The sequence below is a fragment of the Pedobacter sp. GW821-FHT01D05 genome (genome assembly GCF_059422505.1).
This window is the reverse complement of the sequence record NZ_JBWKXA010000005.1, coordinates 288,358-346,028: the sequence shown is the minus strand read 5'-3', so window position 1 is coordinate 346,028 and position 57,671 is coordinate 288,358. Positions and strand designations below refer to the sequence as shown.

General features: G+C 41.4%; 38 protein-coding genes (2 of these 38 only partly in view). 24 read left to right on the top strand and 14 right to left on the bottom strand.

Features of this window, described 5'->3' with window-relative positions; all coding sequences use genetic code 11:
* From AC07VK_RS18820 to AC07VK_RS18800, 5 genes are all read left to right on the top strand, one after another.
* Window positions 1–659: the 3' portion of a DUF4450 domain-containing protein gene (locus AC07VK_RS18820; RefSeq protein ID WP_492962446.1), read on the top strand. The gene continues 2,737 nt to the left of window position 1, outside the view; only the last 659 of its 3,396 coding nucleotides appear in the window; its start codon lies off the left edge, out of view; its stop codon occupies window positions 657–659.
* A gap of 12 nt (window positions 660–671) precedes the next feature.
* Window positions 672–902: a two-component regulator propeller domain-containing protein gene (locus AC07VK_RS18815; protein WP_492954692.1), complete on the top strand. Its 231-nt coding sequence runs from the start codon at window positions 672–674 to the stop codon at window positions 900–902.
* A gap of 22 nt (window positions 903–924) precedes the next feature.
* A complete protein-coding gene (locus AC07VK_RS18810) occupies window positions 925–3,069 on the top strand; it encodes a hypothetical protein (RefSeq protein ID WP_492962444.1) in 2,145 nt (714 codons plus the stop codon).
* A 448-nt stretch (window positions 3,070–3,517) separates the two neighbouring features.
* Window positions 3,518–5,986 (top strand): TonB-dependent receptor domain-containing protein, encoded by a 2,469-nt coding sequence (locus AC07VK_RS18805; RefSeq protein ID WP_492962442.1) that lies wholly within the window; start codon window positions 3,518–3,520, stop codon window positions 5,984–5,986.
* Window positions 5,986–7,167 (top strand): PepSY-associated TM helix domain-containing protein, encoded by a 1,182-nt coding sequence (locus AC07VK_RS18800; protein ID WP_492962440.1) that lies wholly within the window; start codon window positions 5,986–5,988, stop codon window positions 7,165–7,167. Before AC07VK_RS18805 ends, AC07VK_RS18800 begins: the two co-directional genes overlap by 1 nt.
* 16 nt (window positions 7,168–7,183) lie before the next feature.
* Here AC07VK_RS18800 and AC07VK_RS18795 read toward each other — a convergent pair whose 3' ends face one another.
* The 6 genes from AC07VK_RS18795 to AC07VK_RS18770 form a co-directional block, all read right to left on the bottom strand.
* On the bottom strand, window positions 7,184–7,792 hold the full coding sequence (locus AC07VK_RS18795; RefSeq protein ID WP_492954696.1) for a TetR/AcrR family transcriptional regulator: 609 nt from the start codon (window positions 7,790–7,792) through the stop codon (window positions 7,184–7,186).
* 42 nt (window positions 7,793–7,834) lie between these two features.
* Window positions 7,835–8,614: an SDR family NAD(P)-dependent oxidoreductase gene (locus AC07VK_RS18790; protein WP_492962438.1), complete on the bottom strand. Its 780-nt coding sequence runs from the start codon at window positions 8,612–8,614 to the stop codon at window positions 7,835–7,837.
* A 103-nt stretch (window positions 8,615–8,717) separates the two neighbouring features.
* Window positions 8,718–11,771: an efflux RND transporter permease subunit gene (locus tag AC07VK_RS18785; RefSeq protein WP_492962436.1), complete on the bottom strand. Its 3,054-nt coding sequence runs from the start codon at window positions 11,769–11,771 to the stop codon at window positions 8,718–8,720.
* Between the two features lie 10 nt (window positions 11,772–11,781).
* Window positions 11,782–12,828, bottom strand: coding sequence for an efflux RND transporter periplasmic adaptor subunit (locus tag AC07VK_RS18780; RefSeq protein WP_492962434.1), 1,047 nt, complete (start codon window positions 12,826–12,828; stop codon window positions 11,782–11,784).
* Between the two features lie 5 nt (window positions 12,829–12,833).
* Entirely contained in the window at window positions 12,834–14,207 is a 1,374-nt protein-coding gene (locus AC07VK_RS18775; RefSeq protein WP_492962432.1) for a TolC family protein, read from the bottom strand.
* Between the two features lie 44 nt (window positions 14,208–14,251).
* Window positions 14,252–14,860 (bottom strand): TetR/AcrR family transcriptional regulator, encoded by a 609-nt coding sequence (locus tag AC07VK_RS18770; RefSeq protein WP_492954701.1) that lies wholly within the window; start codon window positions 14,858–14,860, stop codon window positions 14,252–14,254.
* A gap of 413 nt (window positions 14,861–15,273) precedes the next feature.
* Here AC07VK_RS18770 and AC07VK_RS18765 point away from each other — a divergent pair, with 413 nt between their 5' ends.
* The 3 genes from AC07VK_RS18765 (at window position 15,274) to AC07VK_RS18755 (ending at window position 17,384) form a co-directional block, all read left to right on the top strand.
* On the top strand, window positions 15,274–16,068 hold the full coding sequence (locus AC07VK_RS18765) for an SDR family NAD(P)-dependent oxidoreductase (protein ID WP_492962430.1): 795 nt from the start codon (window positions 15,274–15,276) through the stop codon (window positions 16,066–16,068).
* Window positions 16,069–16,107: 39 nt separating this feature from the next.
* The gene (locus AC07VK_RS18760; protein ID WP_492954706.1) at window positions 16,108–16,404 is read left to right on the top strand and encodes a putative quinol monooxygenase; all 297 of its coding nucleotides are present in this window, start codon (window positions 16,108–16,110) and stop codon (window positions 16,402–16,404) included.
* A gap of 83 nt (window positions 16,405–16,487) precedes the next feature.
* Window positions 16,488–17,384 carry a helix-turn-helix domain-containing protein gene (locus AC07VK_RS18755; protein ID WP_492962428.1) on the top strand — a complete coding sequence of 299 codons (897 nt, stop codon included), beginning with the start codon at window positions 16,488–16,490 and terminating at the stop codon, window positions 17,382–17,384.
* Window positions 17,385–17,560: 176 nt separating this feature from the next.
* Here the strand turns inward: AC07VK_RS18755 and AC07VK_RS18750 are convergent, their stop codons facing one another.
* The 5 genes from AC07VK_RS18750 to AC07VK_RS18730 form a co-directional block, all read right to left on the bottom strand.
* A complete protein-coding gene (locus AC07VK_RS18750; protein WP_492962426.1) occupies window positions 17,561–19,552 on the bottom strand; it encodes an FAD-dependent oxidoreductase in 1,992 nt (663 codons plus the stop codon).
* Window positions 19,552–21,231, bottom strand: a complete 1,680-nt coding sequence (locus AC07VK_RS18745) for a RagB/SusD family nutrient uptake outer membrane protein (protein WP_492962424.1) — start codon at window positions 21,229–21,231, stop codon at window positions 19,552–19,554. The genes AC07VK_RS18750 and AC07VK_RS18745 overlap by 1 nt, the downstream gene beginning before the upstream one ends.
* 11 nt (window positions 21,232–21,242) lie before the next feature.
* Window positions 21,243–24,551 carry a TonB-dependent receptor gene (locus AC07VK_RS18740; protein WP_492962422.1) on the bottom strand — a complete coding sequence of 1,103 codons (3,309 nt, stop codon included), beginning with the start codon at window positions 24,549–24,551 and terminating at the stop codon, window positions 21,243–21,245.
* Window positions 24,552–24,624: 73 nt separating this feature from the next.
* The gene (locus AC07VK_RS18735; RefSeq protein WP_492962420.1) at window positions 24,625–25,749 is read right to left on the bottom strand and encodes a FecR family protein; all 1,125 of its coding nucleotides are present in this window, start codon (window positions 25,747–25,749) and stop codon (window positions 24,625–24,627) included.
* Window positions 25,750–25,791: 42 nt separating this feature from the next.
* The gene (locus AC07VK_RS18730) at window positions 25,792–26,328 is read right to left on the bottom strand and encodes an RNA polymerase sigma factor (protein WP_492954712.1); all 537 of its coding nucleotides are present in this window, start codon (window positions 26,326–26,328) and stop codon (window positions 25,792–25,794) included.
* A 1,005-nt stretch (window positions 26,329–27,333) separates the two neighbouring features.
* On the opposite strand from AC07VK_RS18730, the gene AC07VK_RS18725 reads away from it, so the two are divergent.
* The 3 genes from AC07VK_RS18725 to AC07VK_RS18715 are packed head-to-tail and all read left to right on the top strand — an operon-like array spanning window position 27,334 to window position 33,651.
* Window positions 27,334–30,729: a SusC/RagA family TonB-linked outer membrane protein gene (locus AC07VK_RS18725; protein WP_492962418.1), complete on the top strand. Its 3,396-nt coding sequence runs from the start codon at window positions 27,334–27,336 to the stop codon at window positions 30,727–30,729.
* Between the two features lie 9 nt (window positions 30,730–30,738).
* Window positions 30,739–32,229, top strand: coding sequence for a RagB/SusD family nutrient uptake outer membrane protein (locus tag AC07VK_RS18720; protein ID WP_492962416.1), 1,491 nt, complete (start codon window positions 30,739–30,741; stop codon window positions 32,227–32,229).
* A 36-nt stretch (window positions 32,230–32,265) separates the two neighbouring features.
* Window positions 32,266–33,651, top strand: a complete 1,386-nt coding sequence (locus AC07VK_RS18715; protein WP_492962414.1) for an arylsulfatase — start codon at window positions 32,266–32,268, stop codon at window positions 33,649–33,651.
* 463 nt (window positions 33,652–34,114) lie between these two features.
* Here AC07VK_RS18715 and AC07VK_RS18710 read toward each other — a convergent pair whose 3' ends face one another.
* Window positions 34,115–36,889 carry a substrate-binding domain-containing protein gene (locus tag AC07VK_RS18710; RefSeq protein WP_492962412.1) on the bottom strand — a complete coding sequence of 925 codons (2,775 nt, stop codon included), beginning with the start codon at window positions 36,887–36,889 and terminating at the stop codon, window positions 34,115–34,117.
* 336 nt (window positions 36,890–37,225) lie between these two features.
* On the opposite strand from AC07VK_RS18710, the gene AC07VK_RS18705 reads away from it, so the two are divergent.
* From AC07VK_RS18705 to AC07VK_RS18675, 7 genes are all read left to right on the top strand, one after another.
* Window positions 37,226–38,557 carry a sugar porter family MFS transporter gene (locus AC07VK_RS18705; protein WP_492954717.1) on the top strand — a complete coding sequence of 444 codons (1,332 nt, stop codon included), beginning with the start codon at window positions 37,226–37,228 and terminating at the stop codon, window positions 38,555–38,557.
* Between the two features lie 21 nt (window positions 38,558–38,578).
* Entirely contained in the window at window positions 38,579–39,469 is an 891-nt protein-coding gene (locus AC07VK_RS18700; RefSeq protein WP_492962410.1) for a carbohydrate kinase family protein, read from the top strand.
* A gap of 32 nt (window positions 39,470–39,501) precedes the next feature.
* Window positions 39,502–42,582 (top strand): SusC/RagA family TonB-linked outer membrane protein, encoded by a 3,081-nt coding sequence (locus tag AC07VK_RS18695; protein WP_492962408.1) that lies wholly within the window; start codon window positions 39,502–39,504, stop codon window positions 42,580–42,582.
* 18 nt (window positions 42,583–42,600) lie between these two features.
* Window positions 42,601–44,319, top strand: a complete 1,719-nt coding sequence (locus AC07VK_RS18690) for a RagB/SusD family nutrient uptake outer membrane protein (protein ID WP_492962405.1) — start codon at window positions 42,601–42,603, stop codon at window positions 44,317–44,319.
* Between the two features lie 59 nt (window positions 44,320–44,378).
* Window positions 44,379–45,893 carry a glycoside hydrolase family 32 protein gene (locus AC07VK_RS18685; RefSeq protein WP_492962403.1) on the top strand — a complete coding sequence of 505 codons (1,515 nt, stop codon included), beginning with the start codon at window positions 44,379–44,381 and terminating at the stop codon, window positions 45,891–45,893.
* Between the two features lie 825 nt (window positions 45,894–46,718).
* On the top strand, window positions 46,719–49,349 hold the full coding sequence (locus tag AC07VK_RS18680; RefSeq protein ID WP_492962401.1) for a ligand-binding sensor domain-containing protein: 2,631 nt from the start codon (window positions 46,719–46,721) through the stop codon (window positions 49,347–49,349).
* 83 nt (window positions 49,350–49,432) lie between these two features.
* Window positions 49,433–51,784 (top strand): glycoside hydrolase family 31 protein, encoded by a 2,352-nt coding sequence (locus AC07VK_RS18675; protein WP_492962399.1) that lies wholly within the window; start codon window positions 49,433–49,435, stop codon window positions 51,782–51,784.
* 183 nt (window positions 51,785–51,967) lie between these two features.
* Here the strand turns inward: AC07VK_RS18675 and AC07VK_RS18670 are convergent, their stop codons facing one another.
* A complete protein-coding gene (locus AC07VK_RS18670; RefSeq protein WP_492962397.1) occupies window positions 51,968–52,861 on the bottom strand; it encodes a winged helix-turn-helix domain-containing protein in 894 nt (297 codons plus the stop codon).
* A 181-nt stretch (window positions 52,862–53,042) separates the two neighbouring features.
* The gene (locus AC07VK_RS18665) at window positions 53,043–53,666 is read right to left on the bottom strand and encodes a TetR/AcrR family transcriptional regulator (RefSeq protein WP_492962395.1); all 624 of its coding nucleotides are present in this window, start codon (window positions 53,664–53,666) and stop codon (window positions 53,043–53,045) included.
* A gap of 158 nt (window positions 53,667–53,824) precedes the next feature.
* Here AC07VK_RS18665 and AC07VK_RS18660 point away from each other — a divergent pair, with 158 nt between their 5' ends.
* The 6 genes from AC07VK_RS18660 to AC07VK_RS18635 form a co-directional block, all read left to right on the top strand.
* On the top strand, window positions 53,825–54,079 hold the full coding sequence (locus AC07VK_RS18660; protein ID WP_492954726.1) for a hypothetical protein: 255 nt from the start codon (window positions 53,825–53,827) through the stop codon (window positions 54,077–54,079).
* Between the two features lie 308 nt (window positions 54,080–54,387).
* Window positions 54,388–54,831 (top strand): hypothetical protein, encoded by a 444-nt coding sequence (locus tag AC07VK_RS18655; protein ID WP_494939811.1) that lies wholly within the window; start codon window positions 54,388–54,390, stop codon window positions 54,829–54,831.
* A 234-nt stretch (window positions 54,832–55,065) separates the two neighbouring features.
* Window positions 55,066–55,698, top strand: a complete 633-nt coding sequence (locus AC07VK_RS18650; RefSeq protein WP_492962391.1) for an AraC family ligand binding domain-containing protein — start codon at window positions 55,066–55,068, stop codon at window positions 55,696–55,698.
* Between the two features lie 10 nt (window positions 55,699–55,708).
* A complete protein-coding gene (locus tag AC07VK_RS18645; protein WP_492962389.1) occupies window positions 55,709–55,912 on the top strand; it encodes a helix-turn-helix domain-containing protein in 204 nt (67 codons plus the stop codon).
* A gap of 131 nt (window positions 55,913–56,043) precedes the next feature.
* Window positions 56,044–57,369 (top strand): amidohydrolase, encoded by a 1,326-nt coding sequence (locus AC07VK_RS18640; protein WP_492954729.1) that lies wholly within the window; start codon window positions 56,044–56,046, stop codon window positions 57,367–57,369.
* Between the two features lie 102 nt (window positions 57,370–57,471).
* Window positions 57,472–57,671, top strand: the 5' portion of a protein-coding gene (locus AC07VK_RS18635; protein WP_492954730.1) for a hypothetical protein. 79 nt of this gene lie beyond the right edge of the window; only the first 200 of its 279 coding nucleotides appear in the window; the start codon lies at window positions 57,472–57,474; its stop codon lies off the right edge, out of view.

Here is a 57,671-nt window from a genome sequence, read left to right as displayed (position 1 = left end):
TTTTTAACCATAAATACCTGTCGCCACGGCCACAAACTACAACTTTACAATTGGCCTGGCAAGGTATTGGTGATTGGACGCACCCGAAATTAAAACCTGAAATTAATGATATGGGCTTGCGCAAACTGGCGGGCGCAAAAGGCGAATTTTTATTGCCTTCTGGCGTGGTTTTTAAAACACCATCAGATAGCACTTCAAAAAATATCATTTATACTTCTCAGTGGGATAATTTCCCCCGAAAAGCAGAAATCCCACTTTCTGGTAAAGCAAGCGGGATATTTTTCCTTTTGGCCGGAACAACCAACCCCATGCAAAGCAGAATGGATAATGGCAAAATTACGGTTCAATATACCGATGGGTCTACCCAAAAACTGTTGTTGCGTAACCCCGAAAATTGGTGGCCAATTGAACAGGATCTTTTCACCGATGGTTTCGCTTTCGATACAGGTGCAGAGCGGCCAGTACGTATACACCTGAAAACGGGTAAAATTGTAACCGCACAAGATGGCGATAGCTGGAATGGAAAAGACATAAAAGGAGGTGCAGCAACAGCATTGGGCCTAAAGCTCGACCCTAAAAAAACACTGGCTAAGCTTACCTTATCTGCCATTTGTAATGATGTAATTATTGGTTTAATGGCGCTCACTTTAGTTCGTTAGTTAATTTGAATCATGAAGTATAGCGGTAGGATATCGAAAAACATAGTATTGCCAATTTTCTTGGTCTTATTGTCTTTTGCTACTGCTTTCTCAAAGTTGAAAAACAATATTGCACATTATTCTACCGAACATGGGCTTTCGCACGATGGTGTGCTCTGCATTACCCAAGACCGCGACGGCTTTATGTGGTTTGGTACTTTTGATGGCCTAAACCGTTTCGACGGGACAAATTTCAATATTTAAATGATTTAGTAAAATAAGCGGTATGTGTAGAATTAAAAACCAATTTAAACCCTTGATGCTCTTCGTAATGCTTTTCATCTGCAATATTGTTTTTGCACAGATTGACCGGCAAGCATTGGTAACACGACATACTGTTGTGGTTAAAAAAATAGATTCCCTTTCATCCTTATCTGTAGGCAATGGTCGCTTTGCTTTTACCGTTGATGCCACAGGATTGCAAAGTTTTCCGGATTGCTATGCCAAAGGTGTTCCATTAGGCACACAATCGCAATGGGGATGGGGATCGTACAAAAATGAGGGTAAGTTCAATATAACCGAGGCTTATAAATATTACGATCAATATGGTCGCAAAATTCCTTACACCGTGCAGTTAAATACACCACTTAGGGCTAAAGAGGCTAGTAATTATTTCCGCCAGAATGTACACCGTTTACAATTGGGGAATATTGGTTTCGATCTGATTAAAAAGAATGGCCAATTGGCCAGGGCTAACGATATAAAAGATATTAACCAAAACCTAAACCTCTGGACGGGTGAAATTAAGAGTAGTTTTACCTTAGAAGGAATTCCTGTTGAGGTAACTACGGTTGGGCATCAGGATCTTGATCTGATCAGTGCATCGGTGTCGTCGCCCTTAATTTTAGCAGGAAGGTTAAAAATCAGGGTTAGGTACCCGGTAGCTACTGGCGAATGGGCAGATGTAGGAAACAATTGGAGCAATAACAACGAACACCATTCACAGGTAGTGGCGCAGCGTGCCGATGGTGCTTTAATTAAGCGTCAGATCGACTCTGCAGTTTATTATACTTCCTTTTCGTGGAAAGGTAAAGCGCAACTGGCCGAGAAACAAGCGCATTATTTTACCATTACACCTAATAAAACCAATCATGCATTTAGCTTTAGCTGTCTTTTTTCGCAGCAGAAAAGGAATGAGGTGGTTCCGTCCTTTGCACTGAGCCAACAGAATAGTTTAGCACAATGGAAAGCCTTTTGGATGAGCGGTGCTGCGGTCGATTTTAGCGGAAGTACTGATAATCGTGCATTTGAACTCGAACGCAGGATTATCCTTTCCGAATACCTCACCAAAATACAATGTTCGGGCGATTTCCCCCCACAAGAAACTGGCCTAACCTACAACAGCTGGTTTGGTAAACCGCACCTCGAAATGCATTGGTGGCATGGGGTTCATTTTGCGCTATGGGGCAGGCCTGAGTTGTTAAATCGGAGTACTGATTGGTATTTTAAGGTTGCGGATAAGGCAAAGAAAATTGCGCTGGTACAGGGATTTGATGGCTTACGCTGGCAGAAAATGACCGATAATAAAGGGAACGAAAGTCCATCATCAATAGGGGCAATGTTGATCTGGCAGCAGCCGCACCTCATTACCTTTGCCGAATTGGAATATCGCGCAAATCAAGATGGAAAGGTATTGCAAAAATATAAAGACCTGGTATTTAAAACGGCCGATTTTATGGCTTCTTTTGCGCATTACGATGCCACAAAAGGTCGTTATGTACTCGGGCCAGGATTAATTCCGGCACAAGAGCGTTTTAAAGCCGAAAGCACTTTTAATCCTACCTATGAGCTGGCTTATTGGGCGTGGGGTTTGAAAACAGCGCAAGAGTGGCGTTTGCGTTTAGGCATGCCGCGAAATGCAAAATGGGATGAGGTGATGGCTAAATTATCTAACTTGCCTGTACAAAACGGCGTATATCTGGCTGCAGAAAGTGCGCCTGATTCTTACACCAATCCCGAATATAAAACAGATCACCCCTCCGTATTGGGGGCATTTGGTATGCTGCCCGAAACAAGTTTGTTGGATAAAGCTACCATGCGTAAAACCTTTGATCTGGTTTGGAAAGAGTGGATCTGGAACGATACCTGGGGATGGGATTTCCCGATGACAGCTATGACAGCCACACGTTTAGGTATGCCCGAAAAAGCGATAGATGCCTTGCTGATGCCTGTGCAAACCAATACTTATCTTATTAACGGCCATAACTACCAGGATGACCGCCTGCGCATTTATCTGCCTGGAAACGGAGGTTTACTTGCCGCTGTGGCTTTAATGTGTGCTGGCTGGGATGGAAATAAGACCATAAATCCTGGTTTCCCTAAAGATGGAACTTGGAAGGTGCAATGGGAAGGCTTTAAGAAGATGATGTAGGAGGATGGAATAGGTTAGGCTATAGGTTTTTATTTAACACATCCAATGAGATAAAATCTTTAAAGAATTGATTCATAACATTGCGGCCTAGCGTACCATCTGGAGTGAACGCTTTTATAAGTTTTTACTCCGGATTTTTTTTGCCTGTCAATCCAGGTAAAACTAAGATGATTATGAATAAATGGTGTTTTAATGCCCGAACAATTTGAATGGAAAAAAAATCATGTCAACTAATCCTCGGCTTTGCCGGATAGGTTATAAAATAGGGTTTTACAATATTCTTTCACGCTAATGAAAATTGTTTCTTAATGCTATTCAACGGCAGATAATTGAATGGATAGACTTTGCATGAAGCTATATTCTACTCTTTTATTTAAAAAGTAGATAAAAAATACTATGTTTGCGACTTTATTTTTAATAAGTCTAAATAGTATTTGATCCTTATTTCATGAAGATAACCTTAACTCATGCGGCATTATGCCTTTTTTTCTTTTTGTTTCTCTCAAACAGTGCTTCTGCGCAACAGACCGTAAAACTGCAGGGATATGTACGTGATAGTCAGGGAAACCCACTTCCCGGTGTTACCATCAGTGTTGAAAATACTAAATTAACTACCTCAACAAATAACAAAGGTTATTATAGGTTGCAAGTGAGCCAGGGCAAGCTAATTTTACATTTCAATTTTATCGGTTTTAGGCAATCGGTCAAAACGATCGAGATCAGTGGAGATACAGATGAAAATGTTGTTCTGACCGAATCAAATTCAGATCTTCAGCAGGTAGAAATTACCGGGCGTAAAGAAAAAGCCTATAAAACCAAGGCGACCTTTATTGGTAAGATTGAAAATGAACTCAAAGACATTCCTCAATCTGTTTCCTATGCCAGTAAGGAATTGATTGCCGATCAGGGCCTCATGCGCGTTGGTGAGGTAGTGAAAAACTTTAGCGGAGTAAATCAGTTCAGTTTTTATGATGACTTAACCATCCGTGGCTTTCGTGTAAACGGACAGAGCAATACCCAGTTGCTGAACGGACTAAGAACAAGTACAGGTTTCTGGAAACAATCGCTCGCCAATTATCTGGAAAGGGTTGAAGTGCTAAAAGGTCCGTCTTCTGCACTTTTTGGAAATGCAAGTCCAGGTGGTGTGGTAAACCGGGTAACCAAAAAGCCGCTTGATGAAACCAGAAGATCCATTAGTATGACTATGGGAAGTTTCAATACATTCCGTGGGCTTGCCGATTTTACCGGACCGGCATCAAAAGACAGCACTTTGCTTTACCGCTTAAACCTTGGCTATGAAAATGCAGAAACTTTCAGGGATTTAATGTTTGACAGGAACTTTGTTATTGCGCCTTCGCTTACCTTTGTCCCGTCTGAAAAAACGAGGATAAACTTTGATCTGGTATATACCGATTCGAAAAGCAGGCTCGACAGGGGGCAGCCGATTTTTGGCAGCTTCGATTTAAATTCGACTCCTCAGTCGCTATCCCTGAACACTACAAACGATTACCTGAACGAGCTCACCTATAATGCAACGATCTCGATTACCCATAAAGTAAGCGATGTATTGAGCCTGAATGCTTCATATCTTAAAACAGGATATTCAGAAGATCTGAATGAGCACCGTACTTCCAATTCTTATGGTGTTGATGGCAATGGTGCCGTGATCAATAATCTTGCTGGGATGAATGTCCAAATTAGAAAACGCAAGCGTTTTATCGATAACTTCTCCGGCTATGTAAATTACACGCCTACAACCGGACCCATATCACATAAGATCGTAGCAGGTTATGATTTTGGGAGTGAAAAAACGCCAGTAGGCGGTTCGCAGATGACAGCAAGTGGTTATAGAAATGCAGCGAACAATGGTTCTATCCCGACCTATGTGGTCGCCAATAAGAGCAGGTATCTCCTTGATGCTGCAGGAAACCCAGTACCCAATGTTCCGCACTTCAATCTTAACGACCCGTTGTCATCCCAGAGAATGCAGGATGATAGCAAACTTTTCTTTGCTCAATCTGTAGTGGCCCCAGCATATTATTATCTTAACTCAGGGTATATTCAGGATCAGTTAAAAATTGGCGCGTTGCAGGTTTTACTTGGAGTGCGTTATGAATATTATACTGATTTTGCCAATTATAAAACTCAAACCGAAGCGAAAGCCAATTCACATGCCTGGTTGCCACGATTAGGCGCTGTTTATGCCATTAATTCAAATATCAACTTTTATGGAAGTTATGTTGAAGGATACAATCCTCAGACCTCTGCCACCATATCAAACCCAAATGCAGGTGGGCCATTTGATCCCTTGAAAAGCAATATGATCGAATTTGGTGCAAAAACCAGCTGGCTCAGGGATCAACTGAGCATTACCGCCGCCGTGTATCAGATCAAGCAGACCGGAGCGCTGTATGCAACACCAGGCGTAATTGATTTACTAAGGCAGATAGGGGATGAGCAATCTAGAGGCTTCGAAGTTGATGTCGTTGGAAAAATTATGCCGAACTGGAATGTAATTGCATCGTATTCATACAACAGGGCGAAGATACTTGAAAGCGGTACAGCAGGAGAGATTGGGATCCAAAAGCCGAACGCACCAAAAAACACTGCAAATTTATGGACCCGTTATAACTTTATTGATGGTGCAGCCAAAGGTTTTGGTATAGCATTAGGGATAAATTATGTAGATAAGAGAAACCTGAACTATGATGCGAAGTTCTCGCCTGAAGATCAGATTACCTTACCATCATTCACGCTTCTTAATGCCGGGCTGTTCTATAATATCGGTAAACTCCAGCTTCAGCTAAATGCAAATAACATCGGAAATAAAAAACACTGGGTGGGCGGATACGATTATCTACGGTTATTTCCGGGGCAGCCAGAAAACTATATGCTAACGGTTGGATATTCATTTTAATGGCCAAAAGTAAATTCAAAAAGATTACCGGCTGGCTCCATCTTTGGATAGGGCTGGTAACAGGAGTTGTTGTCGTGATCGTATCCATCACGGGATGCATTTATGTATTCAATGAGGAGATATTTGATGCCCTACACCAGGATATTGTTTACGTTCAGAAAATCGGCCGGCCGAAGCCGGTTTCTGAATTGCTTGCCAATGCACAACAAGCGGTTGGCCCTGGTAAAGTCCTCTCAAATGTGAAGATTTCAGCAGACAACAAAAGCTATGTGTTTTCTGGTTTTAAGGTTAATAAAAAGGAAAAGATGAACCTTTGGTATTTTAGCCAATTTGAGTATTTAAATGATATTTATGTAAATCAGTACACAGGAAAGGTTCTGGGGATAATTGATGTCCGTTACGAATTTTTCAATATCGTTGAGCAGCTGCACAGACAGTTGTTATTGGTAAAACCTATCGGAAGTCTCGTTGTGGGTTCCTGCATTCTTCTATTTCTTGTGATGCTCATCAGTGGTTTTATTCTTTGGCTGCCAAAAAACTACAAGCAGTTTAAAAAAAGTATTACAATCAAATGGAATGCAAAATGGAAACGGGTAAATTACGATCTGCATAATTCATTGGGATTTTATGTTCTGCCAGTGGCGATGCTTATTGCCATTACAGGTTTGGTATGGTCTTTTAAATGGTGGGAAACCGGGATATATAAACTTTTGGGAGACAAGGGAAAGACTGGTTTTGCGCGGACACTGCCCATCATCAATGCTAGTGACTCGACATTAAACAAGATTGACCTCATTCATTATGACCTGGTAAAAAAACTAAAAGGTGATTGGGTGGAGATCGGAATCGGCATCCCGACTGAAACCAATAAGGTTTCGACCTCATTTGTCAGTATTGAGAGCAATAAAGATGGCTGGCGGGGTGTTAGTTATTATTTTTACGATGGTAGGACTGGAAAGATAATTGATGTTTTACCGCATTCACAGAAAACGCTGGGCATGAAATGGAGAAATTCAAATCTTCCGATGCATACAGGTAGAATATATGGTCTGGGCACACAGCTATTGGCTTTTTTTGCTGCTTTGATCTGTGCTTCCCTTCCGGTTTCAGGGTTTCTGATCTGGTTGGGGAAAAGGAAGAAAAAGCCTAAGTCTTCCCTTAAGTTGGGTTTGAATGGTTAAAAATGGACATTTAATTTTAATATTGAACCATGATATTTCTATCCATTATTTCAGATAGAAAAGATCGGGCTTTTTGACTTATGAGATCAGAGATGTCATTTCTTTTCATCACGCCTGATCCGCGAAATCTCGCTCTTGTGGCTGCATCGTTCAGAAATATCATATCGAGTTCCCTTAAGAACCGGATGAACACCTCCTTAAACATATGGGGGCTATTGTCATCTCTCGCAAAGGCAGATTTTGAAATCAAATTTACATTTTCAGTCACACATACCCTTCTTAATAAATCCAGGTTTTCTAAAAAACCTATCTTTTTTAAGTAATCCGGGGAATGGTATAACCGACTATATTTCTCAAATGTTAAACGCTTTATTTCAACCAATTCATCAATAAAATTGGATAGCGACTTATATCGTATACACTGCTTTTCGATCAAAATACATTCTTCATTCGTTATTTTTTCTAAAACACAGATCACCAGCTCGTCTTTGTTTTTAAAATACCAATATAGAGATGGAATACTCACCCTTAACGATTTGGCTATATCTTTAAGGGGAGTTTTTTCAATTCCAAAATATGAAAAAAGCTGTATTGCTGCATCTATTATCGTGTTTCGATTTAACATATCATATAAATTTCATAAGGATATCCGATAACACTAACTGAACTATTTTGATTTCTGACTTGCCAGCCCCTTTTTAATTTTCATCATAATACCATCAGGAACAAAGTTGGGGAGTTTAGCGTTAAACCAGTTTTGAAAACCAACTACTTTTTTCCCACTACCTACCAGTAGATGCTTTACACCCTGTATTGCCACTTCTTTGGGAGTCATCGGCTTGGTTTTATGAAGATTTGTAGTTTGCATCTCAGGTGTGGTAAATCCAGTATCCACAGTACCAGGATAAAGAGACGAAACGATAACTCCGGTCCCTTCCAATTCGGCGGCGAGCGTTTCGCTAAATGCCTTTACGAAAGCCTTGGTGGCAGAGTAAACAGAAAAATATGGCATTGGTAAAAATGCGACCACCGAAGCTATGTTCATGATCCTGCCGGATTTGCGTTTGACCATATCTTGTGCAAAAAGCTTGCTTAAAACGACCAGACTGGAAATGTTTAATTGAATCATACTCAATTCTTCTTCCAATGGCGTTTCAGTAAAATTGCCATAGTTGCCAACACCAGCATTATTTACCAGATGGGTCACTAATAGGTTTTCGTCTTTCACCTTTTGGTAAAGGTTTTTAGCTGCATTCACATCAGAAAGATCTGTAGCGAAATATTGAACCAGAATGCCATACCTGTTTATTAGTTCTGATTGCATTTGCTGTAATTTAGCTTCCGTACGGGCAACCAATATCATGTTTAACCCTTTAGCTGCCAATTCATTCGCCATTTCGTAGCCAATTCCTGAGGAAGCACCGGTAATTAATATGTATTCTTTCATCTTTAGTAAAATTTATGTGAGTAATTTTTAAGTATGCTGTTAATCAGGTTAATCAAGAACAGTCTCAATTCCAGAAACAAGTCTTTGCGTGTATTTTGACCTATCATATCTTTTCGTGCAATTGTGGAGGGATGAGTTTATACATTACCGGGGTAACAATCCTTGATAATATGGTAGAGCTGATCAGCCCCCCAATCAATACAATGGCAAGTGGCGCTATCTGCGGATTGGGATTCATGGCAATCGGGATCAGACCACAAATGGCCGTAATAGAAGTAAGTACAACAGGTAGGAACCTGGTTTCGCCGGCAATATGGATCGCCTCATCTATGCTTTTTCCATCTTCCCGCAATTGGTTGGTAAAATCAACCAATAACAGCGAATTCTTTACCTGTATGCCTGATAAGCCAATGAAACCAATGATAGATACCAGCGACATCGGATTTCCTGTCATCAGCAAAAATATCACCCCGCCCAAAACGCCTAATGGAATAATTGACAAAACGATAATGATTCCTTTAAATGTCTTAAACTGTAGCAGTAGCACAGCGATAAACAGGAAGGTACTGAGGATGATCACCGAAAGGAAATTTCCGCCTAGCGCATCACCTTCCGATTCAGCCTCCCCAGATAATTTATAATAATATCCCTTGGGCATTTTTAACTTGTTGAGTTCGGGAACAATATCCTTGAGAATATCGTTTGCCAAAACATTATCCTTGGTGAGCGAGGTAACCTTTGCAAACCGTGATTTATTAAAATGGTTAATTGCAGTTGGAGAGGTTTCCAGCCCAATGGTTGCAATCTGATCGATCTGAATTGGTGCACCCTGGAAATTGTTCACATAAAGGTTCTTCAATGCATTTAGATTTGAAAACTTATCACGTGGAATGGTGATTACCACATTCCTCGAATCACCCCGGTCATCAATGTAATCCCCAACAGTCAGTCCGGCAACAGCCAACCTGATCACCTTGTCAATGTCGCTGGTCAGTACGCCTAATGTCCGTGCCTTTTCCTTATCAATCTTGATTTTTACATCTGACTTATAGGCATTGAGTTCATTGTTGATGAAAAAAGTACCTGGGTGTTTACGTAACAGCTCCTCCACTTTGAACGAGAGCGATCGCAGGGTATCCTGATTCTCTCCAAAAATCCTGACCACGATATTTGCCTCTATCGGAGTGCCCTGTTCAAAATCCTTCACCTCTATTTTTGCATAGGGGAAATCAGTAAATTTGCTTCTGAGCGTTTTGATCAGTTCAGTTTTGTCATTTGGGCTTGTCTCTTCTTCCAATTGCACAAAAATCTGGGCAAAATCCGGTTTTATATCCTGCTGATGCACGTTGTAATAGATCTGTGGATTACCTTTTCCTACATTAGAGGTGTAATAAACGATTTCCTTATGTTTTTTAAGTTCCATTTCCACCAGCTTTGCAGCTTTATCGCTTTCTGGGATATTTGCCTGTAGCGGCATTTTAATATTGATTAGAAACATCGGCTTTTCTGAGGTAGGGAAAAGTTTAAACCCTGCCAGTGGGAAGAGTAAAAAGGCCAATACGCTCAATGCAATCGAAATACTGATCGTTACTTTTGGCCACTTTAACGCCAACGGCATAATGCCACGATACGACCAGGTTAAAAAGCCCTGCAATTTTTTTAAGAAATAATTTCCCTCCCCATGGGTATGGGTTTTCAGTATCTTGCTGCCGATAAAAGGCACGAGCGTAAGCGCCACAATCATAGAGGCCAATACACTGGTAATAATGGCCATAGGCAGACTTCGGATAAACTCTCCGGCCATATCAGGTAGAAAGGCTAATGGTAAAAATGCAATAACAAGCGTTGCAGTACAGCCTACAACAGCTACCCCAATCTGCTTGGTGCCCTTTAAAATGGCATCCTTTCTGGAATGGCCTTCCCTTAACCACCTTTCTATATTCTCTACAACAACGATACTATCATCAACCAATAGCCCCAATGCTACCACAAGCCCAACAATACTGAGCTGGTTGAGCGAGAAGCCTAAAAGATTCATTGCAATAAGACCGAGGGCCAGTGAGAGTGGAATGGAAATCATTACGATCAGCGATGGCCTGAAGCCCAAAGGTAACAAGGTAACCACCACTAATAGTATGGCCAATCCAAAATCAAAGCCCAGGTGTCCAAGCCGCTTTGATACCATATCTGCCTGGTCAAAACTCTTGACCATTTTAATGTTCTGTGGTAAGGTTTGAGAAAATTGTTCCAATACCGGAGTGTACTCTTTCTTAACCTGACTGATATCCACATTATTTTTCATCGAAGAGGTAACCAGTATGCAGCGTTGTCCATTGATCCTGGTAATGTGGTTAATGGTGCCGTCCATATAGCTCACATGGGCCACGTCCTTCAGGTATATTATTTTTCCGTTGGCATTATAAATGATCGTATTGGCCACATCTTCAACATTTTTGAACTTACCACTGGTCTTTACATTAAAGACCTTACTCTCCATATTGATACTTCCTCCTGGAATGTCGGCCGCCTCACTTTGCAGACTGCCTATAACCAGGTTTAATGGTATTTTTAGCTGGGCCAGTTTATCGAGTTGCATGTCGATGCGGATTTCCTGTTCTGGCATTCCGGTATACTTTACCTCTCTCAAATTGGTGATCTTTTCCAGCTGGGTCTTCAATTTGTCTGCATTATCGCGCAATATTTTGGACGAAGCGGTGTTTGAGATCAGCGCTACCTGAATAATCTTTACATCTGATGAGGCAATTTTTTCGGTCTTGATCTGATAAATGTCTTTTGGAAGTTCACCGTTTTTCAGCGCATTTATTTCTGTTGATATTTCCTGGTATTTGTTATCCACATCAACACCATACTTGAACTTGATCTGTATCGCTGCTACGCCATCTTCAACTGTGGTCAGGATTTTATCGATGTTCTCGAGGCCATAGATTTTATTTTCAATGGGCTTTACCACCTGTTCTTCCATATCCTTCGGACTAGTGCCGGGGTAGATAACCGTTACCAGATATTGCGGAGGGTGGGTAGTCGGATCTTCCGAGCGGGGCATGGTAAAGAGTGTAAGCAGTCCCACCACTGCCACAAGCACAAATATGATCAGGGTAAACTGGTAGTTCTTTACAGCAAAATTTGTAATTTTCATCTCGTGGTCTTTATTTGATAATTTTTACGGTGGATTGTTCGTTGAGGTAGGCGCTATTAGAAATAACTATGCGATCTATTCCTTCCAGTTTATCTTTTAGGTAAACATTTTTATTGTCAAACTTCAGGATGGTTACAGGTACTTTTCTAACACTGTTTGTACCTTTAGGGGTAAAGATGTAACCCGTCTCTCCATCTGCCTCTACAAGGGCGCTAAATGGGATTACTGTCTTGTTTTCTGAAGTATTGGTTTCGATTGCCGCTTTCCCAAACATGCCAATTGCAGGTTTCAGATTGCCCATCTGGAGCTTCAGCTCTACCTGAAAAGATCCTATAGAAGCATCAGCCGATTGAAGTTTACGCAATACCGTTGCCTGGAATGGCTGTTCGGGATATCCATCAAGATAAACAACAGCCCGTTGTGCAGCACTGATTCCTGCCCACTCCAGGTCTGTTACCCCAACTTTTAACAGGTAGCTGTCAGTTTTTTGGGTTGAGCCCGTCATTAGCACCGGCATTCCGCCACCAATCACTTCGCCTACACTGGCAACCTTTTTGGTTACAAAACCATCAGAGGCCGCATAGATCCTGGCATAACGCTGATTGAACGCGGTTGCCTCACTTGTTTTTTTTGCAACATCCAATGCCGTTTTGGTATTCTGCAGTTGTTCCAGCGTAAATACGCTGTCTTTGTAAAGGTTTACTGCCCTGGCATAGTCACGAGTGGCCTTATCTACACCAAGGTTCGCCTGGGCCAGACCGGCCGCAATCTCGGTGGTATTCAAGGTGGCCAGCAATTGCCCCTTTTTAAAAAATTGTCCTTCATCTACCAGGATGCTGCTGATTACCCCGCCAATTTTGAAGGAATAATTCGCTTCATTTTCGGTACCTACCAGTCCAGTGACCTGAATAGAATTTGTTACTCCAAAAGAGGAAATGGGCGCAACCTTTACAGAAATGATATCTGGCTGGCCAAGAGGATTTGTATTTTTCGGTTTTTCTTTGCAGGCAAACAATAGTGATGTAAGCGCAATAAGTGTGAGTTGTGTCTTGTTCATGATATTTATTGTATGTTGAAACTAGCGTTGGCACGTTCGATAGCAGTAAGGGATATCCAGGTGTCAAATAGGGCAATGTTGGATTGAAGCTGGGCATCTACCCATTGGTTCTGGGCGTCAAGCAGCTCTATATAAATGGCCATTCCCTCTTTATAGAGCTTGGTCATGTCATTATAATAGGTTTGACTGGTTTTTAGTTGTGATTGGGCCGCCTGGTACTGAGCTAAAGCACTTTGCAGGTTTGCCCTGCGCACGTTCAGTTCGGTAAGCAGCTGCTGGGTCACATGGTTGGTTTGTGCCGATACAGCCTGTTCACTGGCGATAGCCTGTTTTATCTTATAGCTGTTCCGTCCTGAGGAAAACAGGTTCCATTCCAGTGAAACGCCCAGCAGATAATATCTGCTTTTCTGGTTAAACTTCCAGTCAAAGGCCTGCGAACCCAGATCGAGCGAAGTGCCGACTTTGGGTATAAGATAAGATTTGGCAAGGCCGGTAAGGTTTTTATTTATTCCTTTGGCAATCTCAAGCTTGGCCAGTTCCTCACGACCATTCACCTCATTAAGCAATAGATTGTCCTGCGCGGGCAGCAATGGGACGTCGTCGGTCAGAATGGGCTCCGTTAATGGCCTGTTTAATAGAAAATTGAAATAATAACGGGCAGATTCCTCTGTTTTTTGAGCAGCGGTAAGCGATGCGTTTATTTTTGATACCTCGTTCTGGCTACGGATCACAGCCGTACGGTTGATCTTGTTGTTCTCAAAGAGTTTCCGGTTTACCCTTTCACCTTCTTCGAGCAGTTTCAGAAAAGATTGATAAATCCTTATTGCATTTGTAGCCTTAAGATAGCTGTAGTATGCCGTTTTGATTTCTTTTACCAGTTCACGCTTATACATCATTATTTCCGCTTTCTGCAGGTCCACCTGTTGTGCTTTGATCCTTTTGTTATATACCAGTTCGGCATTCAGGATGGGAAGACTGGTGCGAAACTTGGCATCGTAGAAGTTATCGGGGTTGAGCAGTATACTTTGGTTTTCAAGCTGAGGAAAGGAATTGCTTCCTGTGAGCTGATTTAATGTGGCGTAGGCGGCATTAAAAAGATCGCCTGTGGGAAAATCAATTGTTCTGCCTCCGTCGGCTTTCGTATAAGTGGTAGAAAAAGTTACGCTGGGCAGAAACATGCTTTTTGCCTCTTGTAGGGCATAAATGTTCTTTTTCAAAAGGAAGTTTTGCTCCTTGATGCTCTGGTTTGATGCTAGCCCCTGTGAGATATAATCGTTCAAACGGTTTTGGGCGCTTAGCCCCAATGGGAGCAGGATGACTGAGAGCTGTAAGACGGTCAGTCGGTAAGCAATGGGTAGTTTTCTGATGTAGTTAATCATTGTAATAAATTTAAACAGTGTTCAGTAATAAAATAAAAAAAAGGTTAACCCTTTTCCAATAAAGTAACAAAACTTGCATATCCATTCTCCATAAGTTCCTTGTTGGTCTTGTGTTCGAAACTCATAGTTCTGTCCTTACAGAAAAGAGCGCAGATGCCATGGATAGCAGATAGGATCATAAATGTAAGATACTCTGTATCCATGTCTTTGAAGCGTCCAGCCTGTTGGCATGCTAAGACCAGGTCATGTAGGTGCTTTATTGCTTCTTTTGCAATCTGGAAACCGCTTTCTTCGGTATTTTTTAATGGTTCTTCAACCAGGAACATCAGGTTATAATAATCTTTATTCTCCTGGGCAAACTGGATAAATGCACGTCCAGAGGCTTTCAGGCGCTCAAATGGGTCTATAACCGAATCCAGCACCCGAAGTTGTCTAAGAAGTAGGCTAAAGCCCTCTTTATGGAGTTCCTGAAAGATTTCACCCTTATCCTTAAAATGGAAATAAATTACCCCTGCACTATAGCTGATCTCATTGGCAATGTTGCGCATACTGGTCTGTTCATAGCCATTCTGAAGAAATACTTTTCTGGCACCGTTCAATATGCGCTGTCTCATTTCCTGCTTCTCTCTTTGCTTTCTTTCTGTAATGCCCATGGATAAAATAATTTAGAAGATATTAACCTGATTTAGGAAATAACTTTTTCATTTGCAACTCTCATTTTAATTGACGGTACAAATGTATTGAACAGTGTTCAATAAAACAAATATTTTTTTAATTGATTGTATATTTTACTTAACCTTGATGATTTTGCTTCCCCCGTATTACCTTCTCTTCATTTAATGAAATTAAGAAATTCAAATATATCTATCAGGGTTCGCCATTTTGTTTTTTAATATGCCATATAATGTATTAGCGGTAATTCAACTGGCCCAACCCGAAGCCTCAACGACGGTAAAAAACAATCATCCGTAAAAATGTATCATATCTTCCCACTTCTGTATAATTAACCTAAAGAGCCCTTGTCTCATCTTTGCTTCATCGTTTAACAAAATAAAAGATTATAATAATGAGTAAGACAATTCTAATTACAGGAGCATCGTCAGGATTTGGACTAATGCTTGCTAAAAACCTTCATCAGAAAGGTTTTAATGTTATCGGTACCAGCCGTGAACCACAAAAGTACCAAGAGAAACTTCCTTTCAAACTATTAAGACTTGATATCGATGACGACAGGTCAATTCAATCCTTTGCGGAACAAATTGCGAATGAAACCAAACAGTTAGATGTTTTGGTGAACAATGCAGGCTTTATGGTTACTGGTATTGCAGAAGAAACGCCTATGGATGTTGCAAGGCAACAATTTGAAACTAATTTTTGGGGAACAGTAAAAGTGACCAACGCTTTACTGCCTATTTTCAGAAAACAAAAATCCGGACAGATCATTACCGTTAGTTCTATAGTAGGTTTGATTGGCCCACCAAATTTATCTTATTATTCTGCTTCGAAACACGCTGTGGAAGGATACTTTAAATCATTGAGATTTGAATTAAACCCATTCAATATAAAAGTTAGCGTGGTAGAGCCTGTTTGGTTCAAAACTAATCTTGGACACAATGCGATTGCATCAACGGGCAAAATTGCCGACTATGACACGTACCGAAAAAAAGTAAATGCAGCAACGCAAAAAGGTATAGACGAAGCGCAATCCCCCGAAGTTGTGGTTTCAAAAATCACCAAATTAATTGAAGCTAAAGAACCGAAATTCAGTAACCCTGTGGGCAAAATGAGTGGAATGATTGTCTTCCTACAGGCCTTTGCACCGAAAATGTTTGAGGGCTCTATCTTAAAAAGTGTAAAATAATGATGAACAACCAATAAAAATCTCAAATTATTTATAATAATGAAAGCCGAAAAAATAATTACCCACGCAGAAATTACTGTAATGCCTGAGGTGATGCAGGAAGTTTTACCACAAGCAAAGGCCGCAAGGGAAAAAATATTGTTGGAGGAAGGTTGCGAGACATTTATTTTAACAACTAAAAAAGAAAGTGAGAACACATTAGTTATTTTTGCAGTGTACTCCTCGCAACAAACTTATGAATGGCATCTGGAGCAGGATTATGTGAAAAGTTTCTTTAATTTTTTGGATGGAAAATTGAAAACTGCACCAGTGGTGACTTATCTGAAGGTGGTTTAAAACAGGTAAAACGAATAATTACTTTATTATAAGTCTACCTTCATGTATCAAAATTTTAATAAATCTAATTCATCATAAATATAATGAAGCATTATAAAACAATCACTGAACTTTATACTACAAATGGCTTTCTGCCACCGGAAAATCCGATGTTGGGTTTAGTAACGTTTGAAGATATAAAAGGGTGCCAATTTGTAGAAACCGAGTTTACCCTGGGCTTTTATAAAATAGCTTTGAAGAAAGTAAAGTCGGGCAATGTGATGTACGGCAAAACGAAGTATGACCATGAAAATGGTTCTATGTTTTTCCTAAAACCCAATCAAATTGTGCAGATGAATGACATAGAGCTCACCGAGAAAGGTTTTATGATTTATTTTCACGAAGATTTTTTAGTGAATCATCCATTGCATTCAGGCGTTCAGAAATATGGTTATTTTGATTATGAGGCCAATGAGGCATTGCATATTTCACCCAGAGAAGAAGATACACTTTGGGATTTGTTCGATAAAATAAGGGTTGAATATTATAATAACCAGGATGAGTATAGCAGAGACATTATGCTAACCCATATCGATTCTATTTTAAAATATTCCCAACGTTATTATAAGCGTCAGTTTTTAAATCGGACAGTGCTTTCGGGTACTACGGTTTCGAAATTTACCAATCATTTAAAAGCATATTTTGATAGTGGCAAACTGAAAGAAAACGGATTGCCAACAGTAAAGTATATGGCATCTGAATTATCTTTGTCAGCAAGGTACTTGAGCGATTTATTGAAACAAGAAACAGGCAAAACGGCATTAGACCATATACACATTGCATTGGTAATGGAAGCAAAAAACTTGTTGATGAGCACTGACAAAACTGTTGCCGAAACAGCCTATCAATTAGGATTTGAAAATCCACCGTATTTTTCAAGGCTTTTTAAAAAAGAAGTAGGAGTTACACCTACTGAATATCGAGAACAGTTTTTAAATTAATATCTTTAAACCTTTTGCATGGCAAGCCAAACTGGCGTATTTTCTTTTTGCTGAAACCTACGCCAATTTGTATCGCTCATTATTAAAGTAAAACATTTTAAGAAAGCGTTCTTGACTCATTATTGATTGGATAAGGGATGCTTTGCCTTTATTACAGCTTTACAATAATTAAATTTCTAAGGAGAAGGGACCAATAGCACGGCATCGGCAACTGCTTTTGTTCCGTTCGATTTGATTTCGATATATGGCCTGTTGCTGCCGGAAAATGAATATTTACCAAGACTCACCCATTCTCCCGAAGTTTGACCAAGCACTTTAACCTCGGCACTTTTTATCAAAATGGTTTTATGTTCTTTGCCATCAAATATCTTAACAACTGTCTCTATATCTGGCGATCCGGCTTTCGGATAGTAGGCATAAACATCATATGTTCCGTTTGTAGCTAGTCCGGGGTTATAACGTACAGATCTTGTGGTGTCTGCGTCCTCTGGGGCCTCAAGATAATCAGGACCATAACCACCTTTTTTTTGCACCGTCCAGTTGCCTTTTATCTGTACTTTATCCGTGTTGTTGTTGTCAATGAGGATATCGGGGGTACTTCCATCGGCCAATGGATCGCTTTTTAATTGCTGCTGCAAACGGCTTACATCGATTTTTTGAACCGAAAGATTGCGGTCTATTGCCTGAACAGCGGCCATTGCCGAAGATTGTCCAAGTACCATAAAAACCGGTTCCATCCGGATGGAACCGTAAGCAATGTGTGTAGCAGACAGGCAGACCGGAACGATGAGATTTGAAGCTTCATTTTCCTTTGGTATGATTGCCCGGTAGGAAATAGGGTATGGGCCAAACCCACCTTCTTCTACATTGCCCTCATTTTTGACCATGCCATTAACCACCAGCCTATCGCAGTTGTGCGAATCCATGGTGTAGGCTGCCATTCCGATCCCATCGGATACAACTTCCTTGCCCTGACAGTGGTGCTGGGTCATTACAAGAGTTCCAAGCATCCTCCTTGCTTCCCTCACGTAGAGCTGATGTGACCAGTTGCCGTTGCCGGTATATTCATCTTTGGGGTATCCCCATTGACTGATCTCTTTTCGGATATGTTCTGGGATGCGGGCATCGTGACTAACAAAATAAAGCAGGCCTTTCGTGTAAGCTATATGGGCTTTCCAGATCTGTTCGCGTTTTAAATAATCTGCATCAGGATATTCCCAGTTCATCCCAATCATATCGGTTGAAAAACCATTTCTGTTATTGATATCTGTCTTTTGATTGGGCATCCCGCTCCAGATAAAGACATCTTGAAGGGATTTCCAGTTTCTTTTTTCCATCTGTCTGATGAGCAGCTCATAGCGTTCGGGAACATAATCTTCAGGCTCGGTGATCGGGATTATGTTGGCGGGGTTATTGGTGAGGCAGATCCTGAAATTATAGGCCTGTACCTTTTTATCACCGCTGCCTTTGTCGATCAGTTTCTCTGAAGTAATTCCCCAAAGCAACCCGCTTGACGGATCTCCTTTAACTTTATAAGGATCTATGCCGTCCGGAAGCTGATGCCCGTTCATGAGTTGTACACCATTGAAGGTTTCGTTATAAGTACTGTTTGCTTCGCGCCCCACAGCATAGGATACCCCTGCTTTAGCCATCAGATCTCCCTCATAGGAGCAGTCGATAAATACTTTGGCCTTTACAGTGCCCACTTTCTTTTTTGCCGGATTTTCCAGCGTGATGGCTTTGATCAGGGTTCCTTTTTTTTCTACCCCAGTAATCCGATTTTCGTAGAGAACAGGCACCTTCGCTTTTTTGATATATTCGTTAAAGAGGTTTTCAGCAACGTGAGGTTCAAAGATCCATTGCTCAAACTTGCCGTAATGTTTGCCTATTCTTCGGTAAAAATCGAGGGCAAGGCCGCTGATGGCATATTTGTTTCCGATATCTGTCAGGCCCAGCCCCCCAGAGCTCATTCCGCCCAGGTTTTTTCCGGGCTCGATCAAAAGAACGGATTTTCCCGATCTGGCGGCAGTGTAAGCCGCTATAACTCCTGAAGAGGTTCCCCCATAAATACAGATGTCATAGTTTTTATACAATGAGCTTTGTGCTTTAGTACCTGTTACAGGACATATGATTGCGAGTAAAATGTATATAAGGATATTTTTCATCATCAGTATTTGGGGTTTTGAATGAGTTTTGGATTGGTAACGATCTCTATATTCGGAAGTGGCCAAAGGTAATCCCTTCCGGTATCGAAAACACGGACTTCGATCACCCTAAGTTCTGCCCGGTTTGGTACAGCACTGTAATCGGCCAGGCCATTTATATCAATCTGTGGTGCCGATACCAATAAACCTTTTTGTACCCGGCCATAAAAGTTTCCGGTCATCGCCTTATCAGCAATTTTCCACCTGCGCAGATCAGAAAGCCTGAATCCTTCCATGGCAAGTTCATACATCCGTTCTTTACGTACAAGGCTCCTAAATTCTACCATTGTTTTTCCTGTAGTGATCGGCGGCATGTTAACGCTAGGCCGGGTTCTTACCAGGTTTATGGCATCATATACAGACTGGTCGAGCTGTCCGAGTTCATTTTTTGCTTCCGCATAAATCAACAGTATCTCTGCGTATCTGATCTGGATCACATTCAGCTCTGAATTTGTCCGATCGGCCTTATCTTCCAGATCGACATATTTTTTCCAGCAGTAACCGGTAAAAGTGGCGAAAGCATTTAGGGCATCCTGGTTATCTACGCGTGTAGCAGGAGTGGTATTGTAGTTCCAGCATTTTACGCTGTCCCGGTGTGTTTCAAACTGGTAGTTGTAAAATATAGAGCCTGGAACTGCTATGGTAAAGCCAAGTCGGGAATCTCTGTTTTTATATGGAGATGTAGGGTCGTACAGGGGAGACTTGTCAATATTGAGCCCATCTGTGCATGGAAAGGCGTCAACAAGCGACTGGGACGGTACTTTATTGGTGAAGCCCAATCCATTGCGCGACAGCAGGTTATTGGGGGTAGAATGCATTTTTGTTTTTGAGGCCTTCAGGTATTGAAAAGCCCATATGATCTCAGGCGAGTTTTGTCCGGCGTAAGAAAACAGTGTGCCGAAATTATTGTGCAGGCTATAAATTTTCAGGTCCATAACCGCTTTTGCGGCTTCTGCAGCATCTGCCCATCTCTCATTGTTCAGGGCAGCTCTGGCTTTAATGGCAAGCGCAGTACCTCTGGTTGCCCTTCCTACATCTGCAGCGCCATAGCTAACAGGGAGATCAGCGGCTGATTCAGTCAGTTCTTTGAGCACAAAGTTTAGTACCTCAGTTTTTGGGGTTTTGGGCAGCTGTGAATCTTCAAGTGTCAACACTTTAGTAACCAAGGGTACACTCCCGAAATAATCAATGAGGTACTGGTAAGTGTAGGCACGCATAAAACGTGCTTCAGCTTTACTCCTGTTGTAGATGGCAGTGGTGGCCTTATCTTTTACTTTGTCGATATTGTCCAAAATGAAATTACACTTGGCAATTACTTTGTATCCCTCTGTCCATACGCTTAAGGAAAAGCCGTTATTGCTATCCTGGTTGCCCTTGCCCAGACTCTGCAGCGCACTGTTGTTCCTGTCCCAACCGATATCGGTACTGTTGTCGGTAAGCAGGTTAAGTGGCATGTTATCCAAAGGGGCATAACTTGCGTAACGGTACAGGCCGTTTACAGCCAATATCAGCTCATCCTGGTTGCTGAAAAACGATTCATCTGAAGGACCGCTCAGCGGGCTTTTATCCAGGTAATCCTTTTGACAGGATAATAGGGCTGTGCATAAAAGCACGAGCATTAAGTGGTATATTTTAGTTTTCATCTGTTCTGTTTTTAAAAAGTGGCTTCTAAACCGAAAGTATAAACCTTAACCTGAGGGTATATGTTGCCTCCGCCAACCGGCGCTTCTACATCATATCCTTCCCAGAACCTGTCGAATGATGACAGATTGGATCCGTTTGCAAAAATCCGGAGCCTTTTAAGTGTAATTTTCTGGGCAATGCCAACTGGCAAAGTATAACCGATCTGGACGTTTTTTATCCTCAGGTATGATGCGTCTTTTAAAAAGAAGGTAGAAACCTGTTCGTTATTGGTTTCGCCGAAAGCAAGACGTGGATATTTTGCATTGGGATTATCCGGTGTCCATCGGTCTTTATTGTCTTCCCTGATGGTTCCGCCAATTGCGCCGCCAACATTAAATGGTAAGATACCAGGGCCTGCAAGATAACCGTTTGCTTTACCAACCCCTTGTACCAGTATCGAAAAGTCAAAACCTTTATAAGAGCCGCTTAAGGTTGAAGCATAAGTGAACCTTGGCAAGGTGCTGCCGATAACGATTTTATCAGCCTCATTGATCAGGTTATCTCCATTCTGGTCCTTATAGCGGATATCTCCGGCCTTTACCGTACCAAACTGCTTGGCATGAGCGGCAACCTCTGCATCAGAAGCAAAAAGCCCCTCAGCCTGGTAACCGAAAAGAGAACCAATGGAATAACCTTCACGGTTAACGGTCAATCCGGTTTGATTGACACCTTTGGTGTCCACAATGGTGTTTTTTACGTCTGAAATGTTGAAGCTGACGTTATAGTTAAAATCTTTTATCTTTCCTTTGTAGGCAAGACCAAGTTCCCAACCGTTATTATCTACAATACCCGCATTCTGAAAAGGTTTGCCGACGCCTACTATCAATGGAATATCTAACTGAAGCAATATATCGCTTGTTCTCCGCCTGTAATAATCTGCAGTAATGCTCAGGTTGTTGAACAGGGTAAGATCAATACCAATATTTTTTTCTTCTGTGGTTTCCCACGAAATCATCTTGTTGGCCAGCGTGTTTAAGGCAGCAGTATTTACAATTTGCTTTCCAAGCGTATAGGATTCAAGCAGGATCGTGGTAATAGAAGGATAGGTACCGATGTTCTGATTGCCCAATCTTCCCCATGAAAGCCTTAATTTAGCTTCGTTGACCACTTTTTTTAAGCCGGCCATAAAGTTTTCTTCCGAGATGCGCCAGCCCGCCGATGCAGATGGAAAAAAGCCGTATTTATTTCCAGATGAAAAGCGCGAGGAGCCATCATAACGGGCATTGACTTCCAGGAGATACTTGTTTTTATATACATAATTAAACCTGCTGAACAGCGATTGTAATGCCCATTCTTCTTCACTGCCTGTTGCCTGTTGGTTTAGGGCAGAACCGGCGTTCAACACCGGATAATCTGGCAAGATGTATGTATCACGGAAAGCAGTAGTCCATTCATTGAAATAATCCTCGCGTGATGCCCCGGCTAAAAATTTTAAGCTGTGGTTCCCAAATGTTTTTGAAGCAGTAAGCGTTGCACGTATATTGTTAAAAAATGATTCACTTTTATTTTGCGAGAGTGAAGTTAGGGCAGGGGTGAGGAAACTTGTGGCACCATTTGGGAGATAGGACTGGATTGCCTTTCTGAAATTTTTTGATGAGGATAGCGCATATTTTGGTGAATATGCGGCCTCGGCCTCGAGCCATTCTACCGGTTTGTAGTTTAGGGTGGCATTAATGCTCCCAAAAGGCCCCCGGGTACGATTGGTGCCGCCATCTTTACTGGCCGAAATCGGATTGGAACCATTCCATCCAACGCCCCACTGGCCGTTTTGGTTAATGCCGATCTGATTTGCAGGGATTCCGTTCATCCATTGAAAAATTTCACTCGATGATGCTGCGGGATCGGTGGTGATGGCATTCACAAACTGCAGGTCTATTCTTGCCTTAAGTTTGTCAGAGAAAGTAATGTCCGCATTGTTCCGGATAGTATAGCGTTTGAAGCTCGAATTTTCAATAATCCCTTTCTGATCAAAAAGACCGAATGAACCTAAGAGCCTTACTTTTTGAGTGCCACCCTGGATGGTTAGAAAATGGCTTTGCTGTAAGCCTGAGCCAGTTAAGGTCTCTTTTTGCCAATCGGTATTTGGATACAGATCGGAACTAACTCCACCTTGCTCGCGGTATTTTTGTATCAGTGCTTCAGAATATAACGGTGTGCGTCCGGTGTTCACATAGGCCTCATTGGTCAAAAGCATATGGTCCAGTGCATCAACAAGATCGGGCATATTCGTAGCTTCCTGCCAGCCGATATAGTTGTTGTAAGATACATTCACTTGGTCGGCAACCGCCCTTTTTGTGGTGATCAGAATTACGCCATTTGCGGCCCTTGAACCATAAATAGAGGATGATGCGGCATCTTTTAAAATGGAGATAGACTCGATCAGGTTAGGGTCAATGTTGTTCATCGAACCTTCGATCCCATCGATCATTACCAGGGGATTGGGATCGAAGAAAGTTCCGATTCCCCTGATCCTAATGGTCCCGCCGTCACCTCCAGGTCTTCCAGAACTCTGTCTCACAGTAACACCCGGTGCCATTCCCTGCAACGAAGCAGATGTTTGTCCCATGGGGCGGGCGGCAAGATCTTTGCCAGAAACCTGTGAAACCGCTCCGGTCAGGTTTACCTTTTTCTGGATGCCGTAGCCCACAATAACAACATCGTTCAGGTTCTCATCAAGGGGCAAGAGTTTAATGTTTATCCGGCCTTCCGTTCCAACGGGTATTTCCTGTACTGCGAATCCTATGTATGAAAATACCAAAACATCTCCTGTATTGGCATTGATCTTATACTGACCGCTTTCATCGGTTACCGTTCCGCCACTAGTTCCCTTTATCTTTACACTCACCCCTGGGACTGGTTTCCCGGTCTCATCGGTAACAACGCCCGTCCGATCTTCTTTTTTTTGTTCCCCGATGGGCTTGTTTTGAATGCGCTCTTCACTCTTTTCGGGAGATGCAGCCTTTTGCAGTACAATGTAATTCTCCTTTAAAACCCAGTCGAGCTTTTTTCCCTTTAAAGTCAGGTTCATCACATCAGGAAGCTCAGCCTGTTTAAAACTGACAGAAATTTTTTCAGAATCATCAAGGAGCTTGTTGCTGTAGAAAACAGTAAAGCCTGTTTGTTTTTTGATTGTCCTGAATACAGAAGCAATGGTGATGTTTTTGCCTTCAATACTGATTCTGCCTACTGTTTGGGGGCTTGCCCCGGTAATGAGGATGAACAGCAGCATGAAAGCAACCGGCAATGAAATCCGGCCCGTTCGGGTAAGGTTTTTGTTCATAACAGTTAAAGTTTATATTGGTTTCCCTTAAGATGCAGCTTTAACCAAAATGGGTGAACGGAACCTGAAAAAATTATCTGAATGTTAATATTCCGCTTTCCAGTTTAGCCTTTATGCCTGATGACAATTCTAAATTTGATAGTACAACACCCAGGGGAAGTTTCTTATCGATTTCACCGGTAAAGGTCTGTTCCGATATAGAAGGCGATTTCCAGTTGATTTTTACATCATACCAACGGGCCAGTACCTGTGCAATTTCGGCCAGAGATTGGTTATGGAAATAATAAGTGCCGTTTCGCCACGACAGTACCTCCGGGGGATCAAAAGTTTTGATGATAAGTTTACCATCGTCATAGCTTACCTGTTGCTCTGGCTTTAACATGATGGATTCATTTCCTTTAGTGGCCGAAACCGATCCGGTTATAAGGGATGTTGCAAAATTTTTCACATTATAGGCGTTTACATTGAAAGAAGTACCATGAACCTTGATGTCCGCAAATCCGGTATGTACGATAAATTCCAATTGTGGATTGTGGGACACTTCAAAATAAGCTTCCCCTGTTAAATAGACTTCCCTTGTTTTTTTATCAAAGCTGTAGGGAAAGCGCAGACTGGAAGCAGAGTTCATCCAGACTTCTGTTCCATCGGGCAAGGTAATCTTGTAATCTTTAGTTGGTGGTACGTGCAGGGTTGCCCAATCTTTATTGCCAGCTCCTGCTGGGGCATAACTTAATTCTTTTTGTTTGGTGTGTACTGTGGCACCGTCCATGTTAATGGTACGACCTGCTGTGAGTTCGATTATCTTGCCATTATCTGTTTTGAGATATACCTGTTGTTGTACAGTACTTTTTTCTTGAGGTGTTAACTGCTGTTTATTAAAAAAATACCATATCAAAGGCAATCCGATCAGTAGCATTGCAGCGGCACTGATATACCGCCGGTTCCGCTCATAAAAAGAGCTAACTGGTATTTGCGGAAGTTGAGTGTCAACATTTTCCCATGCTTTTGTTTCGTCAAGACCCGAGAGGAAAGATGCTGTACCCGGTTTTTTCATTTTTGATTTCAGCTCTTCCCAGAATTCCCTGGTATCGGGGTCTGCCAGAATCGCTTCTTCAGCAATAAAATCATCGCCCTCACTTATCGTGCCTGCAATCTTTTCAAATAAAAGCCCTTTTATAAAATCCTCGTTATATTCCATCTCTTATTTATAGATGCAGTTATAGTATCATTAGGTGAACGCTCATCTGAATGTGATCAATTTTTCCTGTAACATTTTAACCGCAAGCTTCAAATGCGTTTTTATTGAATTAACAGAAAGCCCCATTTCATTGGCTGCATCCTGATATTTTTTATTTTCCATGTAAACCAGCTTAAATGCTTTTTGGCGCTGGGCAGGAAGCTCGTTAAGGGCAAGGTTAATGGTGTTTTCGCTGCCGGTCTGTTCTGATTGTTCAATATCCTCCTCCAGGTTTATCCTTTCCGTATATTCATCCATTTTTTGCTGGGTAACTTTTCTTGTCCTTAAGGCCATTAGGCATTGATTATGCACAGCCCTGAAAAGGTAAGCTTTAAGGGAGCTGTTTACAGCGTGGTAATGTGATTTTTGCCACATGGAAATAAACAGGTTTTGGACCAGATCTTCCGCCTCCATTTCGTCTTCCAGCATCATATATGCTTTTAGCGCGAGTGGTTTGTAATATTTTTTAAATACCTGTTCGTAGGCAGTCTTTTTGCCGTTCTTGAGGTCATTCAATAATATTTGGTCAGAGATCTCCATTAATATAGATTAAAGCAGGCGATAAATATATACTTTGAAATTCAGAAAAGCAAGAAAGGTCTGGTACTAAGCATGATGCAGCTGTTTCCACTGTTTGGATTGAGGATTTAAGCCTCGCTGATATTTTATACAGCTGTAATGTGAACAAATAGTTAATAGGATAAATGTTCAGATATATTTCAGGCTCAGCCTTTCAACAGGTGTTTATTTTTAGCTAAAATTTATCCAATTATGGCTTTATAGTAAAGAGGTAGTTAGGCTGTGGCCGTTGCAGAACCCTAATTTGGATTGTTGAACAGTTTAGCTGAAAAAACAAATTTTTATACACAATAACACAGATGGTTTTATGAATAGAATAATTTTTCTGCGTATAAATTGTTATGCCATCGTTGCCGGAAGTTGAAAAATTATCAAAGTCGTAAAATTTGTTAAATGTTTGTAGGCTATGTTAAGATAATATAATTTTGTCTACTAATACTATAGATTTAATATATTATGATACCCAAAACAGTTACTTATCTCCTTAATCCGACCTCTAATACATCCTGTAATAACTTTTGTTGCTGTTGTTGATCCTCTGGTGTTAGTCTCTTCTCTAGTTTTATTTTTTTAATGACCCATGTGTAAGGGAAATAATCGAACGGAAGTAGATATGCTAAAGTCACTATGTCTGTATAATCTTAACATGATGTGAATCGAAATAAAGGAATTGCTGACTGGAATTGGAAGCGAAAATGTTGAATGAATAATCTAAAATCAATGATAAAATACAATACCCAGAGGTATAGAAAGGAGCTTGCAAAAAATAGAATAGTTACTGAATATAAATAAGGGAAAATGCGTTTCTGCATTCTCCCCAGATTTCGACCATTACCGGAGATCAATTGGCGTTGCATTCGGTCAGTTCATTCAATGATCATGTCAAAATTATGAATTCTGCACGGGAATTTTTCATATTGCTGAAGCTTGTTGCAGTTTCATGATTGGCATAAAACAATATAAATTATGAAAATAAGCGGAAAGTCCTGGAAGGACTCGCATAACACACCTTTGTCAAAAATACTTTTATTGCCCTGCCTAACAGGAATTCTTCTGGCTTCCTCCGTTCTGCAGGCCAGGGCAAAAAGAAGTGGCGAAGGACAAAATATTAACCTCCTCTCTCATTCAAAGGTAGCCCTTGTAGCAAATTTGACAGCGTATAATTTTTCTGGCAGTTCCTTGGAGATTTCAAATATCTCAGTTCTACGCTCGCGGACTGTTACAATTAAAGGAAAAGTAACAGACGAAAAGAACCTTCCCCTGCCTGGGGTAAGTGTTAGGTTAAAAGGAACGGCCCAGGTGGTATCAACAAATCCCGACGGCGAATTTCAACTGGTTACCGAGCTAAATCAGCCTACTTTAGTTTTTACCTATGTAGGTTATAAAACACAGGAAGTGGTTTATAAAGGCCAACCACTCTCTATAAAACTTGATCCTGATCAAAGTAAGCTTGAAGAAGTACTTGTGGTAGGATATGGTACGCAAAGAAAAAGTGATGTATTAGGCTCAGTGGCCACTTTTAATGCAAAAGCGGTAGAAGAAAAGCCGATATCAAGAGTTGAACAGGCGCTCATCGGCCAGATGGCCGGCGTTCAGGTAAGACAGCAAAGCGGTACACCAGGAGCTGGTTTAAGTATCCAGGTACGCGGGGCTGGCTCAATCACGGCAGGTAATGAACCCCTTTACGTATTGGATGGCTTTCCTTTGGATGTAGCCAGTCAGAATGCCTCCGGAGGTATTTCGAACAGCCCGCTCGACAACCTTAATCCTAACGATATCGAGAGTGTTCAAGTATTAAAAGATGCTGCTGCGGGAGCCATTTACGGTTCGCGTGCCGCAAATGGAGTAGTGATTATCACAACCAAAAAAGGTGTTGCGGGCAAACCAAGAATTAGTGTGAATGCCAATGCAGGTATTAGTTCGGTAGCCAGAAAGATCGATGTGCTTAGTGCTGATGAGTGGGTTGCCCAGGCAACAGAACTGGCCAACGCTGCATGGGTAGCCTCTGGTACTGGAAGAACTGCTGCCCAAACCAATGCTGAAAGAGCCGCTATTTTAGGCCTTGCTCCAGGTACCATTAACACCTCTTTTATGACCGATCCGAGATGGGCACAGCCCGGACACCCTGGCCTTGATTATGTAGACTGGCAGGATGCCATCTTTACCAATGCACCTTATCAAAACTATGAGGTTTCAGCAAGCGGAGGAGCAGAAAATGTGACCTACTTTATTTCAGGTAACGTACTTAACCAAAACGGAACGTTGATTAATTCCAATTTTAAAAATTATGGTTTAAGGGCCAATGTGGAGGCCAATGCGAGTAAGAAACTTAAATTCGGTATCAACCTTGCGCCATCTTATTCTGTTAATAATGCACCTCCGGGCGAAGGTAAGGATAACCAGCTCATGAATGCTTTACAGATGGTGCCGGTAGTTGAAAGTTCGGCAGGCTTAAATTCTGGCGCTTACGGCAACAGCACCTACACCTGGGCGAGCCCAAGGCTAATCAGTCCGTATGCCTATCTCGAAACTGCAATGAACAAGGTAAAAACCTCGAGATTATTGGCTTCAATATATGCAGATTATCAAATAGTTAAAGGCCTTTCAGTAAGATCGAGCTTAAATTATGATAACGTAGACAGAAATACTTCAAAATATACATCCGATCAGGTTACCGTTGGTGCAGCATCAGCTTTATTAACGAATCCAGGTCTTTACTCAACCGGCTCTTACGCGGTAACCAAGAAACAAAACTTTCTTAACGAGAATACCCTTAACTATACCACAACAATTGCCGGTGTCCATAAGATTTCTGCCATTGCGGGGGTGTCGTACAATATAGTGCATACCGAAGGGGTAAGCCTTGCAACGGCCGGAGGTTTTGCCAACGATATCATCAAAACCCTTAGTAATGCCATTGCCAACGCTGCAGGGGTAACCACTACAGGAACTTCAACCGCAGCTAATAATACCCTGTTTTCGTACTATAGCAGGCTTCAATATGCTTTTAAAGACAGATACCTCTTATCTGGTACCATCAGAAGAGATGCCTCTTCTAAATTTGGATCCGAAAACCGCTGGGGAACCTTCCCTTCAGTATCTGTCGGATGGAAAGTTTCAGAAGAATCTTTTCTTAAGGATGTTAAAGCCATTAGTGAGTTAAAACTAAGATTAAGCTGGGGTAAATCGGGCAATAACAACATTGGCGACTATAATGCCATAAGTACCCTGGTAAATTCGAATTACGTATTTGGTGGTAATACACCAACAACGGCTACCGGGCAGGTGGTTTCGGGCCTTGCCAATAAAGCGCTGAAATGGGAAACATCCAACACCTATGATCTTGGTTTAGACCTCAGTCTTTTGGCCAACAGAATCAATTTCACCTTCGATGCCTATCATAAAAAGAATACCGATCTGTTGTTAAACCTGCCGGTACTATCTGCAAGTGGTTTCAGTACAAGTTTACAAAATATAGGTGCGGTGGTAAACAAAGGATTGGAATTCGGACTGAATACGGTAAACGTAAAAACAGCCAATTTCACCTGGACGATGAATGCCAACATTGCCTTTAACAAAAATGCCATAACCGATCTTGGTCCAACACATGCCGATATCGAAATCGCTTCTGCTTATAGCGGTAGCAATGCACCATATCTGCTGAGGGAAGGACTCCCTGCTTTTAGCTATTACATCACTAAAACCGATGGAATTTTAACAGCTGCAGATATTGCCAATCCGGCTGTGGCAAAAGTATCCGGACAGAAAGTTGGCGACGCGAAATACGTTGACACCAATGGCGATGGAAAAATCAGTGCTGCCGACAGGGTAGTAGGTGGACAGCCTTCTCCCAAATATACCTGGGGCTGGACAAACAATTTTAAATATGGGAATTTCGACCTTGGTATACAGCTGTATGGACAACATGGAGGTTCGATACTTTCTTATCTGGGCCGTGCAATCGACTTTTCTGGAAGTACAACCGCAAATGTACTTGGCGTATGGAGAGACCACTGGACGGCAGCAGATCCCAATCCGGATGCGCCAAGGGGTAGGCTGGGCGCTACTTATACCTATCCAAACGTAACCTCTGATTGGGTTTACTCCAGCGATTTCTTTCGGGTGCAGAACATTACTTTGGGCTATAACCTGAAGGGATTGATTAAAACTCCCGGCATTTCTTCGGCAAGGATATTTGTGGCATTGGAAAACTATTTCTCCCATGACAAATATAAGGGGGGAGCGAATCCCGAGGCGCAGAATACGAACGTAAGTGGCGATGCAAGCTATGCAATATCAGGCGATTACGGTTCGGCACCATTAAGTAAAACAGCTTCAATTGGAATAAACATTGGCTTTTAGAAGAATAAGATGAAAACGAAAATATACTTAACCCTGTTCTCCGCAATACTGCTGTTGGGCAGTTGCGAAAAACAATTAAATCAAACACCAGAGTCGAGTTTGGCTACAGAGAATTTTTTTACCAATAATAACGACTTTCTTCAGGCTGTAAATGGGGTGTATTCCCAGTTGAGCAATTATCCCAGCCAGACATTGTGGCTTGGTGAAACGCGCAGCGACAACTTAAACGCGACTTCTGATGGTAACCGCGATTGGGACGGGATCAATAATTTTACCCCGAGTATTACCACCACTGGGTTTATCACTACTGCCTGGAAAGCCAATTTCAATGGCATATATAATGCGAATACGGTTCTGGCAGCATTAGAAACCAAAGGAAGCGTGCTCACTGCCGCAAATGCAACAAGGTATGCCGCCGAAGTCCGTTTCTTAAGGGCATTTTATTATTTTTCCCTGGTACGGACTTTTGGCCAGGTGCCATTAATATCGACCGTAAAGAGCGCTGTGGAAGTAGCAAGCATTCCACGTAGTTCTGTAGCCGATGTTTATGCACTGATCGAATCTGATCTGCAGTATGCGGCAGCCAATTTACCCGCAAATTTTACCGGAACTGATCTTGGAAGACCAACTTCCTATGCTGCAAAAGGGCTGTTGGGACTGGTTTATCTTACCAAATCGGGGCCTACTTATGGTATAAACGGACCTGGCCTTAACAGCAATGAATATGATAAGGCTGGGGCTTTGTTCGATGCCGTACTTACCGGGAGTCCTTACAGTTTTGCCTCCAATTATGCATCAATATTTTCTTACACCAACGAAAACAATAGTGAAGTGGTGTTCGACATACAGTTTGCTTCGAGTTTAAACGGAGCAGGTTTTCCTTCCCATTTGGTGCCTGTAGCTTATTGGACCAGTAATGGGATTTCTAACAGTTTTGGGAACGGCTATGGAGCCAGTACCTTTCCGGTATCAAAAAGTCTGGTCAATTCTTACACCACCAATACGGTAAGCGGCAGCGATGTGCGATATCCTTTCAATGTAGCCACCACCTATACTGCTGGTCCTTTTATTAAAAAATATATTGATGTGGCTAAAAAGGGCTTATCGGGAAGAGATTGGCCGATTAATTTTATCGTACTGCGTTATACCGATATATTGCTCATGAAAGCCGAATGTATCCTTCATGGTGCAGCAGGTTCTCAGGCAGATGTTGATGCCAGTGTAAATAGGGTAAGGGCCAGAGCTGGAGTTGGTGCTTTATCTAACGTAACCATTCCGATTTTGATGCAAGAAAGACAAAGAGAATTTTTGGGGGAGGGACTTCGCTGGAATGACCTTGTTCGGGAAGGATTAGCAGTTTCACAGATGAATGCCTGGAGAGTGGCAGATGCGATTACGAAAATTAATGAAATTGTACCGAACTATGTTATTTATCCGGTGCCTGCAGCAGAAATTCAGACTGCACCTGGCCTTTATACTCAAAATCCGGGTTATAACTAGTATATTATGGTAAGAATAAGGTTTTAATTCAATAAAATGATCAAGAGAAGTTTAATCATCATTGGTTTTTCGTTACTGTATAATGGAGCAATATTTGCCCAGCGAAAGGCTGGGCAAAAGCCCAACATTGTTTTTATTCTGGCTGATGACCTGGGTTATGGAGATGTTGGTGTTTACGGGCAAAAACAGATTCTCACGCCAAATATTGATAAATTGGCCAATGAGGGCACTCGGTTTACCGATTTTTATGCCGGTGCTCCGGTCTGTTCACCCTCACGGGGATCTATTCTTACAGGTCTCAACACCGGGCATGCTACAATTAGGGGCAATGCAACCGAACAAGGAGGGCTTGCGGGGAAAAAAGGGAAAAATGTGGTGTACCGGGCCAATCTTACCAAAGATGATTATACTATAGGAAACCTGATGCAGGATGCCGGTTATAATACTTCATTGGTTGGAAAATGGCATGTAGATGGATATGATTCGCTCGCTACACCTTTACAAAGGGGATTCGATAAATTTTCGGGATGGCTGATTAACATTCCCTCAACTTATGCAAGCACCTATTGGCCTGATCACCGTTACATTAATGGAAAACTTGTAACAGTTGATGCTAATACCAATGCAAGAAAAGGCTATTATGAAACCAATATCTGTACAGATGAGGCCCTTGCTTATCTGGAAACCCAAAAAGATAACAAAAAGCCTTTCTTTTTAATGCTGAACTTTAATAATCCGCATTCACCACTGGATGTGCCAGACCAGGCCATCTATAAGAATAAAAACTGGCCTGAAGATATGAAGACCTATGCGGCTATGGTGTATTATTTAGACCAGTCGGTAGGTAAAATAAAAGATTACCTGATCAAAAGTGGCCTGTCGGAGAATACAATTGTGTTTTTTGCATCAGATAATGGCCCAAGGTCGGAGCCTACCAGTCAGCTGAAAGCGGTATCCGAATTCTTTGATTCGAACGGTAAACTTAAAGGGTACAAAAGGGATATGTACGATGGAGGGATCAGGATTCCGTTTATTGCATGGGCGCCTTTTATTAAAAATGCGCCGAAAACAAGTGATGTGCCGGGGTATTTCCCTGACATTATGCCAACTTTTGGAGAGATTGCCGGTAAAACTACCGGATTCCGTACAGACGGTACTAGTATATATCCGGTTATTAAGGGTGGTAAGGTTAAAACCGACCGCTTTTTATATTGGGAATTTTTTGAATTGGGCTTTGAGCAGGGCGTGCGTTATGGCCGGTGGAAAGGGGTGAAAAGACATCATAAACTCGAACTTTACGACATTAAAACGGATATTGGCGAAACCAATGATGTGGCTGCTGCCCATCCTGATATTGTGAAGAAAATTGAGGATTATCTTTTAACCGCCAGAACAGATTCGCCTTATTGGACGGTAAAATAAAGAGGGTATTCTCTACCTACATTCAATCAGGAACTAACGGTTTATAATTAAAATAGTTTAAGAGCCTGTTTAAATTTCATTATAAATTATTAGTATGTCAGTCTGTCCAAAGGACTCCTGTGGAGAGTGCAGTCGAGGATTCGTTTTTCGGTATATTAAAAGAAATCGACTCCGCTATCATTGACAGGTTCCAGTAGAATGGTCGTCATCTCGACTGTAGCGCAGCGAAATGGAGAGATCTTGTGCCAAGTTATTGAATCAAAGTTAAAAGATTTCTCCACTGCGGTCGAAATGACGATACTTCAAGACCATTCACCTGCTTTATCCATCTGTCATTCATATTGATTTTTGCGAAATAAATTAAGCCTCGGTGTGACAAAAATGTTAGATAAGTAAATAATTGTATCAAATTTAAACAGGCGCTAAGTCTGAAGGTAAAATGGAGCCCATTTTTCATGTTTGGCTATTGGGTTGGGGATTGGTTTCTCTTAAACTCACTTGGCCTCATGCCATATTTCGATTTGAATACCGTAGAAAAATAATTTGGGGAGGAGAATCCGACCATATAGGTGATTTCTGCGATTGTATATCTTTCATTGATCAATAGAAATTTTGCTTTTTTTAGCCTTCTGTTAACGATGTAGTCCGTTACACTGCAATCCAGCAAGGCCTTTACTTTTCTGTATAGCTGCACCCTTGAAACCCCCAGGGCTTTGCTGATCTCCTCTACACTGAAATTTTCATTGCCCAGGTTCTGCTCTACGAGACCGGAGAAATCATTTACAAATTTTTTATCCAGGCTTTTTGAAATAGGTTGCCTGTTACCGGAACTGATATCGCTTGTGTAATGAGACTTTAGCAGGAGTCTGTTTTTCATCAGGTTCCGCACAGTAGCCAGTAAATACTCATAATTGAAAGGTTTAACGATGTAGGCATCTGCCATACTCTCGAAGCCATTGATCTGTTGTTCTACACTGCCCTGTGCCGTGAGCAGGATGATGGGGATATGGGATGTACGAATGTCGGATTTGAGCTTCTCTGTAATTTTCTTCCCGGAAAGATCTGGCAGTACCACATCGCAGATGATCAGGTCTGGTACCTGCTCGTAGGCAGAAGTGATCCCGCTCTCGCCGGTATTTGCAATAAATACCTCGTATTCCTCATCAAGTTTCTCAGCCAGATAATGCAGAAGGTCTGCATTGTCTTCGATGATCAATACCGACCGTTCCTTTAATTCACGCAACAAATCATGGTTATTTTCTCTCTTGAGATGCTCTAGTTCGCTCGTATAAATTTTCGCATTTTCATAAAGCTCTTCTCTTTCTGCCTGTTGGGTGTGTTTCTCTTCTTCTCGAAGGTGTGATGACCCAAGGGGCAGGGTGACGGTGAAGATAGTACCGTGCCATTTCCTGCTTTCTACGGTTAGGTCTCCATGTAAAAGATTCATCAGTTCCTTCGAAAGGGAAAGGCCCAATCCAGATCCTTTTCTTGCGTTCGAGTCTGCCTGATAAAAATGTTCAAATATATGGAGGATTTCTTCCTGGTCCATTCCAGGTCCATTGTCTTCCACTTTGATAGAGATATGAGCATCGTCTTTACTCACTGTAACGTGAACTATTCCATTGGCTGGCGTAAATTTTAGTGCGTTAGATATCAGGTTGAAAATTACCTTATCAAACATGTTCACGTCAAACCATACTGTTATATCCGATTCTTTAGTGAAGAGTCTGAGGTCTATATTCTGTTTTTTTGCAGCGAGCTGAAAGGTTTCAATAATGTCTGCAATAAAATCTATAAGATTGTTCGATGTTGATCTTATGCGCATCTTACCATATTCAATCCTTCTGTACTCAATGAGCTGGTTGATCAGGCGCAACAGGCGAAAAACATTTTTATTGATCAGCTTCAGGTTTTTTCCTGCAAGTGCATTAATTTTTTCATTATTAATCAGATCTTCCAGGGGAGAGAGTATTAAGGTAAGGGGCGTGCGGAATTCATGAGATATATTGGTGAAGAAGTTCAGTTTGGCCTCAGTCGCCTCTTTAGCCTTTTCAGACATCTCAATAAGCTTATTACGCTGGTTAAGGATTTCGAGGTTATTCGCCTCCAGGTTTTTGTTGATCTTCCTGTTTTCCAGTAGGGAGAAAAAAGCCAGTCCCCCGAAAACCACAGAGAGCACCAGGGTAACCACGGTGACGTTTAATGTAAGCTGTTGGTTGTCAAATAAAGAACGTTGTTCAGCCAGGAGTGATTGCTGCCGTTCGATATCTCTCTGCTGGCTGCTAAATTTATTCCACTGCAGTTTCATGAGCTGAACATTCGATGAATCTATCACCACAGACTGAAGGATATTTTCTTTGAGGATGGATTCTTTTCCAAGAATACGGAATGCTGTGGAAATTGCCTCTTTGCCTCCCGTTGGATAAAGCAAGCTGGCATCTATCACTTTGCCATCAATCATCTGAAGGCCGCCCCCTTGTCCAGGTAGCGCATCTATTCCAATAATGGCCACCTTCCTTTTTATTCCGAGTTTACCTAACGCCTCCCTGGCTGCAGAAGCCATCTGGTCATTATGAGCAAAAATTAGGTCCGTGGTACGCAATGCCTCCTTCATTTTCAATAGCTCGTCAATAGCGTGCGATTTTAACCAATCTCCATAGATCTGATTCGAAATTCTAATATTAGCAGATTTTTGGAGCCCTTCGGCAAATCCTCTCTGGCGCTCTATTGTGGGAGAGGAGCCGGGAAGTCCCATGATTTCTATTATATTTCCTTTCCCTTTAAGCAGACCAGATACATACTGCCCAGCCATCTTGCCAATCTGATAATTGTCTGCACCGACATAAGCGGTATAAGCCGAAGATGATGTTTTCCTATCGATAATAACCACAGGAATGCCACTATTATAAGCCTGTTCAACGATTGGAGTGAGCGGCCGTGCCTCGTTAGGAGATATAATCAACAGGTCAATATTCATTTTTAATAGTTCCCCTACCTGCGAGATTTGTTTTCTATTGCTGTTGTTTGCATCTCTATATACCAATGTGGCACCCGGATGCAACGAAAGCTCCATTTTCATCTCTTCCAGCATGGTTCTCCGCCACAGATCCGAGCCAACGCATTGTGAAAATCCTATAACGTATTTTGCTTCCTTTTTCTTGTTGCTACAGCCACAAAGAATAGCCGTTAGGATGACCATTATAAGTATCCTATAAAGGAAGTGAAGTCTTGCGGTCATATTTATCATTTTAATAAGGGCAGTGTCTGGCACCGGTTGTATCTGGTTAGGATCCTGTTTGTAACAAAATAATTTTAAAGATAATCAAATTTGAAACTTTAATGAATTGGCGCTCGGCTGCGAGTTGTAGGATGAAAGGTACAGATGCATCAAAATCTTAATATTGATGTTTCAAAAGTGTAACTACATCAGATCAGGTAAAAATAATAAATTTTAATTAACTGTTAGTCAGTTATTTATGTGATGTGTCAAGATTGTATTTTTTTGGAACAGATTTGTTATCCTCCCTTCCCGTTTTTGACCAATTTGCAATCCTCAACCAATAAATAAACCCTTATGAAAAAACATTCCGTCCTGGCTTGGTCCATGGTCGTAGCCCTAGGCGGCTTTCTGTTTGGATTCGATACAGCCGTTATATCAGGAGCTGAAAAATCCATTCAACAGTTTTGGAACCTTTCAGCATTTGCACATGGACTTACCATATCTATTGCACTTATCGGTACAGTAATCGGCTCTCTGGTAGGATCCCGCCCATCTGATTATTTCGGAAGAAAAAATACACTTTATTTCGTAGCCGCAGCATACTTACTTTCTTCACTGGGTACCGCACTGGCAGATAATTGGTATATCTTTTTAGCATTCCGCTTTTTGGGTGGTTTAGGTGTGGGAATCTCTTCTGTTACTGCACCCATTTATATTTCAGAGGTGTCTCCGGCACATAGAAGGGGTCGGCTTGTAGGGCTTTTTCAGTTCAATGTTGTACTGGGAATATTGATATCTTATCTTTCAAACTATTTGCTAAGCCAGGGAGGAGAGGCATCCTGGAGATGGATGCTTGGTGTTCAGGCATTTCCATCTATAATATTCCTTGTGCTAATCTACTTTATTCCTGAAAGTCCAAGATGGCTTATACTTAAACGTGGTGCATACGATAAAGCGTTGGAAATCCTACGCATCATAAATCCACTAAACTGCGATGAAGAACTTGCCGCCATCAAGAAGTCAGGCCAGGATATGCTGAAAGACAAATCTTCGGATGGACTTTTTTCAGGAAAGTACAACAGGCCTATTGTCCTGGCCGTGCTGTTTGCCTTCTTCAATCAGGTATCTGGTATAAATGCCATTATCTATTACGCACCAAGAATTTTTGAAATGGCAGGGCTTGGTGCGCATTCTTCACTTTTATCAACTGTTGGTATCGGAATGGTCAATTTTATATTTACGCTTCTTGCGATCAATATTATAGATAAAGTTGGGAGAAAAACACTGATGCTGATCGGCTCTTTCGGACTGATTATTTCTCTTGGACTTGTTGCAATCGCATTTCTGGGTGGTTCATCCAACGGGTTTGAGATCCCGATTTACGTAATGCTCTTCATTGCTTTTTTTGCTTTTTCGCAGGGGGCAGTTATCTGGGTATTTATTTCAGAGATTTTCCCAAATCAGGTCAGGGCAAAAGGGCAAACACTCGGCAGTTCTACCCATTGGGTAATGGCAGCACTGATTGCATTCTGTTTTCCCTATCTGGCAGAGTCATTTGGAGGTGCAAACATATTTTTCTTTTTCTGTGCCATGATGGTATTGCAGCTGGTATTCGTTTGGAAGATGATGCCTGAGACAAAGGGGAAATCTCTGGAGCAGATAGAGACTGGAATTGTAATGCACTAAATAAAAAAGAAAGACAAGAATATGATCACACCTGCTATATGCTTTGGCGAAATATTATGGGATGTGCTGCCTGATGGGCGCATGCCAGGTGGTGCACCGCTAAATGTGGCCTATCACCTCAATAAGCTTGGCTTGTCCAGCAGTATCATCAGTAAAATCGGAGATGATGAAAACGGAGTAAAACTGGAGCGTTTGCTTGATGGTTGGCAAATTAACAAAAGCCTCCTTCAGCGCGATACGATACACCCTACCAGTGAAGTGATTGCCCGCGTGGGCAGTAGAAATGAGGTTTCCTATGAAATCGTGTTCCCCGTGGCATGGGATTTTATAGATCACCAGTCCACGATCGATAGTGCACTGAAGCCATCCACATATTTTGTGTACGGAAGCCTGGCCTCCAGAAATACGCTTTCCAGAGAAACGCTGTTCAAATTCCTGGAAAGCGATGCGATAAAGGTATTTGATATCAATCTCCGCCCTCCTTTCTTTGATAAGAGCCTTTTGGCAAATCTGATGGAACGGGCAGATATCATAAAATTTAACGAGTCGGAGCTACACATGGCCCAGATCCTTTTCGGGGGAAGGTTCATAAATGAGAGAGAGCAGGTCCGTTTTATACAGGAACGCTTCAGTGTGCCAGAGGTAATCGTAACTAAAGGAGAATTTGGGGCTTCCTATTATAGAATGGATCAATCTTACCATGCCTGGGGATCAGAGGTGAAGGTTAACGATACCATTGGGAGTGGAGATTCATTTCTTGCAGCCTTCATTGCCAGTCATCAATTGGGACTTGCACCAAAAACCATTATAAAAAATGCGATCGGAATGGGTGCTTTTATCGCTACCAAAAAAGGGGGCTGTCCGGAATATGAGATTGAAGAATACAAAAAGTTTATTGACGAAATATTTTAACTGAACATTAATACTAACCAAATCTGAATTTTATGAGAAAAATTTTCCTTACCTGGCTTTTTGCCTGTATGGTAACGGGCCTGGCATTTGGCCAGACCAGGGTAATCAGTGGCGTTGTCACCGACAATGAATCCATCCCTCTGGAAGCTGTAACCGTAGTTATCGTAGGTACCCAAAGAACGGTGACCACAGATGCTAATGGTAGTTTTAAAATTGAAGCTTCTGCCGGTCAGTCGCTTAGGTTCATTTATATTGGAGCTGAACCGTTGACCATTCCCATTACCGCAGAGTCGGCCAATCTTAAGGTCAAACTCGACATCGCGATCAATAAGCTCAACGAGATCGTGGTTACGGGTTATCAGAAGGAACGCAAGAAAGACATCACCGGAGCGGTCAATGTAGTTGATGTTTCGAAGATCAGGGATATTCCTTCTGGTAATGCTGTAAAGTCTCTACAGGGAAGGGTTCCGGGGGTACTGATTACCACCGACGGTTCTCCGACTGGCCAGGCAACGGTAAGAATCCGTGGCATTGGAACTCTGGGCAATAACGACCCACTTTATGTAATCGATGGAGTGCCAACCAAAAACGGGTTGGAACAGTTAAACCAGAACGATATTGAATCTATTCAGGTGCTTAAAGATGCGTCATCAGCAACTATTTATGGTTCACGTGCAGCGAATGGTGTAATCATCATCACTACAAAAAAAGCCAAAAAAGGTTATTCAAAGATCGACTTCAATGCCTCGACGTCTATTCAGAATTATGCCACCAAACTTAAAACGCTTAATGCCGAGGAAAGAGGCCGTGCCTATTGGCAGGCGGCGGTAAACGATAAGGCCAACCCCAATAATAACCAGATTTATCAGTATGACTGGAACAATAATTTTAACAACCCAGTACTAAACCGTGTAATCTTTCCGGAGTATATCGATGCGGCAAAGACCATGAAGGCTGCAGATACTTACTGGTTTGATGAGATTGCACAAAATTCGATTATCCAGTCCTATGATGCAGCCCTTTCCAATGGTGGTGAAAAGGGAAACAGTCTTTTTTCAGTAGGTTATTATGATAATAAGGGTATCGTAAAGGAGTCTAGAAGCCGAAAATATACGGCAAGATTCAATTCTGATTACAATTATCTAGACGGCAAGTTAAAGATCGGGGAGAATTTTTCAGCAAGCTACATTAAGAATGCCCAGATCCCATCAAGCGATATTCTATTTGCCTCGCTCGTGCAGCAACCTATTGTACCGGTATATACCACAAGCGGAGGCTGGGGAGGCCCTGCGGCAGGAATGACCGATAGACAGAACCCGGTTAGACTAATAGAAGACAATAAGCAGAATGATTACAATTTTTATAGGCTCTTTGGAAATGCATATGCAGATTACCAGATCATTCCTGGACTGAACTTCAGGACAAATTTCGGTGTAGACTATAACGGTAGCTATCAGCGCCTGTTAAAGAAATCATATGTTTCTGGTTTTTTGGCTGATCCTGCAAACCAGGTGAGCAATGCACAGACCTATCAGGGTAATATCATCTGGCAGAATACCCTTAACTATAAGATCACTAAGGATAAACATAACCTGGAAATACTCGCCGGTCAGGAATACATAAAGAACATCAGTCAGGAGTTTTCTGCAAGCAGACAAGGGCTTGCGATAGAAAATATTGATTATGCCTACCTTAATGCAGGTAGCTCAAATACCCTCAACGGGGGAAGTGGGGCGGGAAACAAACTGTTGTCTTATTTCGGTAAGGTCAACTACAGTTACAACGACCGTTATATTGCCTCTGTAACCTTGAGGAGAGACGGCTCTTCGCGGTTTGGTAAAGATAACCGATACGGTACTTTCCCTGCTTTCTCACTTGGTTGGAGAATGAGTGAAGAAAAGTTTATAAAGGATCTAGGTCTGTTTTCTGATCTGAAGCTTAGGTACGGCTGGGGCCGTTCTGGAAACCAGGAAATCCCCAACAATGCTACACGCTCCCTATACTCTGCTATTTACGGGACTGACCCGACATGGGACTTTGATAAGGGTACCGCATATGATATCACAGGTGCAGGTACAGGACAGTTGCCATCTGGTTTTGCCCTTATCCAACAGGGCAACGACAACCTGAAATGGGAATCGCTAAGAGAGTCGAATTTTGGTTTGGACTTTGGTTTATGGAACAATAAGCTTACTGGTTCTGTTGATTATTTTATTAAAAAAACCTCAGATATTCTAATAAGTCCCGCTTACCTGGCCGTACTTGGAGATGGAGGGAATAGCTATAGTAATGGGGCTTCGCTTCAGAACAAGGGGCTTGATGCGATTCTTACCTATGAAGATAAGATTGCTGATGACTTTAGCTTCAGCCTGACGGGTAACTTTTCGCTCTACAGGAACAAGGTGACCTATCTCCCTAAAGATGTGCTGGCTTCCTATCCCGGCAATGGTACCGACAAAAATGTACTTGGAAGGCCTATCAACTCCTACTTTGGATATATTGCCGATGGCCTCTTTACCTCACAGGCAGAAGTAGATGCTTATGCCAGCCAGCCTGGAAAAGGATTAGGCAGGATTAAATATAAGGATATAAACAATGATGGCGTGATTAACGATCTGGACCGCGACTTTATAGGCGACAATAGTCCCAAGTTCACTTATGGATTGAATGTTTCCCTTAGCTATAAGAACTTCGATATGAGTTTTTTCCTACAGGCCATTAATGTGGATGTAGTGAATGATTTTAAGACTTATACCGATTTTTCTTCACTTTGGACAGGTACGAACTGGGGCAGCAGGACGCTTGATGCCTGGAGTCCTTCAAATCCAGGTTCTACCATTCCAGCGCTCACTCTTGTAGACCGCAATAATGAAGGCAGGTTTTCTACTTATTTCATAGAGAACGGATCTTACCTCAAGTTGCGCAACCTACAGATTGGTTATAATCTTAAAAAGGCACTGAATATGAAAATACAGAACTTCAGGGTATTCGTTCAGGGCAGTAACCTGTTTACCATAAAGAGCAAATCTTTTACTGGTACTGATCCTGAGATTCCCAATTATGGATTTCCTGTGCCAGTTGTTGGTACCCTTGGGCTAAATATTACATTGTAAAATTAGATATATCAAAAGATGAAAAAATTAATATATACACTGGCATTCTTCGCTACCTTATTCTTTTCATGCGAAAAAGCCCTTGATGAGCCAGCACAGGGGGTAGTTTCAGGCGATGATCTGAATACTCCGGAGAATATTGATAAAATGGTCATTGCAGCTTATTCTGCACTTGGAAATGATCACTATACTTCTCCATATTCAAGCATGTGGCCGTATGGAAGCGTTCGAGGAGGAGATACCTATAAAGGAGGGGATGGACCCGGAGACCTGTCAGAGTTCCATCTGTTTGAGACATTTTCCCTTAACAGACCTGACAATGGCCTCATCGACCAGCTTTGGTTCAGGCTGTATGTGGGTGTCGGTCGAGCCAATGATGCGTTGAGAAGAGTCGATGCCATGTCTGCCGCTGAATATCCAAACAAGGTTCAACGCCAGGGAGAACTTCGCTTTTTGAGAGGACATTTTTATTTTCTGCTAAAGATTCTTTTCAAATATGTTCCCTTTATCGATCAGAATATGGCAAAAGCCGACTATCCGTCCATTTCCAACAGGGCCTTGAGTAATGATGCGCTTTGGACGAAGATTGCAGATGATTTCAGAGCGGCCGTTACAGCGCTGCCTACAGATCAGAACGATAAGGGCAGGGTAAACAAAAATGCTGCGAAAGCTTATCTGGCTAAAGTGCTGTTGTACCAGGCTTATACCCAAAGCGAAAATAATGCGGTAAGTGGTATTGATGCTGCTAAATTAAATGAAATAAACACCTTATGTGATGAGATCATCACATCGGGCAAATTCAGCCTGAGCACGGATTATGCCAACAACTTTTTATCTGCTTCTGATAACGGCCCGGAATCTGTTTTTGCTATCCAGTATTCAAAAGATGATGGTACGCCAAAGGGGAGACTGGATTACGGGCATGCGCTTAACTATCCGATGAATCAGGAGTATGGATGCTGCGGTTTTAATGTGCCTAGTCATGATCTGATCAATGCTTTTAAAACAGGAACCGACGGATTGCCTCTTTTTTCCACCTACAACAATACAGATGCAGCAGCTTCTCTCGACTTTCAGAGCAGTTCATTCGATCCACGACTTGATCATACCGTGGCCAAACCAGGTGCACCTTTTAAATATAAGCCAACATTTGTATTCCAGCGCTCATGGTCAAGAGCACCAGCTATTTACGATGCGTTTGCTAGTATGAAAGAAGCAGTACTTCCCGACGACGCTTCTTTTCAGAAAGTTCCACCATTTATCGGAAGTTCGAAAAACTGGCAGATCATCCGCTATTCAGATGTGCTGCTTTGGAAAGCAGAAGTGCTGATAGAGCTGGGGCGGCCATTAGAAGCTGTTCCGCTGATCAATCAGGTTAGAAACCGTGCAAACCTAAGTCGTAATCTATTGAAAAATGCTGCGGGAAACCCAACTTCAAATTATAACGTTCAGCTTTATCAACCTGGGGTAAATTGTACCTGGAGCCAGGATTTTGCAAGGCAGGCCCTAAGATTTGAAAGAAGACTTGAGTTCGCTACAGAAGGTTATCACTTTTTTGATTTGGTGAGGTGGGGGATTGCTGCGCAGACTATGAATGCTTATTTTTCGGTCGAAAAATCAAGGGTTGCCCATCTCGCCGATGCCAGGTTTACAGCAGGAAGGGATGAATATTTCCCTATCCCTTTAAATCAGATTAACTTTAGTAGCGGGGTGTATAAACAAAACAACGGATGGTAATATTTCTAATGTCCAGGGAGCCTTCCCTGGATATTAGCTTAAATTTTAAAAAATACAACATGAAAAACAATTCTATAAGATCGGTGTTCTTTTTGCTTTTTTGCCTGTTCTCTGTCGGTTCCAGTGCCCAATCTACAGGAGGCGAAAAATACAGGCCAGCTTTCCATTTTTCACCAAAGGCACATTGGATGAATGATCCTAACGGAATGGTGTATTATAATGGCGTTTACCATCTATTCTTTCAGTATCATCCCGGTGGTACAACCTGGGGACCTATGCACTGGGGACATGCCACAACTAAAGATTTCTTTAACTGGGCGGAAAAGCCCATAGCACTTTATCCAGATAGCCTGGGAACTATTTTTTCGGGAAGTATCGTCATTGATAAAGACAATACCGCAGGATTTGGTAAGAACGCTATGGTTGCGATATTTACGCACCATAACCAAAAGATCGAAGAGGCCAAGACTGGCCTGCACCAATACCAAAGTATTGCTTATAGTAATGATGAGGGCGAAACGTGGACTAAATATAAGGGTAATCCTGTGCTTCCAAACCCTGGGATAAGCGATTTCAGGGATCCCAAGGTGATGTGGTATGAACAAGGCAAAAAATGGGTCATGACCTTAGCTACAAAGGACAGGATCACTTTCTATTCCTCCCCAGATCTTAAAGCCTGGAAACACGAGAGCGAATTTGGAGCCAACCTGGGCGCTCATGGTGGGGTTTGGGAATGCCCGGATCTATTTCCACTCAAAAGCAATGGTAAAACGGTATGGGTGCTTTTAGTTAGCATCAATCCCGGAGGCCCTAACGGAGGTTCTGCAACCCAGTACTTTACAGGAAACTTCGACGGGAATAAATTCGTGCCAAATTCTACAAAAGAGAAATGGGTGGATTATGGAACCGATAATTATGCAGGGGTTACCTGGTCTAACACCGGCGAAAGGAAGATATTCCTTGGCTGGATGAACAACTGGCAGTATGCCAACCAGGTACCTACCAAGGCATGGCGTGGTGCTATGACACTTCCCAGAGAACTATCGCTCGCAAGTGTTGATGGAGCGTATTATCTTCGTTCGTTACCTGTAAAGGAATTTTCGCCATCATTAAAGTCTGTTTATAAGAAAGGACCTGTTACTATCGATAAAGAGATTGACCTTTCTGCGTATGCCAAGCTTCTGGATGGAAAGTTCAAACTCGATCTTAGCCTTGAAAATGCCAGCGACCTTAATATTGTATTATCGAACGTTAGCGGACAAAAGCTAATTATAGGCTATAACAAAAAGAGCAACAGTTACTTTATCGACAGGGCGCAATCTGGCGAAACATCATTTGGAAAAGGATTTGCCAAAAAACATAGTGCGCCCAGGTTACTGGCCGATAAGAAAATCAATATTAGCTTGATCCTGGATGTAGCATCCGTAGAACTTTTTGCCGATAACGGATTAACTGTGATGACAGATATTTTCTTTCCGGGTACTGCTATTAAAACAATCAAGATTCAAAGCAGTGGTGTTAGTAAGTTAAGCAATCTTTCGCTGTCAAAGATTGATCAAAAGCAGTTAAAATAGCATAAGAGGTTATATCTTGAATATAGATTTGTCATCCAGTTCAAAGGACTCCTACGGAGAGAGTAATTTATTTTATAAATTAATATAAATGACAGGAGAATTTAAAAGATTAAATCTCCTCCGATTATCGTCAGCAATGACGACCTTTCTATAGGATCTGTCAATAGTAGCGGAGTCGATTGCTTTAATATATCTAAAAACGGGTCTTCGACTCCGCTCTCCACAGGAGTCCTTTGGACAGACTGACATACTAATAATTTAAAATAAAATAGGCTCTAAGCCAACTGTATATAAGCTGGCAGGTCTATCCATTTCAGACCGCTATGCTCTTAATGAAGCTAAGTGATTTTAAGTAATAAAACCTTAATAAAAATCAACTAAAATAGCGCCTGTTCTTTAAGGTTGCTATTTTAGTTATTTAGGCTTGCCCTGCAGTACCCATATCTTTTAGCTTAAAAGGAATTAAGCCTAGGTTTAGTTCCAATAATTAATCAATCTCTTATTCAGGATTCCCATATCTTGGAAATGTTATGGCCTGTTGGTTGGCTAACCAAAAGCTAATTGGGGAGACTATCTGTTCAATTTGGACATGAGGAGAGCTCACTAAAATATTTTTGCGCAATCGATTGCTTAAATCGATTATTTTACGAAATTCGTATAACCAGATATTAATATTTTAATTCAACCCAAATATGTGGGGCATCAATGAAATCAATTGCGCTGGTGAAGATGATGAAAAGATTGACAGACACTGCGTAAATACCATTTTTTTGTCTTTTATTTCGCTGATCGCCAGAGATAAATTATTTTCTTATTCAACTAAAATTGTTCATAATCGCACTGATATTTAATGAGAACTTTGAAGCCAGAATGAAGCGAACGATCTTCCTTATTTCAATCTTTCTTTTCTTGTTTTCTTGCGCTAAATCACAAGAATTTGTATTTACACCGCTTAATGTTCTTCACGGCCTGAGCGACAACCAGGTTCGTTACATGCTTCAGTTGCCCGACGGACGTATGGTTTTCAAAACGACTGGTAATATCAATATCTATGATGGCGCAGGGTTTAAGTATATTCACCGGGATTCGCAACGCAAATATCCGCTAAAAACATACGATGGTTTTTACAGAATTTATCTGAGTGGCGATTCCATACTTTGGATAAAAGACTATAAGGAACTTTTAAGGGTTGATCTGCGCAAGGAGAAGTATACACAAGATTTAGCGGGTTATTTCAAAAAGATAGGTTTTCCAAAGCCAATAGATAATTTCTTCATGGATACAAAGCAAGGGCTGTGGTTGCTTATTGGTGACAAACTTGTGCTTAGCGATCATACTCAAGAATTCGAGCTGTCGCAGAATCAGGGAAGATTGCAGGATGTGAGCGCTCATGAAGAAAAACTGTATCTTTTTTACAGTACAGGAAAGGTAATCTGCTACGATCTGAGCTCGAAACGTAAGTTGTACAGTGCGGCTGCATATCCCGATACGCATTACGCTAGGTTTGGCAATACTTCCTTGGTCGTCAAGGGGCGCAATGGTTTTTATCAGTTGCGAAATGGAACCCACGGCGGGTTCTTTTTCTTTGATCTTCAAAAACAGGCCTGGAGAAAAATCCTTGAGACAGAATATACCTTAAATACCTTAGTGGTGGATGCTAAGGGTAAAGCATCTATCAGTTGCGCCAAGGGGATTTGGATAATTGATTGTTTTAGTAGTGAAAAACGTTATTGGCCGCTGCTAAACAAAACCGACGGAAGTAAACTGAATACAGAGATCAGTACACTGCTTTATGATAAGCAGGGCGGATTCTGGCTGGGAACCGTAAATCAAGGAATACTTTATGATCATCCCGAAAGGTATATTTTTAAGCATATCGGCGCATCGTATTTTCCAGGTGCCTTATTAGGCGATATCATGGTGAAAGCATTTTCTGAGGACGTATCGGGGAACATTTACCTGAAATGTAAATCTGGATTTTATCGTTACAAAACCGCTTTAAGTAATGGTAATGCACTTGAGAAAATTGATGTTTTTTCGATTCCCCCACCAGTACGCCATAAATTGGAATATCCTCAAATGTTGATGGATTATAACATAGACCATACCGCAGAACTTATTGATTCCAGAGGCTGGAAATGGATAGGAACGGGAGATGGGCTGAGGTTATTTAAACCTTCCGGGGAACAGCATGTGTTTTATACTAAAGATGGGCTGTCAAACAATTTTATACAGGCGATATTAAAAGACAGCCATAACAACATCTGGATCACCACCAGTTATGGCATTAACAAGCTTCAGATTGATTCGATCAGTGGAAATGTTCACTTTACCAGTTTCGATTCAAATGCTGGCACATTAGACGGAGAATATACAAATCAGGCTGTTTACGAAAGTTTGAGTGGTGACCTTTATTTTGGAGGAATAAATGGATTTAGCATTTTGAAACCCAGTCGCCTTTTGCAACGTAAGCTGCCCTTTAAGCCTGTCTTTACTAATCTGTTCTTAAAAGGAGAAAAGGTTGAACCGGGCAAAAGTTATGGTGACCGAGTAATTTTAATCAATAGTGCACCTTATATTAAGAGGATACAGCTTGATTATAACCAAAACTTTCTCACTTTTCAGTTTTCAGCGCTTAACTATCAGAATCCATCCCAAACCTTTTATCGATATCAGCTGATAGGGATAGACAGGTCCTGGCGGGAAACCTTCAGTCGCAGGGAAGATGGCGTAAACGGGCATGGTGTTCTCGAAATATCGTATACCAATCTGCCTCACGGTAATTATAAGCTAAGGGTAATGGCTTCTAATAACAATAAAGAATGGAGTGGACCGGTTTCAGAACTAGATCTAACTATTAATGCACCCTGGTGGCAGACTTTGCCCGCAATTATCTGTTTCGTAGTATTGGCTTCAGTCTTGATATCAGCAGCAATATTTGCTTATATTTCTCACACCAGAAAATCATTGGAACGCACTCATCGCGAAGAGCTTTTGTTGCTCAGGATTCGTAACTTAATTGATCAGCAAAATGTGCTTCTCGCAGAAAAAGAGAACCTCCCTGCAGCAGTTGAGGAGCGTAGCGACGCTTCAGAATTCAAAACTGGCCTCAACCAGGCCGAATCTGAATTTCTAGAACGGGCGATGAAGCTGGTAGAAATGAATATTGAGGTTACAGATTATTCTGTAGAGCAGCTCAGCCGTGATCTTAATATGGACCGTACCGGACTTTACCGAAAACTCATTACACTCCTTGATAAATCGCCATCACTGTTCATTCGCAATGTTCGCCTGGAGAAAGCGGCACAATTAATTTTGGAAGGTAAACTCAATATTTCAGAGATCACTGAAAGGGTGGGGTTCAGCAGCTCAAGCTATCTGGGTAAATGTTTTTATGAACGGTATGGCTGCAGGCCTTCGGAGTATGCCCGTAAGGTGAAAAATCAACGCCATTGATACTTTTTGCAACATAGTTGTTGTCTTAACATCACCGTTCAGCGGTATGTTTGTTATGATCAAATAAAAACTTTATGATGCTTATGAAATTTTACAACAAAGCAGGTGGTTTGTTTATGCTTTTTGCATTTTTACTAACCATGAACGGGTGGACACAACCCATACAAAAGACCGCACAAGGGTTGAAATTTACAGCCCGGCAAATGGATATTTCAGTTGAGTTCTATTCAGAAAATACGGTAAGGGTTAACAAAACACCCATTGGCAAACCTTATCTTAAAACCAGTCTTTCAGTTGTGGCAGTGCCAAATAAAGTAGCTGTGAGGTATGCAAAAAAAGGGCAGAATCCGGTAGTAAAAAGCAGCAAAATTCAGGTCGAGGTAAATGGAGAGACTGGAGGGGTTTATTTCTATGATGCTTCGGGCAAGCAACTCCTGCAGGATAAGGACGGAGGTACACTGTTTTCGCCTGTAAATGATGCCGGAACCTCATCATTCAAGGTCAGGAATGCTTTTTCGCTGGATAAAGATGAAGCTATATATGGTGTGGGCCAGATCATGGATAATAAATTTAACCAGCGCAATTCCTCACATCTGATGAAAAATGAAAATATGTCAACTTATTCGCCATATTTTCTTTCTGTAAAGGGTTATGCGGTATTCTGGGACAATTATTCGATTTCTAAGTTTGAGGATAAACCAGAGGAGCTATCTTTTGAAAGCCTGGGCCACTGCGCTGATTACTATTTCATGTTTGGTAATAATACGGATGGGGTAATCTCAGAACTGCGTGGACTAACCGGTAAAGCCCCGATGCTTCCGCTATGGGCTTATGGATTCTTTCAGAGCAAGGAACGTTATCATACACAGGATGAAAGTTTGGATGTTGTTAAAAAGTACCGGGACCTGAAAGTTCCACTGGATGTAATTATTCAGGATTGGCGCTATTGGCCGGAATATAATAAAACGGATAGCGCCTGGAATTCACAAACCTTTGATAAAGAGCGTTTCCCTGATCCAAAAAAATGGGTTGATGAGATTCATAGTTTGAATGCGAAGCTGCTGATTGTAACATGGCCGGGCTTTGGTCCGAAAACACCTCAGCGCAGGGAGTTCGACAGTAAGAACATGATCATTAATTTTGATACCTGGCCCCCGAAAAGTGGTGCAAGACCTTATGATGTGTTTAATCCAAAAGCACTTGATATCTACTGGAAATACCTCAATAAGGGAATATTCAGCTATATTGGTAACGATGGTTGGTGGCTTGATTCAACAGAACCTGACCACATAAATGTTAAAGAATCTGATTTTGACCTCCCTACCCATTTAGGCAGCTACAGAAGTGTGAAAAACGGGTTCAGTCTGATGCATAATAAAGGTATCGCAAGTAATCAGCGTGCTTCAAATCATGACAAGCGCGTGGTGATCCTTACCAGATCGGGCTTCATCGGCCAGCAGCGTTTTGGATCCAACACCTGGAGCGGAGATGTTACATCGAGCTGGGAGATGCTTCAAAAGCAGGTGCCGGCAGCTTTAAACTATACCTTGATGGGGATACCTAACTGGAATAGCGATATCGGTGGTTTTTTTGCCGGGCGCTGGCGAGATAATGGTGGTAATAAAAACCCTGAATTTCAGGAATTATATGTTCGCTGGATGCAATTTGGAGCTTTCAGCCCAATGATGCGTTCTCATGGAACCGACTTGCCACGGGAGATCTGGAATTTCGGTGAACGTGGCTCATGGTGTTTTGATGCCCAGGAGAAATCGATAAAACTCCGTTATAAATTGCTGCCTTACATATATGGTACATCATGGGATGTAAGCGAAAATAACGGAACCTTTATGCGCCCATTGATCATGGATTTTATCGCCGATCAGCGTACGCATGAAATTGGTACTGAATATATGTTTGGCCGCTCGATCCTGGTTGCGCCGGTAACGAAATATCGGGAAAGGAAATCTCCGGTTTATCTACCTAAAGGAAGTGGCTGGTATAACTTCTGGACGAATGAATATAGCTCGGGCGGACAGACTGTTGAAACAGACGCTCCTGTTGACATCATTCCATTATATGTGAAGGCTGGTGCTATCATTCCATTCGGTCCTGATGTACAGTATTCTACCGAGAAAAAATGGGAGAATCTTGATATTCGGGTTTATGAAGGCGCAGATGGTAGTTTTACACTTTATGAAGATGAAAATGATAATTACAACTATGAAAAAGGGGCTTACACTACTATTGTGTTGAAATGGGATCAAAAATCAAGGGCATTAAATATTTCCGATCGAAAAGGAAGTTATACCGGAATGTTGGCAAAGAGAAACTTCAATGTTGAGCTTATCCCTTCGAATGCTAATAAAACCATTGCCAAAACAAAAAACGTCCGATCAGTCCAATATAAAGGCGAAGGGATTTCTATTAAATTTTAATCGAATCTTATCCGAAGTACGCATGCAGTAGGAAAAGCTGTGGTTTATTGTTAACACGGCTTTTCCTCAATACGCTCTTTTTTAATTTACGGAGTATATCAATGGTATTTATTATCAATAAGCTACACACATAACAGATAGAGTCGTCATCTCGACTGGAGTGCAACGGAATGGAAAGATCTTTTAAACGCTAATTTCAAGCTTATATCCTTTGCCACGTATAACAACAATGTTGATGTTGGGATCAAGCTCCAGTTTTTTTCTAAGTTTTGATATAAACATATCTAAACTACGCCCTACAATAACACCTTCATCTTCCCAGATCTCTTTTTGTAGCCGATTTCGCTCTATCGTCTCGTTAGGAGACATGGCAAAAATGAGCAGCAGCCGGGTTTCCGTTCCGGTTAGTTCTATTGTTTTTCCATTTATTGTAAGGTTCCGATTCTTCGCATCGAACAACACCGAGCCTAGGGTGAACATATTAGTATTCTGGACATCATTAGGTAAAACTCTTCGCGGTTTAACCGATCTAAAAAATATAAAACCAATAAATGCTAAAAATGGCAGGCCAGCCAGAAGATATCTATTTTTGGCTGTATTTATGCCCGTTGGTTTGAATTTAATGTTGATCATGTAACATGCTCTGGGTTGCTTTCTTCCTTTGCATGTTACAATATCATTTTTTTTATTTTTGGAGATGGCGTATCCATACACCACATCGCCGCCGTCGCAGTTCAGAACATTAACAACATAATCACTTGAAAGCGGGTCTTTTGCCAACAGGCGCAGGGTTGTATTGACCAAGGATTCGGGTTGAAAAGTAAGCTCATGCTCAAAGCTAATCTGATATTCATTCCCGGCGATCTTTTTTACCGGAAGAACCCTTGATGTACTATCGCCCGACTGCAGGAGCAATTCGTGCCCGATTTTGCGGATTAAAACTTCTCTTCTGGAAATATCAAAATCGTCGCTATCCGCTATACTGAAAGCCACACAGATTGCAGCGATAAACAAAAGTATTATCGATCCAAACAAGTATTTGCGTTTCTCGAAGAGGAGATTTCGGCTAAGATGCATGGTGTCAGCTTTTTATTTACAAAGTTTGCATTTTTATTTACAATCCTGGTTCTTCAGACGGGAAGATATTCATGTAATTTCGATGAATCAATTTTATAGGATATGAACAGTCAAAGAAACGTTTTTTTGTGGTCTGCAAGAAATTTTTTTTCGAGACATTCTTCCAGGTTTACCTGTTTTCTTACTCGTAAGTTTTATCAATTAAAAATGAAATAGCATTTTCAATTTCTGAGCGTCCCTCTGTCGTTTTTAGGTCTAATCCGCAAAAAGTACAGTCGTTTGTAGTGGCATAAATGTCCAGATAGTAAATTCCCGATATCAGCAGTGCTATAATGGCCCGGTATCTTTTGGCTTTTTCCTTAAAATGTGGGTCGGTAAGACTTTCAAATAAGCGTGCACCATTTTCTTCACGGTCGTTTGCCAGCTTTTTTAACGATTTCCTGTTCTCTATTAATCCCCAAAGCAGAATTTTCTGTAAATCCTTATTTTTGAAAACATAATCAAATTGGGAGAGGAGCATTGCTTTAGAGAATGTTTTCCCTCCATCATTAACCACAGGCCCTCCTGGCTCATCTTTTATATTGCTCCAGAAATCCTGCGAGCGGATATATTCATCAATGAGTTCGTCCTTCCCTCCAAAATAATTATAAATCAGTTTTTTGTCTAAACCCGCAGTACGAGCGATATCGTTCACCTTAAGACCTGAGAAACCTTTGGTATGGAGTATTTTCTCTACCGCATCTAAAAACTTCTGCTTGCTTTTTTCTTTGTTTCTTACCGATTTAACCGCCGTTTTCTGTTCCATGTGATGCAAAATAATCGTGCTGGAAAATTACACAATCAATTTTAATTATTTTTATCACCAATCGGTGATATATTGTATATTTGTTCACAAAAGAGATGAATAAATGATGATGAATTTCTTTGCTATAACCAAACTATATTAACACCACCTCAAATAATATGAAAAAGGGAATTCCTATTACCGAATTATCTGTACAAGAATTATATAAAAAGAAGCAGAGTTTGCAAGGCGTACTGATTGGACTTAGCGTGGTATTGCTTGCCGCCAGTGTGATCATATTTTATCTTGCCTTTTCATCAAAAATGCCAAAAGTACTTGTCATAGTTCCTATTTGCTGTTCGCTAACATTTTTGCCAGCTTTCATTAGCTTGAGCCAGATTAATACTGAAATTAAAAACAGAGAATCCAAATAATAGTTATCGATGTTTCCAGATTGCCTAAACTGTTCCACTCCGGTTACGCAGAATTACTGTGCGAACTGCGGACAAAAATCTACTACACACCGTTATTCCATTAAACATTTTCTTGAACATGATTTTATTTATGGTGTTTGGCATGTAGATAAAGGCATCTTATTACCCTAAAAGGCCTTTTCACGCGGTCAGGGCACAGTGTCCGCGAATTTATTCAGGGCAAAAGGGTACCGTATTTTAGTTTTGTGACGCTCATCCTGCTCATTCTGACGGTATCAGGTCTTATTGCGCCGTATACACACGGCAATATGTCTGATCTGATGCCTCAGGGAAGCAGATCGATGATGAATGATCTTGAAAAATTTATCTCTGGTCATCCAAAGCTGGTCCTCATTATTGCCATTCCTGTTTACTCTTTTTTTAGTTTTATCTGCTTTAGAAAAGCGAAGCTTAATTTTTCCGAACACCTGGTTTTAAATTCAAACCGGATTATCGTTGAACTGATCATTGGCCTGTTTGTTGCGGCACTGACCATTTTTTACACCAATACCAAAGTGCTGGTATTTTTGTATTTCGGAGTATTGAGCTTTTTTGACCATTTTTATAGCATCTGGTTTTATTATCAGTTTTTTTCTGGATTTAACTATAGTAAAAAAGCCTTGTTATTCAGAAGTATCCTTGTTCCGGCTTCTTACTACGTTTTGTCATTTTTGATCGGCGTGGTATTTGCCATTGTTAAAATGAGGCATTAATAATTTTTCATCTACCTATGAAAATTATGCTGCAAGTTTCAGGCTTGCATTTTTGTGAGGCTGTATAATAATATAGATTGTCATCCTGAGCCTGTCGAAGGATCAGTAAATTCACACCTTATGATACAGCCTCTATTTTAATTTTAGCGTTCGCAACCTGACTAATAACATTGCTCCATTCATTTTCCATCTTCTTTTTTCGTAACTTCTATTCAAAAATGGTATTTTTCGTTGATGGATGTAATTGCAAATTTCCCTACGCTTGATATTAGTGAGTTTTGGCCCGAGCAAGATTCGGGGAATAACTTGCTGTATCATGAAATAATCGGGGAAAGGCATATCGAAAAACCACATAAACATGATTTTTTCCTTTTTATGCTTTTTGAGCAGGGTAGCGGCCTGCATACCATCGATTTTGTAAATCATCAGGTTGCTGGAGGTCAGTTGCACTTATTGTTTCCTGAGCAGATCCATAAATGGGAGCTCGGCGAAGAAACCCATGCCCATCAACTTATGATTAGTAGGAGCATATTCGAAACGCTTGCCAATTCTTTACGTTTTTCATTAATCTTATACCAAAATTATCCGGTAATAAACTTAAGTGCCGATGCTTACGGAAAAATCCTGTACGAATTTCATAGTATCAGATCTGAACTCGCAAAGCCTATAATACTTTGGGAAATTATCAATGCCAGGATCAGGCTTATTGCGCTGATGCTTAGCGAGGAGGCAGAAACGCTGTTCAATAACCAAACGGTTTACCAAACCAAACCTGTTCTGTTTAGATACCGCTCGCTGATCGATATGCATTATAAGAAAGGAAAAACTTGTTGCATTTTATGCCGATCAGTTAAGTATTTCGGCTAATTACCTGAACATGCTCTGCAAAAAACATTTTCATGTGTCAGCCACAGCACTCATCCATGAACGTTTAATACTCGAAGCAAAACGGATTTTACTCACTACCGAAAGGCCTATTAAAGCCATTGCTTTCGACCTCGGCTTTTACGATGTGGCTTATTTCTCTAAATTCTTTAAAAACCAGACCCACATTACCCCACGTGCATTCCGCGAACAGTAATGAATTGCACAAGTTATAACTGCCTAATTCGGCGAATAAGTACAGATAGTTATAAATGATACAATTTTTGATATAAATCCTACTATTCATAAACATAACAGAACACTATTTTTGTAATAAAGAATCCTGTTATGACAAACCCAAATTCGATCTCGAGAAAAGATTTTATTAAAAGCTCATCTATTTTGCTTGCAAGCACCTGCTTACTGTCAGCAGAACAGGCAATTGCGGATGAAAGTGTAGGCCGCTTCTCAGAAAAAACCTTGACTTTAAAAAACGTTAGGCTCGAAACTGGATTCGAATATGATCAGGATGAGGTAATCAAAACAAAAACCGAACTTTTCATTGTTGAGATGGAAGAAGGTAAGGTAAAACGTGTTCTTCCTAATAACCCTGCTGCAAAAGCAATCGATGCAAAGGGATTGTTAATGCTCCCGGCTTTCAGGGATATGCACATCCATCTGGATAAAACCTATTACGGATTGCCCTGGCAGGCGCATTTGAAGAAGAACAGATCTGTAAAAGATATGATTGCTTTCGAACAACAGATAATTCCTGAGCTGTTAAAAACTTCTATACCACGTAGTGAAAAATTAATTGAGTTACTTCAATCTTACGGAACAAGTTATGCAAGGTCGCATGTAAATATCGATCCTACCTCTGGATTAGACTCATTGAAGCATTTGGAAACCGCATTATTGCATAAAAAGAAATCTTTTCAGGCCGAATTGGTGGCCTTTCCTCAACATGGCATATATTATACTAAATCTGCGGAACTGCTGAAAGAAGCAGCCAAAATGGATATAGATTTTATCGGGGGGTTAGATCCAACTTCTATTGATGGTGGTATTGAAAAACACATGGATTTCGTAGTGCAGTTGGCGCTGGATCATGGAAAGGGGATTGATATCCACCTTCATGAGTCGGGTGAATCTGGTATAAAAACAATCGAATACCTGATTGATAAAGTAATGGAAAACCCGGCGTTGAAGGGAAAAACCTATGTGAGCCATGCTTTTGCATTGCGGTATCTCGATAAAACCAAAACCGAAGAAATAGCCGAAAAGCTTGGCGCGGCAAAAATGGGTATTGCCTCAACAATCCCACTTTCTGGTAACCCGATGCCCGTTCCTGCGCTGTATAAGTATGGTGTAGAAGTGGTAGCGGGTAATGATTGTATTGTTGATCATTGGAATACTTTTGGCACAGGAAGTATTTTGCAAAAGGCCAATATAGCTGCTCAAATTTATGGCTATCGTACCGAATTTGAACTTTCAAGAATATTGAAACTGGCTACAGGTAATATTCTTCCTTTAGATGATAAAGGAAAAAAGCAATGGCCAAATGTAGGCGATAAAGCTAATGTAGTACTGGTTGATGCCAGTTGCTCGGCAGAGGCTGTATCCCGTGTCTCACCTGTTAAATCATTGATCCACGATGGGAACCTGGTTTTCTAAAGCTAGAATAAATTGAAATATTTCTGATAGAATGCGCTTACAGCGGGTGTTTTAGGTAGAAAAATCTTATCTTGATTTTACACACAAATAAATCTTAAGGATATGAAAATTACATTAGACACAAAATCCCTTTTGCTAGGGTTTTTAGGCGCAGGCTTAATGTTTACAGCCATCAGTTTTAAAAACGGACAAGATCAAAGCGGTGGAAGGTACCGCACCGAAGTAAATGCCAATAATCTTGTAGTTATCCTCGATACTGAAACCGGAAATTACATCATTGCGCCAGCCATGCAGTCGGCAGG

What these genes read in the sequence shown, in the direction of transcription:
- AC07VK_RS18815 (WP_492954692.1), top strand. Translation starts at nt 672, where the DNA reads ATGAAGTATAGCGGTAGGATATCGAAAAACATAGTATTGCCAATTTTC.
- AC07VK_RS18810 (WP_492962444.1), top strand. Translation starts at nt 925, where the DNA reads ATGTGTAGAATTAAAAACCAATTTAAACCCTTGATGCTCTTCGTAATG.
- AC07VK_RS18805 (WP_492962442.1), top strand. Translation starts at nt 3,518, where the DNA reads ATGAAGATAACCTTAACTCATGCGGCATTATGCCTTTTTTTCTTTTTG.
- AC07VK_RS18800 (WP_492962440.1), top strand. Translation starts at nt 5,986, where the DNA reads ATGGCCAAAAGTAAATTCAAAAAGATTACCGGCTGGCTCCATCTTTGG.
- AC07VK_RS18795 (WP_492954696.1), bottom strand. Translation starts at nt 7,792, where the DNA reads ATGTTAAATCGAAACACGATAATAGATGCAGCAATACAGCTTTTTTCA.
- AC07VK_RS18790 (WP_492962438.1), bottom strand. Translation starts at nt 8,614, where the DNA reads ATGAAAGAATACATATTAATTACCGGTGCTTCCTCAGGAATTGGCTAC.
- AC07VK_RS18785 (WP_492962436.1), bottom strand. Translation starts at nt 11,771, where the DNA reads ATGAAAATTACAAATTTTGCTGTAAAGAACTACCAGTTTACCCTGATC.
- AC07VK_RS18780 (WP_492962434.1), bottom strand. Translation starts at nt 12,828, where the DNA reads ATGAACAAGACACAACTCACACTTATTGCGCTTACATCACTATTGTTT.
- AC07VK_RS18775 (WP_492962432.1), bottom strand. Translation starts at nt 14,207, where the DNA reads ATGATTAACTACATCAGAAAACTACCCATTGCTTACCGACTGACCGTC.
- AC07VK_RS18770 (WP_492954701.1), bottom strand. Translation starts at nt 14,860, where the DNA reads ATGGGCATTACAGAAAGAAAGCAAAGAGAGAAGCAGGAAATGAGACAG.
- AC07VK_RS18765 (WP_492962430.1), top strand. Translation starts at nt 15,274, where the DNA reads ATGAGTAAGACAATTCTAATTACAGGAGCATCGTCAGGATTTGGACTA.
- AC07VK_RS18760 (WP_492954706.1), top strand. Translation starts at nt 16,108, where the DNA reads ATGAAAGCCGAAAAAATAATTACCCACGCAGAAATTACTGTAATGCCT.
- AC07VK_RS18755 (WP_492962428.1), top strand. Translation starts at nt 16,488, where the DNA reads ATGAAGCATTATAAAACAATCACTGAACTTTATACTACAAATGGCTTT.
- AC07VK_RS18750 (WP_492962426.1), bottom strand. Translation starts at nt 19,552, where the DNA reads ATGATGAAAAATATCCTTATATACATTTTACTCGCAATCATATGTCCT.
- AC07VK_RS18745 (WP_492962424.1), bottom strand. Translation starts at nt 21,231, where the DNA reads ATGAAAACTAAAATATACCACTTAATGCTCGTGCTTTTATGCACAGCC.
- AC07VK_RS18740 (WP_492962422.1), bottom strand. Translation starts at nt 24,551, where the DNA reads ATGAACAAAAACCTTACCCGAACGGGCCGGATTTCATTGCCGGTTGCT.
- AC07VK_RS18735 (WP_492962420.1), bottom strand. Translation starts at nt 25,749, where the DNA reads ATGGAATATAACGAGGATTTTATAAAAGGGCTTTTATTTGAAAAGATT.
- AC07VK_RS18730 (WP_492954712.1), bottom strand. Translation starts at nt 26,328, where the DNA reads ATGGAGATCTCTGACCAAATATTATTGAATGACCTCAAGAACGGCAAA.
- AC07VK_RS18725 (WP_492962418.1), top strand. Translation starts at nt 27,334, where the DNA reads ATGAAAATAAGCGGAAAGTCCTGGAAGGACTCGCATAACACACCTTTG.
- AC07VK_RS18720 (WP_492962416.1), top strand. Translation starts at nt 30,739, where the DNA reads ATGAAAACGAAAATATACTTAACCCTGTTCTCCGCAATACTGCTGTTG.
- AC07VK_RS18715 (WP_492962414.1), top strand. Translation starts at nt 32,266, where the DNA reads ATGATCAAGAGAAGTTTAATCATCATTGGTTTTTCGTTACTGTATAAT.
- AC07VK_RS18710 (WP_492962412.1), bottom strand. Translation starts at nt 36,889, where the DNA reads ATGACCGCAAGACTTCACTTCCTTTATAGGATACTTATAATGGTCATC.
- AC07VK_RS18705 (WP_492954717.1), top strand. Translation starts at nt 37,226, where the DNA reads ATGAAAAAACATTCCGTCCTGGCTTGGTCCATGGTCGTAGCCCTAGGC.
- AC07VK_RS18700 (WP_492962410.1), top strand. Translation starts at nt 38,579, where the DNA reads ATGATCACACCTGCTATATGCTTTGGCGAAATATTATGGGATGTGCTG.
- AC07VK_RS18695 (WP_492962408.1), top strand. Translation starts at nt 39,502, where the DNA reads ATGAGAAAAATTTTCCTTACCTGGCTTTTTGCCTGTATGGTAACGGGC.
- AC07VK_RS18690 (WP_492962405.1), top strand. Translation starts at nt 42,601, where the DNA reads ATGAAAAAATTAATATATACACTGGCATTCTTCGCTACCTTATTCTTT.
- AC07VK_RS18685 (WP_492962403.1), top strand. Translation starts at nt 44,379, where the DNA reads ATGAAAAACAATTCTATAAGATCGGTGTTCTTTTTGCTTTTTTGCCTG.
- AC07VK_RS18675 (WP_492962399.1), top strand. Translation starts at nt 49,433, where the DNA reads ATGAAATTTTACAACAAAGCAGGTGGTTTGTTTATGCTTTTTGCATTT.
- AC07VK_RS18670 (WP_492962397.1), bottom strand. Translation starts at nt 52,861, where the DNA reads ATGCATCTTAGCCGAAATCTCCTCTTCGAGAAACGCAAATACTTGTTT.
- AC07VK_RS18665 (WP_492962395.1), bottom strand. Translation starts at nt 53,666, where the DNA reads ATGGAACAGAAAACGGCGGTTAAATCGGTAAGAAACAAAGAAAAAAGC.
- AC07VK_RS18660 (WP_492954726.1), top strand. Translation starts at nt 53,825, where the DNA reads ATGAAAAAGGGAATTCCTATTACCGAATTATCTGTACAAGAATTATAT.
- AC07VK_RS18655 (WP_494939811.1), top strand. Translation starts at nt 54,388, where the DNA reads ATGTCTGATCTGATGCCTCAGGGAAGCAGATCGATGATGAATGATCTT.
- AC07VK_RS18650 (WP_492962391.1), top strand. Translation starts at nt 55,066, where the DNA reads ATGGATGTAATTGCAAATTTCCCTACGCTTGATATTAGTGAGTTTTGG.
- AC07VK_RS18645 (WP_492962389.1), top strand. Translation starts at nt 55,709, where the DNA reads ATGCTCTGCAAAAAACATTTTCATGTGTCAGCCACAGCACTCATCCAT.
- AC07VK_RS18640 (WP_492954729.1), top strand. Translation starts at nt 56,044, where the DNA reads ATGACAAACCCAAATTCGATCTCGAGAAAAGATTTTATTAAAAGCTCA.